58 protein-coding genes and 4 tRNA genes (2 of these 62 cut by a window edge) are annotated in these 57671 nt (G+C 70.7%); 45 read left to right on the top strand and 17 right to left on the bottom strand.

The features are described from left to right. Nucleotides 1-396, top strand: partial view of a 1-deoxy-D-xylulose-5-phosphate synthase gene (gene dxs / locus ABD250_RS00580; RefSeq protein ID WP_182641609.1) — the final stretch only. Its footprint begins 1494 nt before the window's first position; 396 of the gene's 1890 nt are visible here — the last part of the coding sequence; its start codon lies beyond the left edge, outside the window; the stop codon is at nt 394-396. Between the two features lie 12 nt (nt 397-408). Here dxs and ABD250_RS00575 read toward each other — a convergent pair whose 3' ends face one another. Together ABD250_RS00575 and ABD250_RS00570 are read right to left on the bottom strand one after the other, a co-directional pair. Beyond that, the gene (locus tag ABD250_RS00575) at nt 409-1647 is read right to left on the bottom strand and encodes an HRDC domain-containing protein (protein WP_182657924.1); all 1239 of its coding nucleotides are present in this window, start codon (nt 1645-1647) and stop codon (nt 409-411) included. Next, complete coding sequence (locus ABD250_RS00570) at nt 1644-2231, bottom strand: DUF3000 domain-containing protein (RefSeq protein WP_179525398.1); 588 nt, start codon at nt 2229-2231, stop codon at nt 1644-1646. Before ABD250_RS00570 ends, ABD250_RS00575 begins: the two co-directional genes overlap by 4 nt. A gap of 106 nt (nt 2232-2337) precedes the next feature. Between ABD250_RS00570 and hemE the strand changes: the two genes are divergently transcribed. From hemE to hemQ, 3 genes are read left to right on the top strand one after another with little or no spacing between them, the layout of a single operon-like run. Further along, the gene (gene hemE, locus ABD250_RS00565; protein WP_182657925.1) at nt 2338-3453 is read left to right on the top strand and encodes a uroporphyrinogen decarboxylase; all 1116 of its coding nucleotides are present in this window, start codon (nt 2338-2340) and stop codon (nt 3451-3453) included. A gap of 2 nt (nt 3454-3455) precedes the next feature. Beyond that, nucleotides 3456-4838 (top strand): protoporphyrinogen oxidase, encoded by a 1383-nt coding sequence (hemG, locus tag ABD250_RS00560; RefSeq protein ID WP_182657926.1) that lies wholly within the window; start codon nt 3456-3458, stop codon nt 4836-4838. A 3-nt stretch (nt 4839-4841) separates the two neighbouring features. Then, the gene (hemQ, locus tag ABD250_RS00555) at nt 4842-5537 is read left to right on the top strand and encodes a hydrogen peroxide-dependent heme synthase (protein ID WP_182638614.1); all 696 of its coding nucleotides are present in this window, start codon (nt 4842-4844) and stop codon (nt 5535-5537) included. Nucleotides 5538-5615: 78 nt separating this feature from the next. On the opposite strand, the gene msrB is transcribed toward hemQ, so the two are convergent. From msrB to ABD250_RS00535, 4 genes are read right to left on the bottom strand one after another with little or no spacing between them, the layout of a single operon-like run. Continuing rightward, nucleotides 5616-6056: a peptide-methionine (R)-S-oxide reductase MsrB gene (msrB, locus tag ABD250_RS00550; protein WP_182657927.1), complete on the bottom strand. Its 441-nt coding sequence runs from the start codon at nt 6054-6056 to the stop codon at nt 5616-5618. A 9-nt stretch (nt 6057-6065) separates the two neighbouring features. Continuing rightward, nucleotides 6066-7262, bottom strand: coding sequence for a glycosyltransferase family 87 protein (locus tag ABD250_RS00545; RefSeq protein WP_338404122.1), 1197 nt, complete (start codon nt 7260-7262; stop codon nt 6066-6068). A gap of 49 nt (nt 7263-7311) precedes the next feature. Beyond that, complete coding sequence (locus ABD250_RS00540; RefSeq protein ID WP_344389894.1) at nt 7312-8841, bottom strand: alpha/beta hydrolase; 1530 nt, start codon at nt 8839-8841, stop codon at nt 7312-7314. Continuing rightward, on the bottom strand, nt 8838-9590 hold the full coding sequence (locus ABD250_RS00535; protein WP_179525391.1) for a dihydrofolate reductase family protein: 753 nt from the start codon (nt 9588-9590) through the stop codon (nt 8838-8840). Before ABD250_RS00535 ends, ABD250_RS00540 begins: the two co-directional genes overlap by 4 nt. Before the next feature lie 50 nt (nt 9591-9640). On the opposite strand from ABD250_RS00535, the gene zapE reads away from it, so the two are divergent. After that, nucleotides 9641-10657, top strand: coding sequence for a cell division protein ZapE (gene zapE, locus ABD250_RS00530; protein WP_179525390.1), 1017 nt, complete (start codon nt 9641-9643; stop codon nt 10655-10657). A gap of 4 nt (nt 10658-10661) precedes the next feature. On the opposite strand, the gene ABD250_RS00525 is transcribed toward zapE, so the two are convergent. From ABD250_RS00525 to ABD250_RS00505, 5 genes are all read right to left on the bottom strand, one after another. Next, nucleotides 10662-11231, bottom strand: a complete 570-nt coding sequence (locus ABD250_RS00525) for a GNAT family N-acetyltransferase (protein ID WP_338404200.1) — start codon at nt 11229-11231, stop codon at nt 10662-10664. 26 nt (nt 11232-11257) lie between these two features. Continuing rightward, nucleotides 11258-11488 (bottom strand): hypothetical protein, encoded by a 231-nt coding sequence (locus ABD250_RS00520; RefSeq protein ID WP_179525389.1) that lies wholly within the window; start codon nt 11486-11488, stop codon nt 11258-11260. Nucleotides 11489-11598: 110 nt separating this feature from the next. Further along, nucleotides 11599-11673: transfer RNA gene (locus ABD250_RS00515), tRNA-Val, on the bottom strand. A gap of 28 nt (nt 11674-11701) precedes the next feature. Continuing rightward, nucleotides 11702-11775, bottom strand: a tRNA-Cys gene (locus tag ABD250_RS00510). 48 nt (nt 11776-11823) lie between these two features. Further along, nucleotides 11824-11896: transfer RNA gene (locus ABD250_RS00505), tRNA-Gly, on the bottom strand. A gap of 279 nt (nt 11897-12175) precedes the next feature. On the opposite strand from ABD250_RS00505, the gene ABD250_RS00500 reads away from it, so the two are divergent. Further along, nucleotides 12176-12247, top strand: a tRNA-Val gene (locus ABD250_RS00500). Between the two features lie 77 nt (nt 12248-12324). Here ABD250_RS00500 and ABD250_RS00495 read toward each other — a convergent pair. After that, a complete protein-coding gene (locus ABD250_RS00495; protein WP_338404199.1) occupies nt 12325-12429 on the bottom strand; it encodes a hypothetical protein in 105 nt (34 codons plus the stop codon). After that, a complete protein-coding gene (locus ABD250_RS00490; RefSeq protein WP_277817598.1) occupies nt 12393-12986 on the bottom strand; it encodes a DsbA family oxidoreductase in 594 nt (197 codons plus the stop codon). The genes ABD250_RS00495 and ABD250_RS00490 overlap by 37 nt, the downstream gene beginning before the upstream one ends. 158 nt (nt 12987-13144) lie before the next feature. On the opposite strand from ABD250_RS00490, the gene thrS reads away from it, so the two are divergent. The 18 genes from thrS to ABD250_RS00400 all read left to right on the top strand — a co-directional run bounded on the left by thrS (nt 13145) and on the right by ABD250_RS00400 (nt 31116). After that, nucleotides 13145-15232, top strand: coding sequence for a threonine--tRNA ligase (gene thrS, locus ABD250_RS00485; RefSeq protein WP_182639283.1), 2088 nt, complete (start codon nt 13145-13147; stop codon nt 15230-15232). Further along, nucleotides 15229-15807, top strand: coding sequence for an ATP adenylyltransferase (locus ABD250_RS00480; protein ID WP_182610602.1), 579 nt, complete (start codon nt 15229-15231; stop codon nt 15805-15807). The genes thrS and ABD250_RS00480 overlap by 4 nt, the downstream gene beginning before the upstream one ends. A 14-nt stretch (nt 15808-15821) precedes the next feature. Further along, nucleotides 15822-16466 (top strand): phosphatidylinositol phosphate synthase, encoded by a 645-nt coding sequence (gene pgsA / locus ABD250_RS00475; RefSeq protein WP_182658824.1) that lies wholly within the window; start codon nt 15822-15824, stop codon nt 16464-16466. Then, the gene (locus tag ABD250_RS00470) at nt 16463-17371 is read left to right on the top strand and encodes a phosphatidylinositol mannoside acyltransferase (RefSeq protein WP_179525385.1); all 909 of its coding nucleotides are present in this window, start codon (nt 16463-16465) and stop codon (nt 17369-17371) included. The genes pgsA and ABD250_RS00470 overlap by 4 nt, the downstream gene beginning before the upstream one ends. 7 nt (nt 17372-17378) lie before the next feature. Continuing rightward, the gene (locus tag ABD250_RS00465) at nt 17379-18494 is read left to right on the top strand and encodes a glycosyltransferase family 4 protein (protein WP_182610600.1); all 1116 of its coding nucleotides are present in this window, start codon (nt 17379-17381) and stop codon (nt 18492-18494) included. Continuing rightward, on the top strand, nt 18484-19071 hold the full coding sequence (locus ABD250_RS00460) for a LemA family protein (protein ID WP_182645265.1): 588 nt from the start codon (nt 18484-18486) through the stop codon (nt 19069-19071). The genes ABD250_RS00465 and ABD250_RS00460 overlap by 11 nt, the downstream gene beginning before the upstream one ends. 95 nt (nt 19072-19166) lie before the next feature. Then, nucleotides 19167-20072 (top strand): pyridoxal 5'-phosphate synthase lyase subunit PdxS, encoded by a 906-nt coding sequence (gene pdxS, locus ABD250_RS00455; protein ID WP_179525382.1) that lies wholly within the window; start codon nt 19167-19169, stop codon nt 20070-20072. A 7-nt stretch (nt 20073-20079) separates the two neighbouring features. Beyond that, nucleotides 20080-20997, top strand: a complete 918-nt coding sequence (locus ABD250_RS00450; protein WP_179525381.1) for an acyl-CoA thioesterase — start codon at nt 20080-20082, stop codon at nt 20995-20997. Continuing rightward, nucleotides 20994-21611 (top strand): pyridoxal 5'-phosphate synthase glutaminase subunit PdxT, encoded by a 618-nt coding sequence (pdxT, locus tag ABD250_RS00445; RefSeq protein WP_182659206.1) that lies wholly within the window; start codon nt 20994-20996, stop codon nt 21609-21611. Before ABD250_RS00450 ends, pdxT begins: the two co-directional genes overlap by 4 nt. Before the next feature lie 81 nt (nt 21612-21692). Beyond that, a complete protein-coding gene (locus ABD250_RS00440; RefSeq protein ID WP_182659205.1) occupies nt 21693-22445 on the top strand; it encodes a YebC/PmpR family DNA-binding transcriptional regulator in 753 nt (250 codons plus the stop codon). A 59-nt stretch (nt 22446-22504) separates the two neighbouring features. After that, on the top strand, nt 22505-23179 hold the full coding sequence (locus ABD250_RS00435) for a crossover junction endodeoxyribonuclease RuvC (RefSeq protein WP_179525378.1): 675 nt from the start codon (nt 22505-22507) through the stop codon (nt 23177-23179). Then, complete coding sequence (gene ruvA, locus ABD250_RS00430; protein WP_182658396.1) at nt 23176-23775, top strand: Holliday junction branch migration protein RuvA; 600 nt, start codon at nt 23176-23178, stop codon at nt 23773-23775. Before ABD250_RS00435 ends, ruvA begins: the two co-directional genes overlap by 4 nt. After that, a complete protein-coding gene (ruvB, locus tag ABD250_RS00425) occupies nt 23775-24890 on the top strand; it encodes a Holliday junction branch migration DNA helicase RuvB (RefSeq protein ID WP_206682188.1) in 1116 nt (371 codons plus the stop codon). Before ruvA ends, ruvB begins: the two co-directional genes overlap by 1 nt. Before the next feature lie 96 nt (nt 24891-24986). Then, complete coding sequence (gene yajC, locus ABD250_RS00420; RefSeq protein WP_179525376.1) at nt 24987-25292, top strand: preprotein translocase subunit YajC; 306 nt, start codon at nt 24987-24989, stop codon at nt 25290-25292. Between the two features lie 147 nt (nt 25293-25439). After that, nucleotides 25440-27101: a protein translocase subunit SecD gene (secD, locus tag ABD250_RS00415; protein WP_179525375.1), complete on the top strand. Its 1662-nt coding sequence runs from the start codon at nt 25440-25442 to the stop codon at nt 27099-27101. Next, on the top strand, nt 27098-28153 hold the full coding sequence (secF, locus tag ABD250_RS00410; protein WP_182658397.1) for a protein translocase subunit SecF: 1056 nt from the start codon (nt 27098-27100) through the stop codon (nt 28151-28153). Before secD ends, secF begins: the two co-directional genes overlap by 4 nt. After that, on the top strand, nt 28150-28707 hold the full coding sequence (locus ABD250_RS00405; protein WP_182639229.1) for an adenine phosphoribosyltransferase: 558 nt from the start codon (nt 28150-28152) through the stop codon (nt 28705-28707). Before secF ends, ABD250_RS00405 begins: the two co-directional genes overlap by 4 nt. Nucleotides 28708-28752: 45 nt before the next feature. After that, on the top strand, nt 28753-31116 hold the full coding sequence (locus tag ABD250_RS00400; RefSeq protein ID WP_182658398.1) for a RelA/SpoT family protein: 2364 nt from the start codon (nt 28753-28755) through the stop codon (nt 31114-31116). A 24-nt stretch (nt 31117-31140) separates the two neighbouring features. On the opposite strand, the gene ABD250_RS00395 is transcribed toward ABD250_RS00400, so the two are convergent. Continuing rightward, the gene (locus ABD250_RS00395) at nt 31141-32070 is read right to left on the bottom strand and encodes a peptidylprolyl isomerase (RefSeq protein WP_182609388.1); all 930 of its coding nucleotides are present in this window, start codon (nt 32068-32070) and stop codon (nt 31141-31143) included. Between the two features lie 204 nt (nt 32071-32274). Between ABD250_RS00395 and ABD250_RS00390 the strand changes: the two genes are divergently transcribed. Further along, nucleotides 32275-32940, top strand: a complete 666-nt coding sequence (locus tag ABD250_RS00390) for an MBL fold metallo-hydrolase (RefSeq protein ID WP_179525370.1) — start codon at nt 32275-32277, stop codon at nt 32938-32940. Between the two features lie 48 nt (nt 32941-32988). After that, nucleotides 32989-34269 carry a histidine--tRNA ligase gene (hisS, locus tag ABD250_RS00385; RefSeq protein ID WP_182658399.1) on the top strand — a complete coding sequence of 427 codons (1281 nt, stop codon included), beginning with the start codon at nt 32989-32991 and terminating at the stop codon, nt 34267-34269. 15 nt (nt 34270-34284) lie between these two features. Here the strand turns inward: hisS and ypfJ are convergent, their stop codons facing one another. Then, nucleotides 34285-35199 (bottom strand): KPN_02809 family neutral zinc metallopeptidase, encoded by a 915-nt coding sequence (gene ypfJ / locus ABD250_RS00380; protein ID WP_182658402.1) that lies wholly within the window; start codon nt 35197-35199, stop codon nt 34285-34287. A gap of 231 nt (nt 35200-35430) precedes the next feature. Between ypfJ and aspS the strand changes: the two genes are divergently transcribed. Continuing rightward, complete coding sequence (aspS, locus tag ABD250_RS00375) at nt 35431-37233, top strand: aspartate--tRNA ligase (RefSeq protein WP_182658400.1); 1803 nt, start codon at nt 35431-35433, stop codon at nt 37231-37233. Nucleotides 37234-37256: 23 nt separating this feature from the next. Here aspS and ABD250_RS00370 read toward each other — a convergent pair whose 3' ends face one another. After that, nucleotides 37257-38561 (bottom strand): alkaline phosphatase family protein, encoded by a 1305-nt coding sequence (locus tag ABD250_RS00370; protein WP_344389867.1) that lies wholly within the window; start codon nt 38559-38561, stop codon nt 37257-37259. Nucleotides 38562-38735: 174 nt separating this feature from the next. Here ABD250_RS00370 and ABD250_RS00365 point away from each other — a divergent pair, with 174 nt between their 5' ends. From ABD250_RS00365 to ABD250_RS00340, 6 genes are all read left to right on the top strand, one after another. Next, nucleotides 38736-40088 carry a replication-associated recombination protein A gene (locus ABD250_RS00365; protein WP_425551850.1) on the top strand — a complete coding sequence of 451 codons (1353 nt, stop codon included), beginning with the start codon at nt 38736-38738 and terminating at the stop codon, nt 40086-40088. Nucleotides 40089-40180: 92 nt separating this feature from the next. Next, nucleotides 40181-40336 carry a hypothetical protein gene (locus tag ABD250_RS00360; RefSeq protein WP_017836862.1) on the top strand — a complete coding sequence of 52 codons (156 nt, stop codon included), beginning with the start codon at nt 40181-40183 and terminating at the stop codon, nt 40334-40336. A 164-nt stretch (nt 40337-40500) separates the two neighbouring features. Further along, nucleotides 40501-43161, top strand: coding sequence for an alanine--tRNA ligase (alaS, locus tag ABD250_RS00355; RefSeq protein WP_344389861.1), 2661 nt, complete (start codon nt 40501-40503; stop codon nt 43159-43161). Next, nucleotides 43158-43631, top strand: coding sequence for a Holliday junction resolvase RuvX (gene ruvX, locus ABD250_RS00350; RefSeq protein ID WP_182658861.1), 474 nt, complete (start codon nt 43158-43160; stop codon nt 43629-43631). Before alaS ends, ruvX begins: the two co-directional genes overlap by 4 nt. A 155-nt stretch (nt 43632-43786) precedes the next feature. Next, entirely contained in the window at nt 43787-44896 is a 1110-nt protein-coding gene (locus tag ABD250_RS00345) for an endolytic transglycosylase MltG (RefSeq protein WP_338404202.1), read from the top strand. After that, nucleotides 44886-45812, top strand: coding sequence for a shikimate dehydrogenase (locus ABD250_RS00340; protein ID WP_344389856.1), 927 nt, complete (start codon nt 44886-44888; stop codon nt 45810-45812). Before ABD250_RS00345 ends, ABD250_RS00340 begins: the two co-directional genes overlap by 11 nt. Nucleotides 45813-45853: 41 nt before the next feature. Here the strand turns inward: ABD250_RS00340 and ABD250_RS00335 are convergent, their stop codons facing one another. Beyond that, nucleotides 45854-47371, bottom strand: a complete 1518-nt coding sequence (locus tag ABD250_RS00335; protein ID WP_182644413.1) for a flavin-containing monooxygenase — start codon at nt 47369-47371, stop codon at nt 45854-45856. A 70-nt stretch (nt 47372-47441) separates the two neighbouring features. Between ABD250_RS00335 and ABD250_RS00330 the strand changes: the two genes are divergently transcribed. The 12 genes from ABD250_RS00330 to carA form a co-directional block, all read left to right on the top strand. After that, the gene (locus ABD250_RS00330; protein ID WP_182657716.1) at nt 47442-48515 is read left to right on the top strand and encodes an AraC family transcriptional regulator; all 1074 of its coding nucleotides are present in this window, start codon (nt 47442-47444) and stop codon (nt 48513-48515) included. 38 nt (nt 48516-48553) lie between these two features. After that, nucleotides 48554-49756, top strand: coding sequence for a chorismate synthase (gene aroC / locus ABD250_RS00325; protein WP_182657714.1), 1203 nt, complete (start codon nt 48554-48556; stop codon nt 49754-49756). After that, on the top strand, nt 49753-50304 hold the full coding sequence (locus ABD250_RS00320; RefSeq protein WP_179525359.1) for a shikimate kinase: 552 nt from the start codon (nt 49753-49755) through the stop codon (nt 50302-50304). Before aroC ends, ABD250_RS00320 begins: the two co-directional genes overlap by 4 nt. A 56-nt stretch (nt 50305-50360) precedes the next feature. Further along, nucleotides 50361-51488, top strand: a complete 1128-nt coding sequence (gene aroB / locus ABD250_RS00315; protein ID WP_182640521.1) for a 3-dehydroquinate synthase — start codon at nt 50361-50363, stop codon at nt 51486-51488. After that, nucleotides 51485-52585: a M24 family metallopeptidase gene (locus ABD250_RS00310; RefSeq protein ID WP_182657712.1), complete on the top strand. Its 1101-nt coding sequence runs from the start codon at nt 51485-51487 to the stop codon at nt 52583-52585. The genes aroB and ABD250_RS00310 overlap by 4 nt, the downstream gene beginning before the upstream one ends. A gap of 74 nt (nt 52586-52659) precedes the next feature. Next, a complete protein-coding gene (gene efp / locus ABD250_RS00305) occupies nt 52660-53223 on the top strand; it encodes an elongation factor P (RefSeq protein ID WP_182610780.1) in 564 nt (187 codons plus the stop codon). A gap of 2 nt (nt 53224-53225) precedes the next feature. Then, nucleotides 53226-53771: a transcription antitermination factor NusB gene (gene nusB, locus ABD250_RS00300; protein WP_182617265.1), complete on the top strand. Its 546-nt coding sequence runs from the start codon at nt 53226-53228 to the stop codon at nt 53769-53771. A 68-nt stretch (nt 53772-53839) separates the two neighbouring features. After that, nucleotides 53840-54424 carry a bifunctional pyr operon transcriptional regulator/uracil phosphoribosyltransferase PyrR gene (gene pyrR / locus ABD250_RS00295; RefSeq protein WP_179525354.1) on the top strand — a complete coding sequence of 195 codons (585 nt, stop codon included), beginning with the start codon at nt 53840-53842 and terminating at the stop codon, nt 54422-54424. After that, nucleotides 54421-55362 carry an aspartate carbamoyltransferase catalytic subunit gene (locus ABD250_RS00290; RefSeq protein WP_182617266.1) on the top strand — a complete coding sequence of 314 codons (942 nt, stop codon included), beginning with the start codon at nt 54421-54423 and terminating at the stop codon, nt 55360-55362. The genes pyrR and ABD250_RS00290 overlap by 4 nt, the downstream gene beginning before the upstream one ends. Further along, complete coding sequence (locus ABD250_RS00285; RefSeq protein ID WP_182657710.1) at nt 55359-56675, top strand: dihydroorotase; 1317 nt, start codon at nt 55359-55361, stop codon at nt 56673-56675. The genes ABD250_RS00290 and ABD250_RS00285 overlap by 4 nt, the downstream gene beginning before the upstream one ends. Next, the gene (locus ABD250_RS00280) at nt 56672-57220 is read left to right on the top strand and encodes a PH-like domain-containing protein (protein WP_182609398.1); all 549 of its coding nucleotides are present in this window, start codon (nt 56672-56674) and stop codon (nt 57218-57220) included. The genes ABD250_RS00285 and ABD250_RS00280 overlap by 4 nt, the downstream gene beginning before the upstream one ends. Further along, nucleotides 57217-57671, top strand: the start of a protein-coding gene (gene carA / locus ABD250_RS00275) for a glutamine-hydrolyzing carbamoyl-phosphate synthase small subunit (RefSeq protein WP_182609397.1). 769 nt of this gene lie beyond the right edge of the window; 455 of the gene's 1224 nt are visible here — the first part of the coding sequence; the start codon lies at nt 57217-57219; its stop codon lies beyond the right edge, outside the window. The genes ABD250_RS00280 and carA overlap by 4 nt, the downstream gene beginning before the upstream one ends.

The raw sequence follows: 57671 nt of genomic DNA, 5'->3' as shown, positions 1-57671 counted from the left end.
CACGGGTCCGGCGACGCCGACGTCCTCGTCGTCGCCGTCGGGTCGATGGTCGCGCCGTCGCTGGCCGCGGCCCGGGAACTCGAGACCGCCGGTGTCGCTGTCGACGTGGTCGATCCACGATGGGTCTATCCGGTCCCGCACTCGGTCGTCGACTCCGCCCGGGGTCGACAGCTCGTGGTGACCGTCGAGGACAACGGGCTCCACGGTGGCGTCGGGTCGGCGGTCTCCGCGAGTCTGGAGCGCGCCGGGGTCAGGGTGGACCGACTCGCCCTGGGGATACCCCAGGAGTTCCTCGACCACGCCTCCCGCGGTGAGATCCTCGCCGACGCCGGGTTGACCGCGGAGGGGATCGCCCGCGGGATCCGCCAGCGCCTCGGCGACCGGGTCGAGAGCTGAGTCCGGACGCCCTCAGCTCTCCGCTCTGAACTCGTGCACGGCGCCCAGCAGCGGAGCCTCCGTCAGTTCGATCTGCCAGCGGCGGGCACCCTCGGCCTGCAGGACCCGGTGCAGTAGCGCCGCGTCGTCGGCGGAGTCGGTGGTGGCGGCCCGCCACGCCCACAACCGGAGCGTCGACGCCTTGAGCAGCAGCCCCTGTTCGATTCCCACCTCCTCGGCGAGCTCACCGAGCGCCTCGCGCGCGGAGTCCAGGAGCGCCGCCGCCCCCGGGTCGGTCCGCTTCCAACTGGTGTGCGGGGGGTGCTCCCCGCGCGGCGCCTGGCGGGAGGGGAGGTCGCCACGCCCGAGTTCGGCGGCCCACTCCAACGCCGCCAGCCACTCGTCCGCCAGGCGTCTGCGGTGCGGGCCGTCGAACCCCTCGATCGCGAGCAGGTCGGTGCGGTTCGTCGGCGCGGTGCGTGCCGCCTCGATGATCGCCGCATCGGTGAGCAGCCTCTTGGGAGCGATGTCTCGCTCCGCGGCCACCCGGTCACGCGCCATCCACAACTCCCGTGCCCGGGCGAGTTGGCGGGCGTCGCGCAGGGAGGTCAGGCGGGCCAGCCTGCGCCAGGGATCCGGGGCGGGGGCGGGCGGATCCGAGTCGACGAGGTGTCGGCACTCGGCCTCGAACCAGTCGCGGCGGCCGAGTTCGTCGAGCCGGGGGAGTACCGCGTCCGCCAGTTCGTGGAGGAAGAGGACGTCGTAGGCGGCGTAGTCGAGCCAGGATGCGGGCAACGGGCGTCGCGACCAGTCCGCCGCCGAGTGGGCCTTGGCCAGCCCGATGCCCAGGTGCTCCGAGATCATCGCCCCGAGGTTCACCCGTTCCATCCCGAGGAACCGCCCGGCCAGTTCGGTGTCGATGACAGACGTCGGCCTGATCCCGAGCTCACGGAGTGACGGGAGGTCCTGGCTCGCGGCATGCAGGAGCAGGGGGCGTCCGGAGAGGACGCCCGCGAGCGGCCCGACCGTCTGGCCCGGCGTCTCGGGGTCCACCAGCAGTGCGGCCCCGCCGGCGGGGCGTAGTTGCAGGAGGAAGGCGCGCTCGGAGTAGCGGATCCCCGACGCGCGCTCGACGTCCACCGCGACCGGTCCGGCCGAGGACTCCACGACGGAGGCGACCGACCCGATGCCGGAGGCGTCGTCCACGAACTCGTACTCCGCCGGGGGCGGCGGCGCCCCCGGCGGGGTCTCTCCGCGTCGTCGGCCGCTCACGCCCGACGATGCAGGGAGGTCACGCCGACCGGCGGGAGTCCGGCCGCCAGGGAGAGCGTCTTGCAGAAGGCGGAGGCGTGACCGGTCAGGTTCGACTCGAGGGCGGTCCACGACGCGCGCAACTCGAGCTGGTGGGCCTGGGGTGGTCCGGAGATGTCGCCGTAGCGGACCGACGCGGTGCTGGTGACGGTTCCGCCCAGCGACGTGTACGGTCCGGCGTCCTCGTCGAGCGCCTCGGTGAGCCAACTCCAGGCGACCTGGGGCAGCAGGGGATCGCCCGCGAGTGAGGCCTCCATGTCGGCCTGGATGTAGGCGACCAGCCGCAGCGTGCCGTTCCACGCGTCGTCCCCGGAGGGGTCGTGGAGGAGGATCAGCCGACCGAACGCGTCCCCGTCGGAGAACTCGGGCACATCGTCCCCGGTCGGCGGGATGATCTCCACCCCGAGCGCATGACTGTACGGCGCCAGTCTCTGCGGCGGACGGATCGGGCCGACAGAGATCTCAGGGCGGACCTCGAGCCGGGACAGCGACTCGACCGCCTCCCGGAAGACCTCGGGCTCGCCGTCATTGACCGATGTGCTCACGGGTCGTCACGCTAGCCACCACCCGGCGGCGTCCCGAGGAGGCGCGCCGTCGCCCACCGGGGTGGGGTGGAGGGCCCCGGTGGCGCACTCGTGGGACCATGGGGGGGTGCTGAACTCCGATGTGCCCTCGAATCCCAGGTCCGTTGACACCCAGGGCGCCGGCCGCGCCACCGCGCGCCGGGCCGGGACCGGCCCCTACCTCGACGAAGTCGGGGGCACCGGTGCCGCTCACACGCCGGTGTGGTTCATGCGTCAGGCGGGTCGCTCGCTTCCCGAGTATCGCGAACTCCGGACCGGGAGCACCATGCTCGAGGCCTGTTTCGACCCCGAGATGACCTGCGAGGTCACCCTGCAGCCGGTCCGCCGTCACGGGGTGGACGCCGCGATCTTCTTCTCCGACATCGTCATCCCGCTGGCGGCGGCGGGTGTGGACATCGACATCGTGCCGGGCACCGGGCCCGTGGTAGCATCGCCGATCCGCGACGAGGCCGGGGTCGCCGCGCTTCCCGATCTCACCCCGGACCGGCTCGAGAAGATCGGCGAGGCGGTCCGCATGGTGGTGGCGGAGCTCGACCCGGAGGTCGCGCTCATCGGCTTCGCCGGCGCCCCCTTCACCCTCGCCTCCTACCTCATCGAGGGCGGACCGAGCCGTAACCATGAGCACACGAAGTCCCTGATGTACTCCCGCCCCGACGTCTGGCATGCACTGATGTCCAAGTTGGCGGACCTGACCACGGTGTTCCTGCGCGCGCAGATCGATGCGGGCGTGGACGCCGTCCAGCTGTTCGACTCGTGGGCCGGGGCGCTGAGCCTGCGGGACTACCGGTCGATGGTGCTCCCGCACTCCACCGGGATCTTCGCCGACGAGGTGATCTCCACGGTTCCCCGCACCCACTTCGGCGTGGGCACCGGAGAACTGCTCGGGGCGATGGGTGAGGCCGGTCCAGAGGTCGTCGGTGTGGACTGGCGCATCCCGCTCGACGACGCCGCGGTGCGGGCTCCGGGCAAGGTGCTCCAGGGCAACCTCGACCCCGCCATGCTCTTCGCCGACCGTCAGGCGCTGGACTCCGAGGTCCGGAGGATCCTCGACGAGGGGGCGCGGGCACGTGAGCTGGGCGCCCGCGGGCACGTGTTCAACCTCGGGCACGGCGTCCTGCCCGCCACCGACCCGGGTGCCGTGACCCACGTGGTCGAGCTGGTCCACGAGCTGACCGGGACGTAGGGATGCCCCCTCGTGTCGCGGTGGTCGGTGGCGGTCTCAGCGGACTCACCGCCGCCTATCAGCTCTCCCTCGACCTGCCCGGCGCACGGATCACGGTCCTCGAGGCGTCGGACTCCCTCGGTGGGGCGTTGCACACCGTCGACTTCCCGTCCGGCCCCATGGAGCTGGGGGCCGAGGCATTCATCGGTCGCCGACCGGAGGCCTCCGAGCTCGTCGCCGAGCTGGGGCTGACAGACACCCTGCGGCACCCCGGACCGCTCGGCCCGGCGATCCTCACCGACGGTCGACTGGTCCCGATGCCGGTCGGCACCCTCATGGGGCTGCCGTCCGACGTGGCCGGCCTGTCCGGTGTGCTGAGCCCCGGTGAGTCGGCCGTCGCCGCCCGTGAGACGGACACGCCGCTGGAGTGGGAACCCGGCGGGGACGTCTCGCTGGGCCGGCTCGTGGCCGACCGGTTCGGCGACGCGGTGGTCTCGCGGCTCGTCGATCCCATGCTCGGCGGGGTGTACGCCGCCCCCAGCTCGGGACTCGGCCTGCGGCAGGTCATCCCCGGTCTCGCCGAGGCGCTGGACCGCGGCGCACCGACGCTGACCGCCGCGATCGGTGAGCTCGTGGGCAACCGGGTGCCGGGGCCCGTGTTCGCCACCCTCGACGGCGGGTACAGGGGGCTCGTGTCCGCGCTCGCCGAGGCCTCGGGTGCCACGGTCCGCTCTCACGCCACCTGCACCGCGATCCATCGCGAGCCCTCCGGGTACACCCTGACGGTCACCGGAGCCCGCGGGTCGTGGGTCGAGAACGCCGACCTCGTCGTCGTCGCCGTCCCCGTCCCCCACGCCGCGCCGCTCCTGGCCGCCGCCGGTGGGGTCGACGGCGCCGTGTCCGGCCTGTCCGGGATCCGGACCGCCTCGTCCGCTGTGGTGGCGATGGAGGTGGACCGGGGGCTCGACCTGCCCGAGCTCTCCGGGGTGTTGGTGGCCACCGACGAGCCGGTCCCGTTCAAGGCGATGACCTTCACCAGTCGCAAGTGGCCTCACCTCGACACCCGACCGGGTCACCTGGTGCGGGTGTCGTTCGGTCGGCTCGACGACGACGACGTGCTCACCGCGGACGACATCGCACTGGCCCGGATGGCCGAGTCCGCCCTGGCCGGGGTGTGCGGATCCGCACCGACGATCCTGTACTCGCGTGTGCGCCGCTGGGAGGACGCGCTCGCCGAGATCGGTCCGGGGCACGCCGACCGGATCGCGGGCGTACGGGCCGAACTGGCGGACCGGTTGCCCGGGGTGGAAGTGGTCGGAGGGGCGACCGAGGGGGTCGGAGTGCCCGCGTGCATCGGTTCGGCACGGGCCGCGGCCCGGCGGTTGGCCGCCGGGTGGCAGGATTGAGCCATGGCACGCCTTGACTACAAGAAGCTCAACTCGACGCTCCGCTACCTGATGTTCTCGGTCTTCACCGTGACGCCCGGGGAGCTGGGGGAGGACCGGGCCGCGGTCACCGCGGACCTCGAGCGGTTCCTCGCCCGGTTCGACGGCACCGACGTGGTGGTCCGCGGACTGTACGACGTCTCGGGGCTCCGCGCCGAGGCCGACTTCATGATCTGGACCCACGCTGAGCACATCGAGGACCTGCAGCGGTTCTACAACGAGTTCCGGCGCACCACGATCCTGGGTCGGGCCAGCACGTCCTACTGGTCCAACACCGCTCTGCACCGACCGGCCGAGTTCAACAAGAGCCACATCCCGGCGTTCCTCGCCGAGGAGGAGCCGGGCGCGTACATCTCCGTGTACCCCTTTGTCCGCTCCTACGAGTGGTACCTGCTCCCCGACGAGGAGCGTCGCCAGATCCTCGCCGAGCACGGGCGCGCCGCCCGCGAGTACCCGGACGTCCGGGCCAACACCGTGCCGTCGTTCTCTCTGGGCGACTACGAATGGCTCCTGGCCTTCGAGGCCCCGCAGCTGGACCGGATCGTGGACCTGATGCGCGTCATGCGCAGCACAGAGGCGCGGCGTCACGTCCGTGAAGAGGTCCCGTTCTTCACCGGGCCCCGGATCAGCGCCGAGCAGTTGGCCACCACGATGCCCTGAGACGGCTCAGCGCCGCGGGGATCGACGCGAGGGGCCGGCCGGGACCACAACGTCCCGGCCGGCCCCTGCGTTGTGCGTTCAGTCCTCGGCGGGCTCGAGGGTCATGCTCAGCGAGTTGATGCAGTACCGCAGGTCCGTGGGGGTGGGGTAGCCCTCGCCGGAGAACACGTGACCGAGATGTCCGTGGCAGTTCGCACACACCACCTCGGTGCGGGTCATCCCGAGCGAGGTGTCGGTCCGCTCGATGACGGCCCCACCGGCCAGAGGCGTGAAGAACGAGGGCCAGCCGCAGTAGGAGTCGAACTTGGCGTCACTGCGGAACAGCTCGGCCCCGCAGCCGCGGCAGCGGTAGACCCCTTCGGTCTTGGTGTCGGTGTACTCCCCGGTGTACGGCCGCTCGGTGCCGGCCCGGCGCAGGACCTGGTACTCCTCGGGGGTCAGTCTGCGGCGCCATTCCGCATCGTCGAGGGTGAAGTCCGGTTGTGGAGTGCTGGAGGGGGTGTCGGTGCGCTCACTCATGTCCGCAGGCTACGCCGCCGCGGCGGCCGGTGCGATCCGCTCGTGTCGCCGCGGGTCCGTGCGCCGCCACAGCAGGATCACCAACACCGTGCACAGCAACAACAGCCATCCGAGCGTGGGATGGGCGAACTCCAGCAGTCGCCCGTAGTACGGCCACCGGGCCGACTCCCAGAAGTCCAGGGTGAAGAACCCGTACGCCGCCAGCCAGGCGGGCCAGTTGCGCACGAAGGACTTGTCCAGGACCACGGTGAGCATGATCGGGATCAGCATCATCGAGTAGTACATCTGCCCCAGGCTGGAGACCAGGAACACACCGGCCAGGATGACACCGGAGGTGGTGGCCAACCACAGCACCTCGTGGTTGTGCCGGTAGTCCAGCAGGAGCCACACGGCCACCAGGGTGGCCACCACGATGAGGATCCGGGCCACCAGGATGAGTGGTTCGGGGACACCGTAGTACAGGCCGAGGCCGGCGAGGGAGCTGTTGTAGTAGTCGCGGACCTCGCTCATGTACGGCGCGGTCACCTCGAGGTACCGCCCGGCGTCGACGGTGAGCGCCCAGCCCGCGGCCATGGCGGCGGCGGGGATCGCCACGGCGGCGACGAAGGGCTGCCACTGACGGCGGATGAGGGGGAGGACCAGTAGTGGCGCGAGCATCGGTTTGATGGCCAGGGACAGGCCCATGGCCACACCGGCCCACCACAGTCTCCGGCGGTGGAGGAGGTACAGGAACGCCACCTGGCACAGGAAGATCACGCCGTTGACGTTGGTGAAGACCAGGGTGTTGGTGACCGCCTCGGTGCAGAAGGCCCCCAGGAGGATCGCCGGGGCCGCGAACGACCGTACGTCGAGGTCGAACAACCTCATGAGGAGCCACAGCGCGCCGATGATCGCCGCGGTGTTGACGAGGATGAACAACCACCGCGCGACGGTGTAGTTGTCGATCACGCCGAAGGGGGCCAGCAGGAAGGTGCCGCTCGGGGCGTAGAGGTAGTGCGGCTGGACCGTGAGCAGGTTCTCGCTGTACACGGGTTCACCGGCCAGGAAGCGTCTGGTCGCCGCGTAGACGGTCCCGAAGTCGTTGGTGATCGATCCGTTGACGGCCTTGATCAGGACGCGGTGGATCACGGTCATGATCGCCAGCGGCCACAGGATGTGGTTCAGCAGGCGGGGCACGGAGTCAGCGCTTCGGGTCGGCAACGGCACGGTGTGCAGGCTACCGGCCCGGGTCGCGTCCCCCACGCAGGCGCCCCGGTCAGGAGGGACAGGCCACGGAACGGTCGACGGTGGCCGGGTCGGCGAGGAACTCCGTGACGGTCGATCTGGCGCACGCGGAGTGGAGGACCACGCGCGATCCGGGTGCACCCCAGGTGAGGACCCGGATGTCGCCGGCCCCTGCGGCCGACAGCATCCCCGCGGTGGGTTCCAGCGCGGCGGCACCGGCCACCGGGTCCGCGATCCCACCCATCAGCAGCACGGGCGCGGCGCCAGGTAGTTCCAGCGTGGACTCTCCCGGGACGGGCCAGGTCGAACACGCGGACAGCTGGGCGGCGAGGATCTCCCCGAAGGGTGCGTCATCCGTCCATTCGGCTGCGAGTTCCGGGACGCGGCTCACCGGCACCCGCCGGGGCAGATCGGAGCACCCCGCGACATAGGGCAGTGACGAGCTCGTCAACGCCTCCGCCCGGGCACGCACCGGGGATCCGGGCGAGTCCGCGCCCGGGCCCGCCTCCGCGATGTCGCCGAGGATCACGTCCCCCTCGGACGCCTCCGCCGCGGAGGCACCGGACAGGTCGGCGAGGGCGGAGCGGATGACGTCGGACAGGAGGGCGGCGGGCACGCGGGCACCCGGGTCCCGTGCCGCGTCGAGGGCCCGGGCGACCGCCTCGACCCTCTCGTCCGCGCCGCCCGGCCCGCACTCGGGACGGCTACAGGACGCGGCCCACAGGCGCAGCGCGGCATCGGAGCCGTCGAGCGCGGACCGCGCCGCGGTCTCCTGGTCTCCGTCCCACGGGGCGGGGGAATCGAGCACCATCAACGACACCCGACCGGGGTGCGTCCCGGCGTACTCCAGTGCCGTACGCGCGCCCGCCCCCACCGCGAGCACCGCCAGTCCCGGAACATCCCACGACTGCCGGAGCACCTCGAGATCCTCCGCGGCACCGGCGGCGCCGAAGTCGAGTTCCCGACCGGCGAGCTGATCCGTGCAGGACTGGGCGGTCTGGGCGAGATCGCCGCGGAGTTCCGGCGAGCCGGGGTCCGTGCCCCTCTCGGCGAGTCCGTCCAGGGTGCGGCGGGCCGCGGGGGTCAGGCAGGTGCCGGCGGGTCCGGTCCGCCCCTTGTGGTCGACGATCACGACCGGATGCGACCCCGTGATCTCGGTTCCGGCCGAGGCGAACCGGATGGCGAGCTCGTCTGCGGGACTGCCGGGGCCGGCCACCACGACGAGGGGAGCCGCGTCGTCCGGTGTCCCCGCGGAGGTGAGTCTGAGGACCGGTGTGTCCCCGAGCAGGCCGCACTCGACCCGGGCGTCCTGCGGCAGCCCGCGGGTCCCACCGTCCGCGCAGGGGATCCAGTCGAGCTCGGATCGCGGCGTGACCCAGTCGGGAAGGTCCGGGATCTCGCCCTCCGCGTCGGCTCCGTTCGAGCGACCGGGGCCGTCGCCCGTGGCCAGCCGCGGTCCGGTGGCGGGCAGGGGAGCACATCCGGTAACCGCCACGGCCAGGGCGGCGGCGAGGGCCGCGAGCACGGTTCCGGCGGTCCGGGCGGGTCGGGCCGGGGTCAACGGACGCCCTCGCCGACCGCCCAGCGGGTGTACAGACCCCCGCGCGGGCAGGTGAACGCCGAGACCACCCGCATGGGAACCCGGGTGCTGCCGGGGCCGTGGCCGGGGGTGAGGGTGGAGTCGTCGCCCCCGACGATGAGTTCCGGCGCCACCGACAGGACGAGATCGTCCACCGCCCCCTCCGAGAGCAGCGTCCCGAGGAGGCGAGGGCCGCCCTCGAAATCCACCTCGCGGGCGTGGAGGCGGGACGCCAGCGCGCGCACCGCGGCGCCGGTCGGCCCCGGGTCGAGCACGTGCACTCTCACGCCCCGCGCCCGCGCGGCCTCGATGCGCTGACGACCCACCTCGTGTGCCGCGGCGATCCGGACCCGGTCGTCGGTGCCGGCGCAGAGGTCGATCAGCCGATCGGGTAGCGACCTGGTGAGGACGAGGACGGTGGGCGCGGGTCCGGTGCGCCGGTCCGTCCAGACCGGGCTCACCACGGCGGGACCGTAGCGTTCGGCCAACGCCGTCCCGGACCCCACCAGGACGAGGTCGGCGCGGGCCCGCATGGCGTCGTAGACCAGGCGGTCGGTGGGCGTTCCCAGGCCCCCGCTCCGGCCGTCGACGGTGGTGGTCCCGTCGATGGAGGAGATCATGACGGCACGGATCATCGGGGCGCCCGTGGGCTGGTCCGGCTGGAGGGCGGTCCAGATCGCGTCGAGCGAAGCCGGGTCGTCGTCGAGGGCGGGGGGTCGGGTCGACAGCACCTGGGGCTCCTTCCGTTCTGACGCCTGTCGCCCCACGATAGGCTCATCGCATGGTCTCTCGCCTCGTTGACGTCACCCCGGTGGTCCCCGCCGACCAACTCGTGGCACAGATGGTCCCGCCGTCGATGTTCGATGACGTGAGTTTCGAGTCCTACATCCCGGACCCCGCCGAGCCCTCCCAGGCCGCCGCGGTCAAGGCGTGTCGGGAGTTCGCCGAGGGCGTCGTGACCCGTCGTTCCCCCAAGAAGGGACTGTTCGGGCGTCGACCCAAGTCGGTGGAGGGGGCGGGGATCTATCTCGACGGCGGGTTCGGTGTGGGCAAGACCCACCTGTTGACCTCGATCTACCACACCTGTCCCGAGCCCAAGGCGTTCGGCACGTTCGTCGAACTGACCCACGTGGTGGGTGCCCTCGGGTTCAACCGTGCGGTCGAGGAGCTGTCCGGTCACTCGGTGCTGTGCATCGACGAGTTCGAGCTGGACGACCCGGGTGACACCATGCTGGTGTCCCGGCTGCTCGCGGAGCTCACCACGGCGGGCGTCAGCGTGGCCGCCACCTCCAACACCCTTCCCGAGCAGCTCGGCGAGGGGCGGTTCGCGGCCAAGGACTTCATGCGCGAGATCCGCAAGATGTCGGGGATCTTCGAGTCGATCCGAGTCGACGGCCCCGACTACCGTCACCGCAATCTTCCTCCGGCGCCGGACCCCATGTCCGAGGCGGAGCTCGAGGCGGACGCCGGCGCGGACCCCGGGGCGACGCTGGACGACTTCGACGCGCTGTGCGGGCACCTGGCCACCCTCCACCCGTCCAAGTACAACCGCCTCGTCGACGGGGTGACCAGGGTGTGCCTGCGCGACGTCGCTCCGTTGCCGGACCAGGCCATCGCCCTGCGTCTGGTCGTCCTGGCGGACCGCCTGTACGACGCCGGGATCCCCGTCCGTAACTCGGGGGAGAAGCTCGACGCGATCTTCACCGAGGAGATGATCGCCGGCGGCTACCGGAAGAAGTACCTGCGGGCCACGTCCCGGCTCCTCGCGCTGTCGCGTTTCGAGACGGTCGGCGGCTGAACGCTCAGTCCTGACCCGGGGCCCTCCCACCGAGCTCCCTCTCGTAGACGACGTCGGTGTTGGACACGCCGCCCACGTCGAACGTGCGCGTTCCCCGTTCGGCGAACCCCTGCCTGGCGTAGAACCGGCGTGCCCTGGTGTTGGCCACGTTGGTGGCGAGCCACAGACTTCGCGCGCCCCTCCCGGCACACCTCCGGACGACGTCGTCGAGAACCAGGGCCGCGATGCCCGAACCGTGGTGGCCGGGGTCGACGTACAGCTTGCTGATCCCGACGGTGGGTCGGTGGAGGATCTGATCGGCGCAGGCCGGGTCCATCTCGATCCCGTCCACGAGGAGGGCGTATGCGGCGAGTCGCCCACCCGGCGTCCTGGCCGCGAGGAGTTCGTGCCCGGGGGTGACCAGATGGACACTCAGCGCGCCGGTGGAGAGATGCCGGGCGATGAAGGCGTCGATCGAGTCCCGGGGGAGATCCGGGGGACACGCCAGCGGGAACGTCCGGGCTGCCAGCGCGGCAATCGGGCCGAGATCTGCCGCGACTGCGGGTTCGACGGTGGGTTCGACGCTGGCGATCACCCCGTGAGACTAGCGGGGCGCGGGGATCAGGAATGCAGGTGCAGGTTCTCGGTCCCACCCACCCCTGACATCACCAGCCGTTCCGAGTCGTCTCCGCCTCCGAGGACCATAGTGACCTCGTAGGTGTCCGTGGCCGTGCGGCGCAGGTCGACGAGGATGCCCGTGGTGTGCCGGAGGTCGACGACCCGCCCCCGGACGTCCTCCAGGGAAATCGAGTCGACCGTCGCCGTGTGGGGCAGTCTGTGCGCAGTGGACATACCCCGATGATGAGTGATCCTCATCACGCGGCGAGCACGGGCACGTACCGAACAGGGAGCGATCCCGCCGAAATGCACGACGCCCCGGCGGTCAGCCGGGGCGTGTGTCGTGGTGCGCGATACTGGGATTGAACCAGTGACCTCTTCCGTGTCAGGGAAGCGCTCTCCCGCTGAGCTAATCGCGCGGGATTCACCGACCGGATCTCTCCGGCGTGGAGGTGGAGACGGGAATCGAACCCGTGTTGACGGCTTTGCAGGCCGCTGCCTCACCACTCGGCCACTCCACCGAAAAGGTATCGAGCCCGGTGAGGACTCCTGGCTCCTCGATCCCTCCGAGCGGATGACGGGATTCGAACCCGCGACCCTCACCTTGGCAAGGTGATGCGCTACCAGCTGCGCCACATCCGCACTGCTCCCCGGCTCGCTGTTGCTCACCGCGTTGCGAGAATGAACATTAGCCGACGCCGAACTTGGAACACAAATCGGGGGCCGGAAACCGGGTTCCACCTGCACGGACGCCCTGATCCGGGGTTCTGCGGCCCAGCGCGCACCGGCCCTCCGGACGCGTGTCGGCACGGTACCGGCACGGCACCGACACGGCTCCGGCGCCTCGCCGACCCCGAATTGGGGCCGCGGGTCCGGCTTGCTACAGTGTTCCGGTGCCGATCGAGAGATCGGGCCACGCGCGGTCCTATAGCTCAGCGGAAGAGCGCTCCGTTCACACCGGAGAGGTCACTGGTTCGAACCCAGTTAGGACCACACCGCACACGCAGCCTCCGCCCCGGTGACCGGGAGACGGGGGCTGCGTTCGTATCCGGGCCAGCCGGTGCGCCGAGTCAGTCCTGCCGTCCGGCGACAGCCTGCTCCAGGGCCTGGCCGAACACCTCGACGGGCTGTGCACCGCTCACGGCGAGCCTGCCGTCGAAGACGAAGAACGGCACTCCCTGCACCCCGATCCCACGGGCGGCCTCCACGTCTTCACGGACGCGCTCGCCGAACCCGTCCCGGACAGCATCTGGTCGACCGCGTCGGCGGGCAGCCCGGCCTCGACACCGATGCGCCTGAGGACCGCCGGATCCGAGAGGCGCTCGCCGTCGGTGAAGTGGGCGCGGCGCAACGCCTCGTCGATCTCGTCCGCCTTCTCGTGGTCTGCGGCCAGTGCCGCCAGCTGGTGGGCGTCGAAGGTCGAGGAGATCGTGGCGGACCGCCAGTCGAACTCCAATCCGAGTTCCCGGAACCGTCCCGCCATCTGTTCCTGCGTGGCCTCCGCCTCCGCCTGCGGCATGCCGTACTTGCGCGAGAGCATCTGTGCGCTGGACTCGTCGTCGCCGCTCCCGCCGTGCCGCGGCGCTGCGGGGTCGAGTTCGAAGGCCCGCCAGACCACCTCGACGTCCGTGTCGGGGTGGTCTGCCCGGAAGACCTCCAGTGCGGACTCCAGATGGCGTTTGCCGATCCAGCAGAAGGGGCAGACGACGTCGGACCAGATGTCTATGCGCATGGCGGGTACAACGGCCCGAGGCGGTCCGGGATTCCGCGAGGCGCCGGGTAGCATGAACCGGCCCAGGTCCGTCACCGGAGCTGGTGCGCCGTCACGGGTGACCCACGGTCACCCGTCATCCACTGCCGAGGAGATCGCCCCCCGTGTCCGAGAACCGCATGCCGGAAGCCGACGTCGACGCAACGGGTGCGGGCACCGTGACCACCACCGTCATTCCGGCGGGAGAGCCAGCGGGCAAGATCCTCGCCGAGCGGGAGTTGCAGTCGAAGAGCGGCCCCGAGACCGTCGTGGTGGTGCGCGACCCCGGTGGCGCGCTGCGCGACCTGTCGTGGGCGCCAGAGGCGGACACCGAGGTCGAACTCGTCCGCGCGGACACCGAGGACGGCAGGTCCGTCATCAGGCACTCCTGTGCACATGTGTTGGCGCAGGCCGTCCAGGACAAGTTCCCCGAGGCCAAGCTGGGGATCGGCCCGCCGATCGAGAACGGCTTCTACTACGACTTCGACGTGGCCGAGCCGTTCACTCCCGAGGACCTCAAGGACCTCGAGAAGCGGATGAAGAAGATCATCAAGTCGGGCCAGCGTTTCGCCCGGCGCGAGTACGCCTCTCTGGACGAGGCACGCGCCGAGCTCGCCGGCGAGCCGTACAAGCTCGAGCTGGTCGAGGACAAGGGCCGGGCGGACTCCGGCGACGCCGGGGGCGCCGAGGCCCTCGAGGACGCGGAGATCATGGAGGTCGGGGCCGGCGCACTGACCGCGTACGACAATCTCAACCCGCGCACGGGCGAGGTGGTCTGGTCGGATCTGTGCCGGGGCCCCCACACACCCACCACCAAGTTCATCCCCGCGTTCACCCTCACCCGCTCCTCCGCTGCGTACTGGCGCGGGGATCAGAAGAACGCCGGTCTTCAGCGCGTCTATGGCACGGCGTGGGAGAGCACGGAGGCGATGGACGCCTACCTCGATCGCCTCGCCGAGGCGGAGAAACGGGACCACCGCCGGTTGGGCACGGAGCTCGACCTGTTCAGTTTCCCGGACGAGATCGGCTCCGGCTTTCCGGTCTTCCACCCCCGTGGCGGGATCATCCGCAACGAGATGGAACAGCACTCCCTCAAGCGACACCTGTCCGCCGGGTACTCGCTGGTCAACACCCCGCACGTGACCAAGGGCGATCTCTTCCGGAAGTCCCAGCACCTGAGCTGGTACTCGGAGGGGATGTTCCCTCCCATGGTTCTAGACGCGGAGTACGACGCCGACGGCAGGGAGACCAAGCCGGGGCAGGACTACTACGTCAAGCCCATGAACTGCCCCATGCACAACCTGGTCTTCGACTCCCGCGGCCGCTCCTACCGCGAACTGCCGCTGCGGATGTTCGAGTTCGGCACGGTCTACCGGTACGAGAAGTCGGGCGTGATCCACGGGCTCACCCGCGCGCGCGGTTTCACCCAGGACGATGCCCACATCTACTGCACCGAGGACCAGATGGAGGGCGAGATCGCCTCCGTGCTGTCCTTCATCATCTCGCTGCTGCGCGACTACGGCCTCGAGGACTTCTACCTCGAGCTGTCGACCAAGGACCCCGAGAAGTACGTCGGCGGTGACGAGATCTGGGAGCGCGCCACCGAGACGCTCGAACGGGTCGCCACCAACTCGGGTCTCGAGCTGGTCCCGGACCCGGGCGGGGCGGCCTTCTACGGACCCAAGATCTCGGTCCAGGCGCGCGATGCGATCGGCCGGACCTGGCAGATGTCCACGGTGCAGCTCGACTTCAACCTCCCCGAGTTGTTCGACCTCACCTACAACGCCGCGGACGGCACCAAGAAGCGCCCGGTGATGATCCACCGCGCGCTCTTCGGGTCCATCGAACGGTTCTTCGCCGTCCTGCTCGAGCACTACGCGGGGATGTTCCCGGCGTGGCTCGCGCCCGTGCAGGTGGTGGGGATCCCGGTGGCCGAGGCCCACGAGAAGCACCTCGAGGACGTGATCGACGAACTCCGCGGCCGCGGGATCCGCGCCGAACTCGATCTCGCGGACGAGCGCATGCAGAAGAAGATCCGCAACCACACGACCGGCAAGGTCCCGTTCATGCTGCTGGCCGGCGACCGGGACGTCGAGGCGGGCGCGGTGAGCTTCCGGTTCCCCGACGGCACCCAGCTCAACGGGGTCTCCCGGAACGCCGCGATGGACAAGATCGTCTACTGGATCAACTCGCGGCGCAACGACGTGCCCACGGCGGAGCGGGTGTGACGCCCCGGGAACCGACCCCGACGGACGGGTACCGCCAGTACGGGGTGGGGGAGGATCGCCTGCAGCTGCTGTGGACCCCGTACCGGATGTCGTACATCGCCGAGTCGACGCCCGAGCCCGCCGAGGGTATGACCGGGGAGCCCTTCCTCGACATCCCCCGGATGAGCGACGAGGACGGCCTGATGGTCGCCCGTGGCGCCCATGTCTACGTGGTACTCAACCTGTACCCGTACAACCCCGGGCACGCCATGGTGGTGCCGTACCGCAAGGTGGCCGACCTGGAGGATCTCGACGACGACGAGGCGCGTGAGCTGATGTCGTACACCCAGCAGTTGATCCGGGTCGTCAAGGCCGTGTCCCGACCGGATTCGTTCAACGTGGGGCTCAACCTGGGCAGCGCCGCGGGGGGTTCGCTGTCGGATCATCTGCACCAACACGTCGTGCCGCGCTGGATCGGCGACGCCAACTTCATTACGGTGACCGGCGGAACCAAGGTGCTGCCCCAGTTGCTCCGTCAGACCCGACAACTGCTGGCCGAGGCGTGGTCGACCGTGCCCGGGCCCGACCACACCTGATTGCGGGGGAACAGATGCTGAGCGAGTTCGGAAGGTCGGGTGTCACCAAGGTGGCACACCCCTTCGCGACGTTCCTGGTCCGGATCGGGGTCACCGCGAACGGCATCACCCTGGCCGGGCTGGTGCTGACCTGTGCGGCGGCGGTCGCGCTCTTCGGCAACGGCCACCTGGTGGCAGGGGCGATCGTGATCGCCCTGTGCACCCTGCTCGACCTGGTCGACGGGGCGGTCGCCCGGGCGGGTCACGGCGGGTCCCCCTACGGCGCGCTGGTCGACGCGGTGTCGGACCGGGTGGCCGACGGTGTGATCCTCGCGTCCCTGCTGTGGTGGCTGGTGGACGCCGAACCGGACAACAGGTACGCGCTCGGCATGCTGCTGGCGTGCCTCGTGCTCTCCCAGGTCGTGTCCTACTCCAAGGCCCGCGCGGACGCCGGGGGTCTGCGCACGCCCGGCGGTCTGATGGAACGCGCCGACCGCCTCGTCCTGATCCTGCTCGGTGCCGGCCTGGAGGGTCTCGGCGTCCCCTGGGCCCTCGAGATCGCGATCACGGTGGTCGCGGTGGGCAGTCTCATCACGGTCCTCCAGAGGGTGTGGGGCGGACGGGCCGACCACCTCGGGCGGCTCGACCGTCTCGGGTCACCGACGGCGGGCGACCGATGACCCGGCTGGGCCAGCGGGCCTCGGACCTCGGGTACGCCGCGGGGTGGGCTCTGGTGCGCGCGCTCCCCGAACCGGTGGCACGGGCCCTGTTCCGGACCGGAGCCGACGTCGCCGCCCGACGTCAAGGGGAGGACTCCCAGCTCCGCAAGAACCTGTCCCGGGTCCTCGGGGTCGCCCCCGCGGAGGTCCCCGACGACCTCGTCCGAGACTCCTTCCGTTCCTACGCGCGCTATTGGCGGGAGGCGTTCCGTCTGCCCTCGATGGACCGCGAGGCCGTGGCCAGGGAGATGGACCGGACCATCGAGGGCGTCGACCACCTCGACGCGGCCCTGGCCCGGGGACGCGGGGTGATCGTGGCCCTCCCGCACTCGGCCAACTGGGATCTCGGCGGGACATGGCTGGCGCGGCGGTACGGCACCTTCGCCACGGTCGCCGAGAGGTTGCAGCCGGAATCCCTCTATCAGCGCTTCCTCGAGTACCGGGAGAGCCTGGGATTCACCATCTATCCGCACACCGGTGGCGCCACGCCGCCGCTCGAGGCACTCCGCGAGTTCCTCCGCGGGGGCGGCATCGTGTGCCTGCCCGGCGAACGGGACCTGCGTCGGACCGGCGTCCCGGTGACCTTCTTCGGTGAGACCACCCGGATGCCCGCAGGGGCTGCCAGGCTCGCCGTGGAGACCGGCGCGCCGTTCCTCGTGGCGCAGTTCTGGTATTCCGACGAGGAGACGATGCGGGTGCGGATCACCCCGCCCATCGACGTCTCCGGCGGAGTGGAGGCGGCCGTGCAGGCGATGGCCGACCTCTTCGCCGAGGGGATCGCCCGTCACCCGGCGGACTGGCACATGCTCCAACCCCTGTGGCTGGCCGACCTGTCCGCCGACCGTCGCGCGCGGATCGAGGGCTGATCGACTCGTGCGCATCGGCATGATCTGCCCCTACTCCTTCGATGCGCCGGGCGGCGTCCAGGCCCATGTGGTGGATCTGACCGAGGAGTTGCGTCGGCGCGGCCACTCGGTCCGGGTGCTCGCCCCCGGCCGCCCCGAGAACGCACCGGTCTCCGGGATGACGCTGACCGGCCCGGGGGTCCCGATCCCGTACAACGGGTCCGTGGCCCGGTTGAGCTTCGGACCCGCGGCCTGGCGGACCACCCGTCACTGGTTGCGCAGCGATCCGCTGGACGTGTTGCACATCCACGAACCCAACGCGCCGGGAGTCGGGATGTTCGCCCTGGCCATGTCCTCGGGACCCATCACGGCCACCTTCCACACATCCACCTCCGGCTCGATGATCCTCGGTGCCGCGGACGGCGCCCTCGCACCGCTCCTGGAGAAGATCCGCGGTCGGATCGCGGTGTCGACCCTCGCCCGGCGATGGCAGATGGAGGCCCTCGGGTCCGGCGCGGTGGAGATCCCCAACGGCGTGGACGTCGGCGCGTTCCGCGGGGTCGACGCGACGGCCGAGCGATCCGGTTCACCCACCGTGGCCTTCCTCGGGCGTTACGACGAACCGCGCAAGGGTATGGACGTTCTGGTCTCCGCACTCCCGGCCGTGCTGGAGGCCGTGCCCGACCTCCGGTTACGGATCATGGGGGACGGCGACGAGCGGGCACTGCGGGACCGGTTGCCGTCGGGCCTCGACGTGGACTTCCTCGGTCGGGTCGACGACACCCGCAAGGCCGCGGTGCTCGCGGCCGCGGACGTCTACTGCGCACCCAACACGGGTGGGGAGAGTTTCGGCATCGTCCTGGTGGAGGCGATGGCGGCCGGGACGGCCGTGGTGGCCTCCGATCTCGACGCGTTCCGCCGGGTCCTGGGAGACGGGGACTGTGGTGAACTCGCACCGGTGGGGGACCCCGGTGGCCTGGCCGCCGCCCTCGTCCGCGTGCTCGGCGACGACGGACACAGAGCCGATCTCTGCGCGCGCGCCTCCGAGGCGGTCCGGGAGTTCGACTGGCCGGTCGTGGCGGAGCGGGTGATCCGCGTGTACGAGACCGTCCGTGGACCGGGGGAGACCATTCGTGTCCGCTGAAGTGATCCTCGTCGTCGTCGCACTGGTCATCCTGGCGGTGACCGCCCTGCTCGCCGCCTACCTCACCGCACATCGTCTCGACAGGCTCCACATCCGGACGGATCTCGCCCGAGCCGCACTGATCGGCGCCCTGGAACGCCGCCACACGGTGACAGCCGCGATCGTCGCGGAGCTGGGCGGACGGGACCCTGCATCGGCGCAGCGGTTGTCGCACGCCCTGGCGCTGGCCCGCGCCCATCCGACCGACTCGGTCACCGGGACCGACCCCCGGCCCGACCCGGACCCGGCCCGGCCCGGCCCGCCCGCGGACGACGGTGCGCCGGACGCCGAGAGGGCGGAGAACACCCTCGGCACCCTGCTGGCCGGGCTGGACGTCGCCGTGCTGCCGGTCGACCTGGCCGCCGAACTCGAGGACGTGTCCGACAGGGTCGCGATGGCGCGGAGTTTCTACAACGACGCGGTCCGCGACACCAGGACCCTGCGCGAGAAGGGGACCGTCAGGGCGCTCCGACTCGCGGGGCGCGCCCCGATGCCCGACTACGTCGAACTCGTCGACCACCCACACGCGGGAGGCTGACCCGGCGCGGTGGGGCGGCGGTTGGGGAACCGAGGTCAGGGCGACCTACACTGGACGCCTACTACGAGTCATCGACGCCAGGAAAGGCCTATTTCGTGAGCGAGCCGCAGTCCACCGAGAACACCACCGGAACCGCACGCGTCAAGCGAGGTATGGCCGAGATGCTCAAGGGTGGCGTCATCATGGACGTCGTGACCGCCGAGCAGGCGAAGATCGCCGAGGACGCCGGCGCCGTGGCCGTCATGGCCCTCGAGCGGGTCCCCGCGGACATCCGCGCGCAGGGTGGTGTCGCCCGGATGAGCGACCCCGACCTCATCGACGGGATCATCGAGGCCGTCTCCATCCCCGTGATGGCCAAGGCCCGTATCGGCCACTTCGTCGAGGCACGGATCCTCCAGGCGCTCGGCGTGGACTACGTCGACGAGTCCGAGGTCCTCACCCCGGCCGACTACGCCAACCACATCGACAAGTTCGAGTTCACCGTGCCGTTCGTCTGTGGCGCCACCAACCTCGGCGAGGCGCTGCGGCGCATCACCGAGGGCGCGGCGATGATCCGCTCCAAGGGCGAGGCAGGTACGGGTGACGTGTCCAACGCCACCACGCACATGCGCAAGATCCGCCAGGAGATCCGCCGCCTGCAGAACCTGCCCGAGGACGAGCTCTACGTGGCCGCCAAGGAGCTCCAGGCGCCGTACGACCTGGTCAAGGAGGTGGCGCGCAACGGCAAGCTCCCCGTGGTGCTGTTCACCGCCGGCGGCATCGCCACCCCCGCCGACGCCGCGATGATGATGCAGCTCGGCGCCGAGGGCGTGTTCGTCGGCTCGGGGATCTTCAAGTCCGGCAACCCGTCCGAGCGCGCGAAGGCGATCGTCAAGGCCACCACCTTCCACGACGACCCGGAGACCCTGGCGAACATCTCCCGTGGCCTGGGCGAGGCCATGGTGGGCATCAACGTGGACGACATCCCGGAGCCGCACCGGCTCGCCGAGCGGGGCTGGTGACCCACCGGTGGCCAAGATCGAGGACATCCTCGCGATCGAGCGCATCGACCGCGATCTCTACCGCGGTCACCCGATCGAGACCCACCTGCAGCGCACCTTCGGCGGCCAGGTCGCCGGTCAGACCCTGACCGCCGCGGTCAGCACCGTCGACGACGACAAGCACGTCCATTCGCTCCACGGTTACTTCATCCGGCCGGGGATCCCGTCGGCTCCCACCGTCTTCCAGGTGGACCGGCTGCGGGACGGTCGGAGCTTCGCCACCCGGCGGGTCACCGCGATCCAGGAGGGCGAGCCCATCTTCTCGATGTCGGCCTCCTTCCACCTCCGCGACCAGGAGGGGATCGAGCATCAGGACCCGATTCCCGACGTGATCGACGCCGAGGAGATCCCCGCGCCGCGGTACGAGGACCTGGACGAGACCCACCGTGTCTTCGTGGACGAGTGGGCGCAGTGGGACATCCGGATGGTGCCGCCCGACAAGCTCCGCGGATCCTCGCAGATCGCCTCACAGCAGAGGGTGTGGTTCCGGTGCGTGGACGAACTGCCGGACGACCCCAACTTCCACGTGTGCACGCTCGCCTACATGTCGGACATGACCCTGCTGAGCTCGGCCAAGGTCATCCACCCCGATGAGCCCACCCAGGACGCCTCCCTGGACCACGCGATGTGGTTCCTGCGCCCGTTCCGGGCCGACGACTGGCTGCTGTACGACCAGACGTCCCCGTCCGCCTTCGGCGGCCGGGCCCTCACCCAGGGCCGCATCTTCGACCGGACGGGGCGCCTCGTCGCGGCGGTCACCCAGGAGGGGTTGTCGCGTCGCCTCCGGGAGGGGGCGCAGCCCTTCCCTGTGGACCTGTCGGGCACCGGGTCCGACCGCACCGCAGCCGCCCGCGGGGACGCCGGTTCCCGCGGGGACCACAGGTGAGCGCGGCGAATCGCCCCCGGATCGGCGTGCTCGCCCTCCAGGGCGACGTCGCCGAACACCTGCGCCACCTGGAGACCGTCGGGGCGGAGGCCGTCACCGTGCGCCGCCGACCGGAGCTGGACACGGTCGACGGGCTCGTGCTGCCCGGCGGTGAGTCGACCGCGATGAGCCGCCTACTGGACGTGTACGACATGTACCAGCCGGTGTCCGAGCGGATCTCGGGCGGGATGCCCGTGTACGGCTCGTGCGCGGGGATGATCCTGCTGGCCTCCGTGGTGCTCGACACCCGCCCGGACGCCACGTGGTTCTCCGCCATCGACATGACCGTCCGGCGCAACGCCTTCGGGCGGCAGGTCGACTCGTTCGAGGCCGACCTCGTCGTCGACGCCCTCGGCCCCGACCCGTTTCGGACGGTCTTCATCCGGGCACCGTGGGTGGAGACGGTGGGACCGGACGTCGAGGTACTCGCCGGCGTCCGCGCCTCGGACGGCGAGGATCACGTGGTCGCGGTGCGCCAGGGCAACGCCCTCGCGACCTCGTTCCACCCCGAGGTCACCGACGACGTGCGCGTCCATCGGTACTTCCTCGACATGGTCAGGGCGGCGACCTCGTAGAGTGGGCCGTCAGCGACACCCGTAAGTCACCCGGAGGTCATCCAGGCCTCACCCCAGACACCCCGGAGGGCGGAACTCCCCATGTCAGGCCATTCCAAGTGGGCCACCACCAAGCACAAGAAGGCGGCGATCGACTCCAAGCGCGGCAAGCTCTTCGCCAAACTCGTCAAGAACATCGAGGTGGCGGCCCGCACGGGTGGCGGTGACCCCGACGGCAACCCGACGCTGTTCGACGCCATCCAGAAGGCCAAGAAGAACTCGGTCCCGGGCGACAACGTCGAGCGCGCGCGTCGGCGTGGCGCCGGCGAGGAGGCCGGCGGCGCCGACTGGGAGACCATCATGTACGAGGGCTACGGCCCGAACGGCGTGGCGATGCTCATCGAATGTCTGACGGACAACCGCAACCGCGCGGCCATGGAGGTCCGGACGGCCATGTCCCGCAACGGCGGCAACCTGGCCGACCCGGGCTCCGTGGCCTACCTCTTCGCCCGGAAGGGCGAGATCGTCCTGGACAAGGGCGAGCTCGAGGAGGACGACGTACTCATGGCGGTCCTCGAGGCGGGGGCCGAGGAAGTCAACGACCTCGGCGATCGTTTCGAGGTGATCTGCGAACCCACCGACCTCGTCCAGGTCCGCACCGCGCTCCAGGACGCCGGGATCGACTACGACTCGGCCGAGTCGGGCTTCCGGGCCTCCGTCGAGGTCACCGTCGACGCGGAGGGCGCGGGGAAGATCTTCCGCCTGATCGACGCGCTCGAGGACTCCGACGACGTCCAGAACGTCTACTCGAACGTGGACATCCCCGACGACGTGCTGGCCTCCCTGGACTCCTGACGGCCGCGTCGCTGGTAGGGTCTCGAACGTAGGTTCTACCACTAGTCGGCGGAGGTTCGATGCGCGTCATGGGAGTGGACCCCGGGCTGACCCGGTGCGGTCTCGCGTTGATCGAGACGGCACCGGGCCGCGCCGTCACCGCTCTCGACGTGGACGTGGTGCGGACGAGTGCGGACGAACCGCTCGAGCGTCGCCTGCGGGCGGTGCACGAGGTGGCCGACGAGTGGATGGCCGTTCACCGGCCCGACGTGGTGGCCATCGAGCGTGTGTTCGCCCAGAACCAGGTGTCCACCGCGATGGGCACGGCGCAGGCGGCCGGGGTCGTGGCCATGGCCGCGGCGTACCGGGATATCCCGGTCGCGTTCCACACCCCCTCCGAGGTCAAGGCCGCCGTCACGGGCAGCGGTCGCGCCGACAAGAAGCAGATGACCCTGATGATCACGCGGATCCTCGGCCTCCAGAAGCCCCCGAGCCCGGCGGACGCCGCGGACGCCCTGGCGCTGGCGGTCTGCCACAGCTGGCGGGCGCCCATGCAGGGCCGGGTGGCCGCGCTCGACGCCCAGGTCTCGAGGTCACGGGCGGGGTTCCAGGCCAAGGTCGTCAAGGGCAGGGCGGCGGCCGCGACCGAGGCCGCCGACGCCGGCCGGGCGCGGGGTGGGACCGGCTCCGCCGATCAGGAACGCGCCCGGGCAGCGGCACGGGCGATGGCTCGAACGAAGGGAGTGCGCTGGTGATCGCCTCGATCAGGGGGAGGGTGGCCGAGATCGGTCTGGACCGCTGCGTGGTGGAGGCCGGCGGTGTCGGCGTCCTGGTCCATGCGACGCCGGCCGCGCTCGCGGGCCTGCGGCGGGGAGACGAGGGGACCCTGCACACCGAGTTGGTGGTGCGCGAGGACTCCCTGACCCTCTACGGCTTCGATTCTGTCGATGCGCGTCGCCTCTTCTCGACGGTCCAGACGGTCTCGGGCGTCGGCCCGCGTCTGGCTCTGGCCATCCTGGCCACTCTCGAACCCGAGCAGCTGGTGAGAGCGCTGGGGACCGAGGACGTCAAGGCGCTCACGCGGGTTCCCGGGGTGGGCAAGCGCACCGCCGAGCGGATGGTGCTCGAACTCAAGGACAAGGTCGGCCCGGTGCACGACACCGTGGGCGGCGGCGACGGTCCGGGGATGCCGGGTGGACCGGCGGCGACCGAGGTGGCCGGCGCACTCGAGGGACTGGGCTTCTCCGCCACGGAGGCGGAGAAGGCCGCGACCGCCGTCCTGTCGACCGCTCCGGACCTCGGCCCGGCGGAGGCCCTGCGGCTGGCGTTGCGTTCACTCGGTAGGCGCTGATGACGGGGCCGTACGGGCACGGGGACGAGGAGCCGTTCACGCCGGGGGCCGGTGACGGGGCGGAGGCCGAGTTGTCCGCGGCGTCGACCCCGTTCGACTCCGATGTCGAGGGCGCCCTGCGCCCGCGGAACCTGGGTGAGTTCATCGGGCAGGAGACTGTCCGCGAGCAGCTCGAGCTGGTGCTCACCGCGGCGACCCGTCGTGGTGTGGTCCCGGACCACCTGCTGTTCTCCGGGCCTCCGGGCCTGGGGAAGACCAGCCTCGCCATGATCGTGGCGGCCGAGCTCGGCGGGTCGCTCCGCATCACCTCCGGGCCCGCTCTCGAGCGGCCGGGGGATCTCGCCGCCATGCTCTCCAACCTCATCGAGGGTGACGTCCTGTTCATCGACGAGATCCACCGCATCGCGCGCCCGGCGGAGGAGATGCTGTACCTCGCGATGGAGGACTTCCGGATCGACATCATGGTGGGCAAGGGTCCGGGGGCCACCTCGATTCCCCTCGAGATCGCCCCGTTCACCCTGGTCGGGGCCACCACGCGGTCCGGAGCGCTCACCGGGCCGTTGCGGGATCGGTTCGGGTTCACCGCGCACATGGACTTCTACTCGGACGCGGACCTGGCGAGAATCGTGTCCCGGGCGGCCGAGATCCTCGAGATCCCCGTGGAGCCGGAGGCGGCGACGGAGATCGCCGGGCGGTCCCGCGGGACGCCCCGGATAGCCAACCGCCTGCTCCGTCGCGTGCGGGACTACGCGGAGGTCCGGGCGGACGGGCGGGTCACGGTCCCCGTCGCGCGCGCGGCACTCCGCGTCTACGAGGTCGACGAGTTGGGCCTGGACCGGCTCGACCGTGCGGTCCTGCGGGCGCTGCTGGTCCAGCACGAGGGCGGGCCCGTCGGTCTGAGCACGCTCGCGGTGGCCGTGGGGGAGGAGTCGAGCACCCTGGAGGAGGTCTGCGAACCGTTCCTCGTCCGTGCGGGGTTGCTCGCGCGCACCCCCCGGGGACGCGTGGCCACCGCGGCGGCATGGGAGCACCTGGGGCTGCGCCGCGCGAATCGCGACCCGGAGGAACCGATGCTCCCGGTCGAGACCGAGACGGGACCCGGCCCGCGCGGGTGACCACGGAGGTGGCATCCTCGAACGGGACCGGTCCGCCGCCCGGACCCGACACCTTCGGACCCCGACTCGACGGGTCCCGAACCGAGAGGACGCCGCATGGGACTGGAACTACTGCTGCCCGTCATGATCCTGGCGCTCATCGCGCTGATGTTCTTCCAGAGTTCCAAGCAGCGGAAGGCGATGAAGGACCTGCAGGAGATGCAGGCCTCCCTCGCGGTCGGCGATCAGGTGCTCACCACCTCGGGTCTGCACGCGACCGTGGTGTCGGTGGCCGAGGAGAGCCTGGTCCTGGAGATCGCCCCCGGCGTCCGGACGCAGTGGGACCGCAGGGTGATCCGCGAGAAGCTCGACCCCGGTACCTCCCCCGGGTCGGCCGCGGGGACGGACGGCGCTGGTTCCTGACGACCGCCTACCGGCGAGTAGTGTGATGGGGCCGTCCAGCCGGAGGCCTCTGCTGAAGACCGAGAGAGATCACCTGTGTCACCAGTCCGTTCTCGACGCGTAGATGCCCGCCCCAGGCCCTGGGCACTGCTGTCCGTCTTCTCCCTGGTGTTTTTCATCCTCTTCCTCGCCGCGTTCGCCGTGGCCGAGAGGGGCCTCACACCCAAGCTCGGTATCGACCTGCAGGGCGGCACGCGGGTCACCCTGATCCCCATCGGGCAGCCGGACGAGCAGGACCTCCGCCTGGCCCAGGACATCATCCGCGATCGCGTCGACGGGCTCGGCGTGGCCGGGACCTCGGTGGTCATCGAGGGGAGCAACATCGTCCTCACGGTGCCCGGCGAGGACTCGAGCCAGGCCCGTGACCTCGGGACCACCTCGCAGCTGACGATCCGCCCCGTCCTCGAGGTCCAGCCGGTCGCCGAGGGGGACGTCGAACCCGTCGACGCCGCGGTCGGTGACCGAGAGGCGGTCGCCCGGGCGGTGGAGGAGGCCCTCGAGGTCCGGCAGGGCGATCCGCAGGAACTCGCCCAACGCCTCCCGGAGTTCCGGTGCCCCGAGAGGGAGATCACCGCGGGCTTCGAGGACCAGGCCCAGGCGTTGATCGCGTGCGGCGAGGGAGCGAAGTACGTGCTCGGCCCGGTGCCGCTGCTCATCGGTGAGCCGGAGGACGGGGAGCGCCTCGACGGCCAACAGATCGTCAAGGACTCGGTGGGCTCCGGATTCAGCCAACAGGCCGGCCAGAACGAGGTCTCGTTCCGCTTCAACGCCGGCCCCGGCCAGCAGGGGAGCGCCACGTGGTCGCGACTGACCCAGGAGAACCTGCAGCGTCAGATCGCCATCCTCCTCGACGGTGAGGTCATCAGCGCCCCGGTGGTCCAGGGCGTGACACCGGTCGGATCGGCCACCTCGATCACCGGCAGTTTCACGATGGACGAGGCGGCCGCGCTCGCCGCGAACCTCCGGTTCGGTGCGCTGCCGATCTCCTTCGAGGACCCGAACGTCGACAACGTGCCCGCCTCGCTGGGTCTGGCCTCCCTCGAGGCCGGACTGCTCGCCGGCGCGATCGGTTTCCTGCTTGTGCTGCTGTACACGGTCGTGTACTACCGGCTGCTCGGCGTGATCGCGTTCCTCTCCCTCGCCATCTCCTTCCTGATCACCTACGTGATGCTCGTGTTCCTCGGGTACACGGTGGACTACAGCCTCGACCTGGCCGGTGTGGCGGGCCTGATCATCGGTATCGGTATGACCGCGGACTCCTACGTCGTCTTCTTCGAGAGGATCAAGGACGAACTCCGCGACGGACACCGGTTCAGATCCTCGGTACCCAGGGCGTGGAAGAGCGCCAGTCGCACCATCATCACCGGCAACGTGGTGAGCCTGATCGGCGCCGTGGTGCTGTACCTCCTGGCCACCGGTGAGGTCCGCGGATTCGCCTTCACCCTGGCGCTGAGCACCGTCATGGACGTCCTCGTGGCCTTCACCGTGCTGTGGCCGCTCGTCTACCTGGCCTCCACGAAGCCGTTGTTCACCAAACCATGGGCCAACGGCCTCGGCCGGATGGAGGCCCTGCGGGTCGACTCCGCCGAGCGGCGCCGCCTCGAGCAGGACGCCGAGAAGGCCGGAGCCGATTCGGGTTCCGGTGGCACCCGGGGTGTGTCGGCGACCGTGCGCGGTCCGGACGGACCGCCCTCGGACCCGGGACCGGCGACCCCGGGCGTGACGATGATCCTGCCGCGCCGCGACGACTCCGAGGAGGAGGGCCGATGAGCGCCCCGGGAACGACCGAGACCACCGACACCACCGGACCCGACCAGCCGGAGAGTCTGTTCAACCGCCTCTACACCGGCACCGGCGCCTTCCCCATCGTCCAGAAGCGCCGCCTGTACTTCCTCCTCACCGGCGTCATCGTCGCGATCTGCCTGGCGAGCATCATCTTCCGGGGGTTCACCTTCGGGATCGACTTCACCGGCGGCACCAAGTTGACGATGCCGGCGGGGGATGCGGACACCGGCCGGGTGGCCGTCGTCGTCGAGGAGACGATCGGTCAGGAACCCCAGACGGTCCAGGTCGTCGGCGCCGGGAACGCGCGCATCGTCGAGGTGGAGACCGGGTTCCTCACCAGTGACGAGATCTACGCGACCAAGCTCGCACTCCTCGAGGAGTTCCAGCCCGTCGCGGCGAGCGGCGAGGTCTCGATCGAGGCGATCGGCGATTCGGCACGCAGCGAGAGCTGGGGCGGGCAGGTCACCGAGAAGGCGATCATCGCCCTCGTGGTGTTCATCGTGATCGTGTTCGGGTACATGGCGCTGCGCTTCGAGTGGCGCATGTCGGTCGCCGGCGTGGTCGCGCTCTTCTTCGACGTCATCACCACGGCGGGGATCTATTCGCTCCTGGGATTCGAGGTCTCTCCCGCCACGGTCATCGGCCTGCTCACCATCCTCGGGTTCTCCCTCTACGACACGGTCATCGTGTTCGACAAGGTGGAGGAGAACACCCGCGGGGCCAAACACTCGTCGAGCAGCACCTATGCGGAAGAGGCCAACCTGGCCGTCAACCAGACACTCATGCGATCGATCCACACCACCATCATCGGCATCCTGCCGCTGTTGGCCCTGCTCGTCGTCGCGGTCTGGATCCTCGGGGTGGGCACCCTGCTGGACCTGGCGATCGTCCAGGTGGTCGGGATCATCACTGGGACGTTCTCATCGATCTTCCTCGCGACACCGCTGCTGGTGCTCCTCAAGGAACACGACCCTGACACCAAGCGCCAGACCGCCAAGGTCCTGGCCCGCCGGGAGAAGGTCGGGGCCACCGCATGACGGACCCCACGGCCACAGAGGTGTCGCCGGCGATCATCGCCGCCGTCGAGAGACTGATGCGCAGGGTGGAGGACTTCCCGGCGGCCGGGGTGCAGTTCTGCGACCTCACACCGGTTCTGGCCGACCCCGACGGTTTCGACGCGGTGGTGGCGGGGCTCGTCGCGAGCCACGAGATCGGCTCGGTGGACTACGTGGCGGGGCTGGATGCCCGCGGCTTCCTGCTGGCCGGTGCGGTCGCGGTGCAGCTGCACACCGGGGTGCTGGCCATCCGCAAGGCGGGCAAGCTCCCGCCGCCCGTGCACTCACGCTCGTACGAACTCGAGTACGGGGCGGCGACGTTGGAACTCCCCGCCGACGGTCTCGACCTCCGCGGGAAGCGGGTGCTCGTGGTGGACGACGTCCTGGCCACGGGGGGCACCCTCGGGGCGGCCGTCGGTCTCCTCGATGACTGCGGCGCCGTGGTGGCGGGGCTGTCCGTGGTGCTCGAGGTCCCCGGTCTCGGGGGTAGGGATAGACTGGCCGGCACACCGCTGACCTGCCTCACGGTCGCGTGACCACCGCCCGTCGTTGACGGATCGGACCCGGAGGGAGGAGCCGGCATGACCAATCGCCAGGATCCCGCCGCGAACGTCGGCGCCGGCCCGCAGCCCGTGCCCGCGGAGCAGCCCCAACCCAACACGCAGCCCCTGCCCGTGATCCCGGGTGCGCGGCCCTCCGCCGGCAGACGCGTCCGGGCCAGGTGGGCGCGACGCCTCACCTCCGGGTTGACGGTGACGTCCACGCCCGCCGTTCTCGAGCCCCTCGTCCGTGTACACCGGATCCACCACGCCAAGGCCGACGTGGCGCTGCTGGCACGCGCCTATGCACTCGCCGAACGCCAACACCAGGGTGTGTTCCGCAAGTCGGGCGACCCCTACATCACCCATCCGCTGGCGGTCGCGAGCATCTGCGCCGAGATGGGCATGGACACCACCACCCTCGTGGCGGCGCTGCTGCACGACACCGTGGAGGACACCGACTACTCCCTCGAGTCCCTCGCCTCGGATTTCGGGGACGAGGTCGCCCATCTGGTCAACGGGGTCACCAAGCTGGACAAGGTCGACTTCGGCGAGGCGGCCGAGGCGGAGACGATCCGCAAGATGATCATCGCGATGGCGCATGACCCGCGGGTCCTGGTGATCAAGGTCGCCGACCGCCTGCACAACATGCGGACCATGCGCTTCCTCCCTCCGGAGAAGCAGGTCAAGAAGGCTCGCGAGACGCTCGAGGTGATCGCGCCGTTGGCCCACCGCCTCGGCATGGCCACCGTGAAGTGGGAGCTCGAGGACCTCGCCTTCGCGATCCTGGAACCCAAGAAGTACCAGGAAATCGTGCGACTGGTCGCCGACCGGGCGCCCAGTCGGGACGTGTACCTGGGCACGGTGATCAACCGGGTCAGGGCCGAGCTGGAGAACGCCCACATCCAGGCCCGGGTCGAGGGCCGCCCCAAGCACTACTGGTCGATCTACCAGAAGATGATCGTCCGGGGACGCGAGTTCGACGAGATCCACGACCTGGTGGGCATCCGCGTGCTGTGCGAGGACGTGCGGGACTGTTACGCCGCGATCGGCGTGGTGCACTCCACGTGGAAGCCCATGCCGGGGAGGTTCAAGGACTACATCGCGCAGCCGAGGTTCGGCGTCTACCGCTCGCTCCACACCACCGTGATCGGGCCCGACGGCAAGCCGTTGGAGATCCAGATCCGGACCCACGAGATGCACCGCAACGCCGAGTATGGGATCGCGGCGCACTGGCGGTACAAGGAGACCCGCGGCAAGCACCACGGAGACCCCGCCGAGGTGGACGAGATGGCGTGGATGCGCCAACTGCTGAGCTGGCAGCGTGAAGCCGCCGACCCGGGCGAGTTCCTCGACTCCCTGCGGTTCGAGATGACCAGCAAGGAGATCTTCGTCTTCACGCCGAAGGGCGACGTGATCAACCTGCCCGTCGGCGCGACCCCCGTGGACTTCGCCTACGCCGTCCACACGGAGGTCGGCCACCGGTGCATCGGCGCGCGCGTCAACGGCAAGCTCGTGGCGCTCGAGAAGCCGCTGGAGAACGGCGAGGTCGTCGAGGTCTTCACCTCCAAGGACCCCAACGCGGGCCCCAGCCTGGACTGGCAGAAGTTCGTCGTGTCCGGCAGGGCCAAGAGTTCGATCCGCCAGTGGTTCGCCAAGGAGCGGCGCGAGGAGGCTCTCGAACGCGGAAAGGACCTCATCACCCGGGAGGTACGGCGCGGGGGGGTACCCGTCCACCGGGTCTTCTCCAACGAGTCACTCGCCGGTGTCGCACGGGAGCTGGGGTTCGCCGACGTCACCGCGCTCTACACGGCGATCGGGGAGAACCACGTCTCCGCCAAGCAGATCGTGGGTCGGCTCGTCGCCGCCCACGGGGGGGCCGACGAGGTCACCGAGGAGCTGGCGGACCGCTCGCGGGACAAGAACATCACCTCGAACCGGCCCGCGCCGGCGGGTCCCGGGATCCTCGTGGGCGGGGTCAAGGACGTGCACGCCAAACTCGCCCGCTGCTGCATGCCGGTGCCCGGCGACGAGGTCCTCGGGTTCATCACCCGCGGCGGCACGGTGAGCGTCCACCGCACCGACTGCACCAACGCCTCCGACCTGCACCGCGAGCCCGAGCGCCTGGTCAAGGTCGAATGGGCACCCCAGCCGGGTGCGGTGTTCCTGGTGGCGATCCAGGTGGAGGCGCTCGACAGACACCGGCTCCTGTCGGACGTGACCAAGGTGCTGGCGGACGAGAAGGTCAACATCCTGTCCGCGTCCGTCCAGACGGCGGGGGACGATCGGGTGGCGATCTCGCGGTTCACCTTCGAGATGGCCGACCCCAAACACCTCGGACACGTCCTGCAGACGGTCCGAGGTGTCGAGGGGGTCTTCGACGTCAACCGGATGACGTCGAACTGAGCCGGATGTCCCGGCCCCCGGGCCTCACCTCTCGGGGAGCCCCGACTGGGCGTCGACGACCACGGTCTCGATCGTGACGGGGCGCCGCGGGACCTGGTTGTCCCGGTCGGTCGGGTCATCGCTCCTCACACCGGTCTCGGCGATGTCGTCGAGGACCTCGAGGCCCGAGTCCCCGACCGTTCCCATGACGGTGTACTCCGGCGGGAGTGCGGAGTCCTCGTACACCAGGAAGAACTGGCTCCCGGCGCTGTCGGGGGCCTGCGACTTGGCCATGGCGACGGTGCCACGGGGGTAGATGGCGGCGCCCGAACCGTCGTCGGCGAGCTCGAGGGTATCCGCGGCGGGCGGCTCGTCGACCACGGAGTAGCCGGGACCGGACAGGCCGGTCCCCGTGGGGTCACCGCACTGGAGGACCGACAGACCGGGCTCCTCCTCCGAGACGGTCAGGCGGTGGCACTCGGTGTCGTCGAAGTACCGCTGCTCGGCCAGGTGGACGAAGCTGGCGACATTGCAGGGGGCGCCGGACCGATCGAGCGTGATCGGGATCTCACCGCGGTCGGTGGTGATGGTGATCTCCGCCAGGCCCTGCCTGGCCTGGTCGCCCGACGGCGGCTCGGCGTCACGCTTGGTGTCGTTGACGGTCTCGACCTGCGCGTTGAACTCCTCGACCTCCGCCACCACCTCGGCGCCCTGATCCTCGAACTCCGCGGGGTCGAGCGGCTCGGGGGTCTCGGTGTCGGTGGGGTACTCGCAGGTCAGCCAGTTGGCGGCGTACTCCTCCGCGCGCTTGCGGTCGTAGTTGATCCATGCGACCACCCCGACGATCCCCAGCAGGACCGCGACGACGACCGACGCCGCGACGATCTTGAGTTGCTTCTCACGGCGGGCCTGCGCCTCCATCTGCTCGCGCAGGCGTTGACGCGCCTCTGCTCGGCGTTCCTGGTTGGTGGACACTGACCCTCCTGGGTACCTGGACTAGGCTGGAACAGTCGGCTGACGCCGCGGTGGGGACTCACAGAGCAGACCACAGCGCTCCAGCCCAGGGGTCTTGTCTACCAGGTCGGGCCGAGACGGCTGAACACCACTCCGGTGTACCGCCCAGTCGGACCGGCAGTTCGCGACGGACGTCGTGGGCGATCGAGAAAAGGAGTACGGGACGTGCAGATCATCGGGTTCCCAGCCGGGATGTTCCAGACCAACTGCTACATCGTGTCCGACGCCGCGGGGGACTGCGTGATCGTCGACCCGGGCCAGGACGCCGAGGACCAGGTGCGCAGGCAGGTCTCCGAGGCGGGCTTGAAGCCCCGGGCGGTACTGCTGACCCACGGCCACCTGGACCACATCTGGAACGCCCAGCAGGTCGCGGACCACTACGGCGTGCCGGCGTACATCCACCCGGAGGACCGTGTCATGCTCTCGGATCCGGGTCAGGGGCTGTCGCTCGACCTGTCCGCGATGCTCAAGGACATCGCCTTCACGGAGCCGGCGGAGGTCATCGAGGTCTTCGACGGTGACACGCTGCGCTTCGGGGCGATGACCTTCGACGTGGACCACGTGCCCGGACACAGCCCGGGGTCGGTGTCCTTCCGGATCGTCGTCGACACCGAGGAGGGCCGGCGAACGGTCGTGCTCGGGGGCGATGTGCTGTTCCAGGACGGGGTCGGCCGTACCGACCTGCCCGCGGGCGACACCGATGTGCTCATGCAGTCGATCGCCAAGAAGTTCCTCACGCTGGACGACGACGCGGTGGTGCTCCCCGGGCACGGACCCTCGACCACCGTCGGCCGGGAACGGCGGTCCAACCCGTTCCTGCGTGACCTCTAGAACCCCCTCCCCGAACCACCCACCGAGAGACGCAAGGACCCACCACACGTGACCGGCACCCAGAAGAAAACCGCGCTCAAGGCACCGAAGGGGGTGCCCGACTACGTCCCCCCGACCTCCGCCGCGTTCGTCGCGGTCCGGGATGCGATCACCACCGCCGCCCGGCGGGCGGGCTACGGGCACATCGAGCTGCCGATCTTCGAGGACACGGCGTTGTTCGCCCGTGGGGTGGGGGAGTCCACCGACGTCGTCTCCAAGGAGATGTACTCGTTCGAAGACCGTGGCGGACGGAGCGTCACCCTCCGGCCCGAGGGGACCGCCGGCGTGATGCGTTCGGTCATCGAGAACGGCCTGGACCGCGGTCAGCTGCCCGTCAAGCTCTGCTACGCCGGCCCGTTCTTCCGCTACGAGCGTCCCCAGGCCGGCCGGTACCGGCAGTTGCAGCAGGTCGGTATCGAGGCGATCGGGATCGACGACCCCGCCCTCGACGCCGAGGTGATCGCGGTGGCGGACGAGGCCTTCCGGTCCCTCGGGTTGACCGGGTTCCGGCTGGAGCTCACCTCGCTCGGGGACGACTCATGCCGGCCCGCCTACCGGGAACGGCTGCAGGCGTTCCTCGCCGGGTTGGACCTCGACGAGGCCACGCGGGAACGCGCACGGGTCAACCCGCTGCGCGTCCTCGACGACAAGCGCCCGGAGGTCCGCGCGCAGCTCTCGGGCGCCCCGCTGATGATCGACCACCTGTCCGAGGAGAGCGCCGCGCACTTCGCCGAAGTCAGGTCACACCTCGACGCCCTCGGCGTGGCCTACGAGGTCAATCCCCGGATGGTCCGAGGCCTGGACTACTACACCAAGACCACGTTCGAGTTCGTCCACGACGGCCTCGGCGCCCAGTCCGGGATCGGCGGCGGTGGTCGTTACGACGGACTGATGGAGCAACTCGGGGGCCAGGCTCTGTCCGGAATCGGGTTCGGTATCGGCGTCGACCGCACGATGCTCGCGCTGCAGGCGGAGGGGATCGACCACGCCTCCGGCGGCCGGGTGGACGTGTACGGCGTCGCTCTCGGCGCGCCGGCCAGGGCCGCGCTGGTGCCCGTGCTGGCCGAGTTCCGTCGCGCCGGTCTGCGCGCGGACATGGCCTACGGCGACCGCGGTATGAAGGGCGCGTTCAAGGCCGCCGACCGGTCGGGGGCCGCCGTCACCCTCGTCGTGGGCGAGAACGAGCTGGCGTCGGGAACCGTGGTGGTCAAGACGATGGCCACGGGTGAGCAGTCCCCGGTCCCGCTGGACTCCGTGGTCTCCCACGTCACCGGTCTCGTCACTCCCTGATCCGCCCCCGCGGGATCACACCCGCGCGCCGAAGGTGTCGCAGGCCTCCACGGACCCCTGGTCGTACCCGGTCAGGAACCACTGGCGCCGCATCTCCGACGAGCCGTGGGTCCACGAGTCGGGGTCGACCCGGGCGCCGCCGGACCGCTGGATGTGGTCGTCCCCGATCGCCTCGGCGGTCTGGATGATCGCGTCGACGTCGCGCGGGGTCAGGCTCTCCAGCAGTGGCTCCCCGCCGTCGGGACCGGGGGTCGAGGTGGCGTAGTGGGCCCACAGCCCGGCGTAGCAGTCGGCCTGGAGCTCGACCCGGACCGCGCCCGAGGACGCGCCCTGCGGATCCTGCTGGGATCGGCGGATGTCACCGAGCATCGTCTGCAGATGGTGCCCGAACTCGTGCGCGACGACGTACATCTGGGCCGCGCCGGCGGGTGAGCCCCCGAGCCGACCGACCAGGACCTCGTCGAAGAAGGCCGGGTCGATGTAGACGTCCTGGTCCGCCGGGCAGTAGAACGGCCCGACGTCGGAGGAGGCCGCGCCGCACGCGGTGTCGACGTCGCCGGTGAAGATGGTGGTGTGCGGTTGGACCCACCGCATCCCGGCCTGGTCGGGGAGTTGGGTGTTCCAGACGTCCTCGAGGCTCTCCGTCGTGGCGACGATCCGGCAGATCGTGTCCGTGTTGGCCTGGTCGAGGTCGCACTGGTCGATGTGGGCCTGGAACCGCTGTGCCGAGTCGGAGGTCTGGCCCCGGCCGCTGTCGCCCTGGTCGAGGCCGAGTAGTCCCGGGTCGACCCCGAGGAACAGTGCGACCAGGACGACGGCGAGGCCGCCGACCCCTCCGCCGACCGCCATCCCCCGGCGACCCCCTCGACCACCGCGGCCCCCGCCGGAGACCCCGCTGGTGTCCAGGCTCCCGCCCTGCCGGAACGTCATGTCGGCCGCCCTCTCGTCCACGGGGCCGCCGGTCCACCCGGGCATGCCGAACCACCGCGTCGTCGAGGACACTGTATTGGGCAGGAAGTGTCAGCCGCAGCCGACACCGGGAACAACGACGGGTGGACGTAGACTGTGCGTCGTCCGAACCCGGGGCCGACCGCACGAGCCGCGGTGGGTCCGATCGCCGTTCGCCGACCACCCCGCTTTTCCGACGAGAGGACCACCGCAGTGCTGCGCACCCATTCCGCCGGCCAGCTCCGAGCCGCCGACGCCGGGGACACCATCACCCTGGCCGGCTGGGTCGCGCGTCGCCGGGATCACGGCGGGGTCATCTTCGTCGATCTCCGGGACTCCACCGGTGTGTGTCAGGTGGTGTTCCGCTCCGAAGAGATCGCGGAGCGTGCGCATCGTCTGCGGAACGAGTTCTGCGTCTCCGTCACCGGCGTCGTGGACCGCCGCCCCGAGGGGTCGGAGAACCCGAACCTCGCCTCCGGGGAGGTCGAGGTCGACGTGGTCTCGTTCGAGGTGCTCAGTGAGGCCGCGGCGCTGCCGTTCCAGCTCGACGACGAGGTGGGCGAGGAGGCACGCCTTCGCCACCGGTACCTCGACCTCCGTCGCGAGGGGCCGGGGGCCGCACTGCGACTGCGGTCGAAGGTCAACTCGGCCGCCCGGGGCGTCATGGCCCGCCATGATTTCGTGGAGATCGAGACCCCGACCCTGACCCGGTCGACCCCCGAGGGCGCGCGCGACTTCCTCGTCCCCGCGCGCCTCCAGCCGGGCACCTTCTACGCGCTCCCGCAGTCTCCCCAGCTGTTCAAGCAGCTCCTCATGGTGGCCGGGATGGAGAGGTACTACCAGATCGCCCGTTGCTACCGGGACGAGGATTTCCGTGCGGACCGGCAGCCGGAGTTCACGCAGCTGGACGTGGAGATGAGCTTCGTCGACCAGGACGACGTGATCGCGATCGCGGAGGAGATCCTCACCGAGGTGTGGGCCACCGCCGGGTACCGGATCTCGACCCCCATCCCGCGCATGACCTATGACGAGGCGATGCGTCGCTTCGGTTCGGACAAGCCGGATCTGCGCTTCGACATCGAACTGGTCGAGTGCACCGAGTTCTTCGCCGAGACCCCGTTCCGGGTCTTCAAGGCCCCCTACGTCGGCGCGGTGGTCATGAAGGGCGGGGCGTCGCAGCCCCGGCGTCAGCTCGACGCCTGGCAGGAGTGGGCCAAGCAGCGCGGGGCAAAGGGCCTGGCCTACATCCTCGTCGGCCAGGACGGCGAGCTCGGCGGCCCCGTGGCCAAGAACCTGTCGGAGGCGGAGCGCGCCGGGATCGCCGCGCACGTCGGCGCGGAGCCAGGTGACTGCATCTTCTTCGGCGCCGGAGGGGTCAAGTCCACCCGTGCGCTCCTCGGTGCGGCCCGCGGTGAGATCGCGGACAAGCTCGGACTGATCGACCCGGAGGCGTGGGCGTTCACCTGGGTGGTCGACGCGCCCATGTTCGAGCCCGCCGACGACGCCACGGCCGCCGGTGACGTGGCGGTGGGCTCGGGGGCGTGGACCGCCGTGCACCACGCGTTCACCTCCCCCAAGCCGGAGCACCTGGACACCTTCGACACCGACCCGGGTTCGGCCCTGGCGTACGCCTACGACATCGTGTGCAACGGCAACGAGATCGGCGGCGGGTCCATCCGCATCCACCGCAAGGACGTCCAGGAGCGGGTGTTCGGAGTCATGGGCATCTCGCAGGAGGAGGCGCAGGAGAAGTTCGGCTTCCTCCTCGACGCCTTCTCCTACGGCGCGCCGCCGCACGGCGGCATCGCGTTCGGGTGGGACCGCATCTGTGCGCTGCTGGCCCGCACCGATTCCATCCGCGACGTCATCGCCTTCCCGAAGTCCGGCGGCGGTGTCGACCCGCTCACCGACGCTCCCGCGCCCATCACCACGCAGCAGCGCACCGAGTCGGGAATCGACGCCAAGCCCGTGACCCGCGGTCGGGGGACCCAGGCGGAGCCCGCGTCAGCCGGGTAGCCGCCCGACCAGCCGCCTCGGCCTCAGAGGTGGAACGCCTCGAGCGCCGGGCGGCCGTCCATCCCCGCGTGGTCCAGGCCGAACAGCCGGGCGACGGTCGGTGCCACGTCGAGTGTGCGGACCGGGCGGTCGACGGTGCCGCCCCGACGCACGATCCGGTGCCCGCCACCGACGAAGAACGGGATCCCCAGGGTGACCTCGTGCCCGTGGTTGCCGGGGATCGGGTTGGAGAACGGGGTGGGGTCGGAGAAGCGCCATCCGGGATGGCACGTGGCCACCAGGTCACCGCCGAGTCGACCCAGCGAGAGCTCGGCCGGATCGTAGAGTCGGTTGACCCCCGGCAGCGCGCCCACGACCTCACGCAGTCGCCGCAGCGAGGCGTCGCGCTCGTGAGCGGGACCGAGGTAGGCGAACGTGTCCGCCCCGCCGTTCTGGGCGATCCCGAAGCGCCCACGGATCGCGGCGTCCGCCTCGATCGCACCAGCCGCGCTGATCAGTCTCAGCGGCTCCGACCAGTCCATCCCGTGATCGGCCAGGACGATGACCACCGAGCGCTCCCAGCGGCCGGTCGAGCGGAGGAACTGCTCGAGGTCCCAGAGCTTGTGGTCGGAGTTGGCGACCGCCTGGTTGCGCGCCAGGCGGAGTGAGGTCCCGGACAGGTCCATGTGTCCGAAGCGGTCCATGTCGCCGAGGTTGACGAAGATCATCCGGGGGGCGTGGTCGGTGATGGTCTGCTTGAGGGCCTCGATGGTGAACCAGTCGAGGGAGTGGTCGGTGATGGGGACGAGCGGGAACGGCGCCCACTGGACGCTCGCGCGCCCGCCGAACAGTCCGTGGAGGTAGTCCTTGCTCAGGACACTCGCGGTGGTCAGGCCCGCCTCGGTGCGGATCCGGTCGAGCACGGTCGGCGCCCGGAGATCGTCAGGCCGGTCGAGCGTCCTGTCGGTGCCGGCGGCGTGGTCCCAGATCGAGTTGGCGGGAACCCCGTTGCGCTCGGGCAGGACCCCGGTGACCATCGCCGCGTGATTGGGGAGCGTCTCGGCGATCATCACCGACGACGCGTCGGTGAACCTGGTCCCCTCCGAGGCCCACCGGTGCAGGGTGGGGGCCTGCACGGGGTTGAGTTCGTCGGGCCGCATGCCGTCGGTGACCAGGACGTAGACGTCGAGGTCGTCGGCGACCGGGCGCGTGGGAGTGGCCCAGACCGGAGCGGGGTCGGCGAGGAGGGTGACCCCCACCGCGCCCGCGGCGGCGACCACACCGGCCCCGGCCAGCGCCTCCCGGCGGGTCAGGGTGGGGCCGTGGCAGGGGTCGTGGTGGCGGCTCATCGGGCGGGGCTCCTCGGGTCGGGACGTGACTGGTCACAGGTCTACCCCGTCGGGGCGGGGTACAGGCGGGTTCCAGACAACTCGACGGCGGGGCGCCGGGCCACCCCGACGCCCCGTTCGTCTCCTGATGTTCATCCCGGGGCGGTGTCGGGGGCCGTCGGTAGCCTGGGGCGCGTGAGTGATGACGCAGGGCTGTTCGCGGCCGGGGACGCGGGGCCGGGCCCGGAGGAGGGGGCGGCTCCGCCGCCGGTCGACCCGTCGGCCCCGCTGGCCGTGCGGATGAGGCCGCGCACGCTGGACGAGGTGGTCGGACAGCAGCACCTGCTCCGCGCCAACTCGCCGTTGCGACGACTCGTCGAGGGCCGGGGAGGGTCCTCGGTGATCCTCTACGGGCCGCCCGGGACGGGCAAGACGACGCTGGCCAACCTCGTGGCCACCTCGTCCGGTCGGCACTTCGTGGCGCTGTCCGCCCTGAGCGCCGGGGTCAAGGACGTCCGTGCGGTGATCGAGGACGCGCGGACACGCCAGATCCACGGCCGGCGCACAGTGTTGTTCATCGACGAGGTCCACAGGTTCTCCAAGAGCCAGCAGGACGCGCTCCTCGCCGCGGTGGAGAACGGCATCGTGCTCCTGGTGGCCGCGACCACGGAGAACCCGCACTTCTCGGTGATCGCCCCGCTGCTGAGCCGTTCTCTCATCGCCGAACTGCAGGGGCTGGACCAGGCGGGGGTCGCCACGGTGATCCGGCGCGCCGTGGCGGATGAGCGGGGTTACGCGGGGGCGCTCGAGGTGACCGACGCCGCGGTGGAGGACATCGTCCGGCTCTCCGGCGGGGACGCCCGCCGGAGCCTGACGATCCTGGAGGCCGCCGCGGGAGCCGCCGAGGACGACGTGGTGACCCCGGAGACGGTCGAGCTGAGCCTGGACGCGGCCCCGGTCCGTTATGACCGGGACGGGGATCAGCACTATGACGTCACGAGCGCGTTCATCAAGTCGATCCGCGGGTCGGACGCCGACGCGGCCCTGCACTACCTCGCGCGGATGTTGGTGGCGGGGGAGGACCCCCGGTTCATCGCGCGGCGCCTGGTGGTGCACGCGAGCGAGGACATCGGGATGGCGGATCCCACCGCACTGCTCGCCGCCTCCGCCGCGGCGGAGGTCGTGCAGAAGGTGGGGCTGCCCGAATGCCGACTCGCCCTGGCCCAGGCCACCATCCATCTGGCGACCGCGCCCAAGTCCAACGCGGTGATCTCCGCGATCGACGCGGCGATGGCGGATGTCCGCGCCGGGGGAGTCGGTGAGGTCCCCCGGCACCTCCGGGACGGCCACTACGCCGGGGCCAAGGGGCTGGGCAACGGAGTCGGCTACCTCTACGCGCACCAGTCCCCGGCCGGGGTGGTCACACAGCAGTACCCTCCCGACGAGCTCGTGGGTCGGGACTACTACGCGCCCGCCGGCCACGGACACGAACGAGAACTGGCCGCCAGGCTGACCCGGCTGCGAACGATTGTCCGGGGGAAGACCTAGCCGCCCCCGCCCGGATATGTGAAACTCATGAGGCCTGTATGAACACGAGCAACATCCAGGTATCCATGGACGCAAGCACTCTCGGAGGAATCATGAGCGGAATCGCCAGCATCTTCTCGACCCTGGTCGGCGTGGCCACCTCGGTCGGCGTGTGGGGGACCGGCGCGCACAGCCTGGGGCTGCTTCCCCAGGAGGCGTTCATCACCGCGGCCAACTTCGGCATCATCCTGCCCCCGATGCCGCGCTGACACACCACCTCTTCTCGAGCCGGTCCACGGGCACGGGCCCCGCACGCGGGGTCCGTGCCCGTGTCGTCTGCGGGCTCCCGCGGTCCGTTCCTCGATCCCCGGGGGCGCGCCGGTAGGCTGGGCAGTCGTCCGACCACCTCCGTAGACCACCAGTGAGGCCCCCTGTGCAGACCCATGAGATCCGGCGCCGATTCCTCGACCACTTCGTCAGGGCCGGTCACGCCGAGGTCCCCAGCGCATCACTGGTCCTGGACGACCCGAACCTGTTGTTCGTCAACGCCGGGATGGTCCCCTTCAAGCCCTACTTCCTCGGCCAGGAGACCCCGGAGCACGCCACCGCGACCTCCATCCAGAAGTGCGTGCGCACCCTCGACATCGAGGAGGTGGGCATCACCACGCGCCACAACACCTTCTTCCAGATGGCGGGTAACTTCTCGTTCGGCGACTACTTCAAGGAGGGGGCGATCCGCCAGGCGTGGTCGCTGCTCACCTCGTCCCTGGACGACGGGGGTTTCGGTATCGACCCGGGGCTGCTGTGGGTCACCGTGTATCTCGACGACGACGAGGCCTACGGCATCTGGCGCGACGTGGTCGGCATCCCCGAGGGTCGCATCCAACGCCGCGGCATGGCGGACAACTACTGGTCCATGGGCGTCCCCGGGCCCTGCGGTCCGTGCTCTGAGATCTTCTACGATCGCGGACCGGAGTACGGGGTCGAGGGCGGACCGGAGGCGGACGAGGACCGCTACATCGAGATCTGGAACCTCGTGTTCATGCAGAACGAGCGCGGTGAGGGCACCGGCAAGGACGCGTTCGAGATCCTGGGCCCGCTACCCAAGCAGAACATCGACACCGGGATGGGGATCGAGCGCGTCGCGTTCCTGCTCCAGGGCGTCGAGAACGTCTACGAGACCGATCTGCTCCGCCCGGTGATCGACACCGCCGAGCGGCTCTCCGGCACCAGGTACGGGGTGGACAACGCCTCCGACGTCCGCTTCCGGGTGATCGCGGACCACGCGCGGACGGCGTACATGCTCATCTCCGACGGCGTGACCCCCGGCAACGAGGGGCGCGGGTACATCCTGAGGCGGCTGCTTCGGCGCATCGTCCGGTCCGTCCGACTCCTGGGCGCGACCGGTGACACGATGGCCGAGCTCATGGCCACCGTGAAGGAGGCGATCGGCCCGTCCTTCCCCGAGACGATCGCCGGCTACGAGCGCATCGAGCGCATCGCCGTGGCCGAGGAGGTCGCCTTCCTCAAGACCCTCGAGTCGGGAACCCAACTCTTCGAGCGTGCCGCCGAGGACGCCAGGGCCTCCGGCGCGGCGGTGCTCACCGGCCGCCAGGCGTTCGCCCTGCACGACACGCACGGTTTCCCGATCGACCTCACCCTCGAGATGGCCTCCGAGGCCGGACTGCAGGTCGACGAGGAGGGCTTCCGCTCCCTCATGTCCGAGCAGCGCGCCAGGGCCAAGGCCGACTCGCGGTCCAAGAAGCACGCCCACGCCGACCTGTCGGTGTACCGCGACTTCCTCGACGCCGGTGAGACCGTCTTCACCGGCTTCACCGAACTCACCGACGAGTCCACCCTCCTGGGCATCGTCTCCGGCGGAGAGGCCGTCCACGTCGCGCGCGAGGGAGACGCGGTGGAGTTCGTGCTCGACCGCACACCGTTCTACGCCGAGTCCGGTGGCCAGCTCGGTGACCGCGGGATGATCTCCACCGCTGGTTTCCAGATGCAGGTCGACGACGTGCAGAAGATCGGGAAGAAGCTCTGGATCCACAAGGGCGTCCTCACGGGCGGCGAGGTCGAGGCCGGCCAGCTCGTCACCGCGGCCGTCGACCCGGAGTGGCGCAAGGGGGCCACTCAGGGCCACTCGGCCACCCACCTCGTGCACGCCGCACTTCGTCAGATCCTCGGACCGGAGGCCGTCCAGGCCGGCTCGCTCAACAAGCCGGGGTACATGCGGTTCGACTTCAACTGGTCGGGTTCCATCCCGGCGGACGTCCTCGCGCAGGTCGAGGAGATCACCAACGCCGCCGTCGACGCCGACTACGGCGTGAACACGATCGAGACCAGCCTCGACGAGGCCCGGCGGATGGGCGCGATGGCGTTGTTCGGGGAGAACTACGGGTCGTTGGTCCGGGTGGTGGAGATCGGCGGACCGTTCTCGATGGAACTGTGCGGAGGCACCCACGTGTCCAGTTCCGCGCAGATCGGCCCGGTGAGTCTGCTGGGCGAGGCCTCGGTCGGATCGGGTATCCGGCGCGTGGAGGCGTACGTCGGGATGGACGCCTACCGGCACCAGGCCCGTGAGCGCGCTCTCGTGTCGGGCCTGGCCACCTCGCTCAAGGCGCCCGCCGACGAACTGCCCGACCGGGTGGCCGCGCTGACCGCGAAGCTGCGGGAGGCTGAGAAGGCACTGGAGTCGATGCGTGCCGCCCAGCTCGCCTCGCGGGCCGGGGACCTGCTCTCGGCGGCCGAGGACCTCGACGGGATCCGGGTGCTCGCCCACGACGTCCCGGGGGGAGCGGCGGGCGACCTGCGTACCCTCGCGTCCGACCTCAAGGGCCGACTCGGTGGGGATGCCGGTGTCATCTTCCTCACCGCCGGGGGCTCGGAGAAGGTGCCGTTCGTCATCGCGGTGAGCCCCGCCGCCCAGGAGCGCGGCCTCCGCGCGGGCGATCTGGTCAGGGCCATCTCGCCGGCGCTCGGGGCGAGGGGCGGCGGCAAGCCGGACATGGCGCAGGGGGCGGGCACCGATCCGTCCGGGATCGACGCGGCCGTGTCCGCGCTGCGCGCCGCCGTGCGGGATGCCGGGTGACGGGACCGGACCCCGACGTCCACGGGTGGACCCGTGGTCGGCGGCTCGGCCTGGACGTGGGGACGGCACGGATCGGGGTCGCCTCCTGCGATCCCGACGGGATCCTCGCGACACCTGTCGAGACGATCCGCGTCACCAGCGGTGATCCCGAGTGGACGTCGGAGTTGGGACGCCTGGGGGACCTCGTCGAGGAGTACGACGCCGTCGGCGTGATCGTGGGGCTGCCCACCTCACTGAAGGGTCGGGACACCGCCTCCACGGCGATGGCGCGGTCGTTCGTGGGGGCGCTCTCCACCGCCTCGCCCGACCTCGACGTCGAGTTCGTGGACGAACGACTCACGACCGTGACGGCCGGGGCGGCCCTCCACGGCGCGGGCAGGAACACCCGACAGCAGCGGGGCGTGATCGACCAGGCCGCCGCGGTGGTGCTCCTGCAGGCATGGCTCGACTCACGGCGCGCCCGCCGATGATGGGCGTGTCGACCGGCGCGGCTGGATAAACTGCCCGTCAAGCACGATGCTGTCCGGCGGGCAGCTCCCAGAACCCCTGGCTAAGGAGCACGATGTCTGCGGCACGAGGACGCTCACGAACAAGTGGCACCACCCGGTTCATACTCCTTGCGGCCGTGGTCGGGGTTGTCCTGGCCTTCGCCGTGATGGTTTATCGCAACACGGGCAACGAGGTCTCCGCGGCACCCGATTTCGAGGGCGAGGGCTCCGGCAACGCCCTGTTGCACGTCGAGCCCGGGGACACCCTGGGCGTCGTCGGTGACCGCCTGTACGACATCGGCACCGTGGCCAGCACCCGGGCCTTCACGGGAGCGGCGGCCGGGACGTCGGTCGAGGGCATTCAGCCGGGGTACTACCAGGTCCGGGAGGAGATGAGCGCCGCGTCGGCGGTGGAGGCCCTGGCCGATCCCCGGAACAGGGTCGGTTTCATGGACGTCAAGCCCGGCGGGCGGCTGCTCGACACCGTGGTCGTCGGCGGCGGTACCGAGAAGGGCATCTTCACCCTGATCGCGGACGCGACCTGTCTCCGGGACCTGGACGACCCCGAGGCCCCACCCACCTGCCGCCAGCCGCAGGAGATCGTCGACGCGGCCGTGCAGGCCGACCCCACCGAACTCGGGGTGCCCGACTGGGCGATCAACGAGGTCCGGGGCGCCCCGGACCCGGTTCGACGTCTCGAGGGCCTGATCGCGCCCGGGGTCCACAACGTCAGCCCGCAGTCGGAGCCCCTGGAGATCCTGCGGCAGCTGATCGACTCGTCGACCGACGCCTACGACGCCACCGGTCTCGTCCCCTCGGCCGAGCGGATCGGGTTGACGCCGTACCAGGTGGTCACCGCGGCGTCCCTGGTGGAGAAGGAGGGCACGCTGGAGGACTTCGACAAGATCGCCCGGGTGATCCTCAACCGGCTCGACGAGCCGATGCGCCTCCAGTTCGACTCGACGGTCAACTACGCCCTCGCCGACCAGGAGATCGCCACCACCGACGCCGATCGTGCGGCGGTCACGCCGTGGAACACCTACGCCATGGACGGACTGCCCTACGGTCCGATCGGATCTCCCGGGCTCGACGCACTCCGGGCGATGGAGAACCCTGCCGAGGGCCGGTGGAAGTACTTCGTCACCGTCGACATGCAGGGCACCACCCGCTTCGCCGACGAGTACCCGGAGCACGAGCGGTACCAGAGCGAGGCGATAGCCAACGGGGTCCTGTCCAGTGGGCGTTAGCACCGCGGGCGCCGGTCCGGCCGGCGCTGGTCCGGGTGGCGCGGGTTCGGGTGACGCCGGTTCGGGTGGCGCTGGCTCCGACGGCCTCGCGGACACGTCACCCCGCTCCGCGGCGGTGTTGGGTCATCCTGTCGACCACTCTCTCTCCCCGGTTCTGCACGGTGCGGCGTACCGGGCGCTCGGCCTCGACGGATGGACCTACGAGCGGATCGACTGCGATGCCGAACGTCTGGCCTCAGTGGTCGACTCCTCGCCGGGACACCGGGTGGGCTACTCGGTGACGATGCCGGGCAAGTTCGCCGCGCTCGGGTACGCGACCGAGGTCAGCGATCGCGCCCGGATCGTCGGCAGTGCCAACACCCTGGTCCGGCGGGGGGACGGCTGGTTCGCCGACTGCACCGATGTGGACGGGGTGACCGGAGCGCTCGCCGAGTTCGACGGACTGCCCGCGGAGCCGACGGCGGTCGTCCTGGGGGTCGGCGGGACGGCGCGGCCGGTGCTGGCCGGGCTCGCCGAGGCCGGAGCGACGCGCGTGGTGTTGGCGTCCCGCCGCGACAACGCCGGACCCGCGGCCGCGTGCGGGCGGGCTGTCGGCCTGGAGATCCGCACCGTGCTGCTGTCCGATGAATCCCTGGCGGATGAGATCTCGCGGGCGGACATCCTCGTCAACACCGTCCCCGAGCCGGGGATCGGCGAACTCACCGGCCTGGTGGCCCGCGCGAACCGGGTATTCGACGTCCTGTACGACCCCTGGCCCACCGCGGCGGGGTCGGTCGCGGTGGCGGCCGGGATCCCCGTCGTCGGCGGCGACGTGATGCTGTTGCACCAGGCCTTCGGTCAGGTGGAACTGTTCACCGGACGCCCCGCGCCCCGCCAGGCCATGGCCTCGGCACTGGCCGCGGCGCTCGGTCGCTGAGAGCCGGGGGCGCCCGGCGCCACCGGGCGCCGGGCGGGCGATCAGACCGCCGCCGACTCCGCCGAGCGGCGCGGCGCGACGGTCTCGTAGTCGGCGGTGTCCGCGGTGCGGGTCCGGCGCTGGTACTCGTGGACCAACCCGGGCCAGTTGGTGGTGACCCTTCCGGAGTCCACCCTGTACCAGGAGTCGCACCCGCTCCAGACCGAGTCGTCGAGGCGTCGCAGGATCTCGGCGTCGTAGGCGTCGTCGACCTCACGTCGCACCTCGAGTGCCACGGGCCGCTCAGCACGGGCCAGATCCTCGACGATCTGACGGATGTACCGGGCCTGCTGTTCCATCATGAGGATGATCGAGCTGCTCCCGAGATTGGTGTTGGGGCCGTAGATCAGGAACATGTTGGGAAAACCCGGGACGGCCATCCCGAGGTACGCCCGTGCGCCCTCACGCCACTGCTCGTGCAGATCCCGGCCCCCGCGCCCCCGCACGGTGATGGGCGCGAGGAACTCGGTGGCCTTGAAGCCGGTGCCGTAGACGATGACGTCGGCGGGGTGCAGACGTCCGTCGGATGTGACGATCCCGTCTGGGACGACCTCGGCGACGCCGTCGGTCACCACGTCGACGTCCGGCTGGGCCAGCGCGCGGTACCACTCGTTGCTGAACAGCATCCGTTTGCACCCGATCGGTTCCGTGGGGGTGAGTGCGGCGCGCAACTCCGGGTCCCGGACGGTCAGCCTGAGGTTGGCCTTGGCCAGCCCGCTGAGGATCCGCGCCAGTGGACGAGCGGAGGTCAGGGCCAGGCCGATGGCCTCCGTGGTCTCCCAGATCGCCCCGCGCATCGCGGGGACGAGGCCGGGGACACGGGCGAACGCGGTGTGGTGCGCGTCGGTGTAGGCCCGGTCGGGCTTGGGCACCACCCACGGCGCCGAGCGCTGGTAGACCGTCACGTGGGACGCGGCCTCACGGATCCGGGGGACGAACTGGATCGCCGAGGCCCCGGTACCGAGCACCGCGACCCGCTTGCCGGTGAGATCCACATCGTGCCGCCACCGGGCGGAGTGGAACGACGGGCCCGCGAAGGAGTCCAGCCCGGGGATGTTCGGGTATGCCGGCCTGGACAGCTGGCCGATCGCGGGGACCAGAACGTCGGCCTCGAACGACTCGCCGGAGGCGGTGAGCACCGTCCACGTGGCGGTGTCCTCGTCGAAGGTGGCCGAGGTCACCTCGATCCCCGTGCGCACCTTGTCCCGTAGGCCGTACCGGTCCGCCGTCTCGCGGATGTAGGACAGGATGTCCGGCTGCTCGGCGTAGCGGCGGCCCCAGTCCGTCTTGCGGTGGAACGAGTACGAGTACAGGTTCGACGGCACGTCACAGGCCGCTCCCGGGTAGGTGTTGTCCCGCCACACCCCGCCCACGTCGTCGGCCTTCTCCAGGATCGTCACGTCCGCGAGGTCGTCTCGGGTGAGTTCGTAGGCGGCGCCGAGGCCACCGAATCCGGCGCCGATGATGAGTACGCGCGGGCGCCGTCGGGTGCTGTTCGCGGGTGAGGCGGAGGAAGTCATGGTGCGACCGTATGGGGTCGGCCCAGCGTGGCCACAGACTTTCCCGGACGAATAATCCATAATTCCGGCCATGACCTCCTGGGACCGCCCCGCGGTAGCGCACTGGGACTTCCCGCGTTCTGCCACCGGCATCGGTGTGCTCGTCGAGGCCGGGGGCGCACTCGGCGTGGAGGCGGGGACCATCCTGCGCGGGGTCGGTCTCAGTCCCGCCGAGCTCGCGACCCCCGATCTGCTGGTGGCCCCGGCGCAGGAGCTCGCCGCGATCCGCAACCTGTGCGCCGCCGCGGGTGACCGCCCCGCGCTCGCCGCGGAGGTCGGGGCCGCCTATCGGTTGACGACCTTCGGGATCCTCGGATACGCCCTGTTGTCCAGCCCCACCCTCCGCGACGTGATCGCCATGACACTGCGCTTCATCGACCTGAGCTACATCTTCAGCGCGTTCGGTGTGGAGGCGACCGGCGACCGGATCGTCGTCCGGCTGGGGGGAGCCGCCCTCCCGGAGGACGTCCGCGAGTTCCTCGTGGATCGGGATCTCTTCGCGATCGACTCCGTTCTCCGGGACCTCGTCCCCGGCGGCCTGCCCTTCACCGAGGTCACGTTCGCCGGCGGGCGCACCGACGAGACCCTCGCCGCCTACGGCGAGCGGCTGGGCACGGTGCCGTCATCGCCCGGTGGTGGCGACGGGGTCACGGCGGTCTTCGACGCCGTCCACCTCGACTTACCCCTCCCGCAGGGCAGTGCCGGGGCGGTGGCCATGGCCGAGGCGCTCTGCCGGGACCTCGCCGCCACCCGCCGGACCCGCGGTCCGGTGAGCAGCCGTGTCCGCGTCGAGATCACCGGGAGTCTCTCCCAGGGGGCACCCATGCCCTCCGTGGCCGCCGCACTGGGGATGAGTCCCCGGACGCTGCGGAGGCGGCTGGCGGACGAGGGCACCTCGTACCAGCGCCTGCTGGGCGACGTCCGGGTCGAGTTGGCGGAGCGGATGCTGGCCACCGGTCTGCTCTCGGTCGAGGACGTCGCGATCCGCCTGGGATACGCCGAGGCGTCGAGCTTCATCCACGCGTTCCGTCGCCTCACCGGCACCACGCCACACCAGGCCTCCGTCGCCTCCCGGACCCGGACCTCGGCGGCGCCGCGGGCCTGATGTGCCGGGTGAGACCCGGACGTGGGATGATCGGCGGCGTGCTGAAGTGGACCACCGCCGGAGAATCGCATGGCCAGGCCCTAGTGACGATCGTCGAGGGCGTCATCGCGGGGGTCGAGGTGACGAGCGAGCAGATCGCCTCGCAGCTCGCCCGCCGCCGCCTGGGCTACGGCCGCGGCGCCCGGATGAAGTTCGAGGCCGACGCGGTGAGGGTGCTCGCGGGCGTCCGGCACGGTCGCACCATGGGCTCGCCCATCGCGATCGAGGTCGGTAACACCGAGTGGCCCAAGTGGGAACAGATCATGTCGGCGGATCCCGTCGAGCCCGACGCGATCGAGGACAAGGCCCGCGCGGCCGTGCTCACCCGACCGCGCCCGGGCCACGCCGACTTCGCCGGCATGTTGAAGTACGACTTCGACGACGCCCGGATGGTCCTGGAGCGCGCGAGCGCCCGCGAGACCGCGGCCAGGGTCGCCGCCGGGACGGTCGCCCGCGCGCTGCTGCGTGAGGTCCTGGGTGTCGAGGTCCTCTCGCACGTGATCTCGATCGGCGCCTCCGAGCCCTACACCGGACCCGAGCCCACGTTCGCCGACCTGCCGGCCATCGACGACAGTCCCGTGCGCGCGTTCGACGCGGCGAGCGGGGACCTGATGATCGCCGAGATCGAGGCCGCCAAGAAGGCCGGCGACACGCTCGGAGGCGTGGTCGAGGTGGTGGTCCACGGTCTGCCCATCGGACTCGGTTCGCACGTGTCCGGCGAGGAGCGCCTCGACGCCCAACTGGCGGGGGCCCTCATGGGTATCCAGGCGATCAAGGGGGTCGAGGTCGGCGACGGTTTCGAGACCGCCCGTCGACGGGGAAGCGTGGCACACGACGAGATGGTGCGCGGAGCGGACGGAGTGGGACGCCGGAGCAACCGTGCGGGTGGACTCGAAGGGGGGATGACCAACGGTCAGCCGCTCCGGGTCCGCGCCGCCATGAAGCCCATCTCCACCGTCCCCCGCGCGCTGAGCACGGTCGACATGGCCGACGGGTCGGGCGCCACCGCGATCCACCAGCGCTCCGACGTGTGCGCGGTCCCCGCTGCCGGAGTGGTCGCGGAATCGATGGTCGCGCTGGTCCTGGCACGGTCCGTCCTGCAGAAGTTCGGCGGGGACTCGGTGTCGGAGACCCGACGCAACGCGCAGGGCTACCTCGACGCCGTGGCGGCGAGACTGGACTGGGACTCGGATCCGGCATGAGCGATCCGGCACGGCCGGTCGCCGTCCTGGTGGGTCCGCCGGGTGCCGGCAAGACGACGATCGGACGCAAGCTCGCCCGGAGGCTCGACGTGCCGTTCCGTGACGCCGATCAGATGATCGAGGAGTCCGAGGGGCGGTCGATCCCCGAGATCTTCGCGGACGACGGTGAGCCCGCGTTCCGCGCGATCGAGGAGAAGGTCGTGGGGGAGGCGCTCGCGTCCTTCGACGGTGTCCTGTCGCTGGGGGGCGGGGCGGTGCTCTCGGCCACCACCCGCGCACGGCTCCGTGGTCACCGCGTGATCCATCTGACGATCGGGGTGGCCGAGGGTGTTCGTCGGTCGCGCGGTCCGGGCCGTCCTCTCCTCGCGGGCGGGGACGCGACGGCGCGCTACCAGGCGTTGCTGACCGAGCGGTCACCGCTGTACCGCGAGGTGGCGTGGTCGACGGTGAGCACGGAACGCCGGAGTTCGGGCAAGGTGGTGACGGAGATCGTCGACAGGCTCGAGTCCGGTGACCCGCACGCCCGGGGCACAGGGGACCGATCGTGAGTCGGGCGAGAGACGGGTACGAGCGTGAGTAGTCGAGCGATGAGCGGGAGTCCATCATGAACCGAGACCGGAACGACACCGACCCCGTGGTGGTGGAGGTGCGGTCCGCCGATCCGTACCCGGTGGTGATCGGCCGTGGACTGCTGCCGGAGATCCTCGAGGCGTGTTCGACGTCGCGCAACCTGGCGATCTTCCACCAGCCTCCGTTGACCCAGACCGCCGAGGCCCTGCGCGAGCAGCTCGCCGAGGCCGGCGTCAACGCGCACCGCGTGGAGATCCCCGACGCCGAGGCCGGCAAGGATCTGGCAGTGGCGGGGTACTGCTGGGACGTCCTCGGCAAGATCGGGTTGGGCCGCAAGGACACCGTGGTGAGCCTGGGCGGCGGGGCGGCGACGGACCTCGCCGGCTTCGTGGCCGCCACCTGGATGCGCGGGGTCCGCGTGATCCACATCCCCACCACGCTGCTCGCGATGGTGGACGCCGCCGTCGGTGGTAAGACCGGGATCAACACCGACGCGGGCAAGAACCTGGTGGGCAGCTTCCACGAGCCGGCCGCCGTCTTCGTCGACACCGCGACACTCGAGTCGGTTCCGCGCAACGAGCTGATCTCCGGGATGGCGGAGGTGGTCAAGTGCGGCTTCATCGCCGACCCCGCGATCCTCGATCTCATCGAGGCCGACCCGCAGGCGGCGCTCGACCCGACCGGGGAGACGATCGTCGAGCTCATCCGCCGGAGCATCCAGGTCAAGGCCGACGTGGTGGGCCGGGACCTCAGGGAGTCCGGTCCCCGGGAGAACCTCAACTACGGACACACCCTCGGCCACGCGGTCGAGCGGCGTGAGCAGTACCGCTGGCGGCACGGGGCGGCCGTGAGCGTGGGGATGTGCTTCGTGGCCGAGCTGGCCCGCCTGGCCGGTCGTCTGGACGACGCGACGGCCGACCGTCACGCGTCGATCCTGTCCTCTCTCGGCCTACCCACCGGATACCATGACGACGCGTTCCCGCGGTTGCTCGAGCTGATGGCGGGGGACAAGAAGAACCACTCCGGCTTCCTCCGGTTGGTGGTCCTCGACGGACTGGCCCGGCCGGCGCGCATGGAGGCCCCCGACCCGTCCCTGATGACGGCGGCCTACGCCGCGATCTCCGAGGGGAACAAGCCCAGCGGCGGCGGGGTCCTGCTGTGAACGACCGCCTGGCGGCCCGTCGACGTGCGGTCGCCTCCGCGACCGCCGAGGCGGGAGCCGGTGCGCTCCTGGTCACCGACCCACGGAACATCGCCTACCTCACCGGGTTCCGCGGATCCGGTGGGGCCGTCCTCGTGGAGGACGACGGCGAGGCGGTCCTGTGCACGGACTCGCGGTACGAGCTCCAGGTGGTCGAGCAGGCCCCTGATGTCGGGCACGTGATCTCGCGGGACTACGTCGCCGGGGTGCTCGGACGTCGCCGGGGTCCCGCGGACGCCCCGCTCGCGGTGGAGGCGGACGACCTGACCCTGTCCGCGGCGTCCGCCCTGCGCGGTGTTCTCGAGCAGGTCGGGGCCGCCGGGACACAGGTCGTCGAGACCAGCGGGCTCGTGGAGCAGGTCAGGCGGGCGAAGGACCCGGTCGAGATCGGACTCATCGAGCGTGCCTGCCGGGTCGTGGACGAGTCATGGAACCATCTGCTGGCCCACGGCCTGCTCGCCGAGAACCGCAGCGAGCGGGAGGTCGCCGCGGATCTCGAACACGCGATGCGACGGGCCGGCTCCGACGGGGTGGCGTTCGACACCATCGTCGCCTCGGGCCCCAACGGTGCGCACCCGCACCATGTCCCGGGGGACAGGCTTCTCGCCGCCGGTGATCTCGTCGTGGTGGACTTCGGAGCGACGGTATCGGGATACGCCTCCGACTGCACCCGCACCGTCGCCCTGGGCGGCGCTGCCGACCGACTCCTCGACGCCTACGAGGTCGTCAGACGCGCCCAGCTCGCCGGGGTGGCGGCGGTCCGGGCGGGACTGGCCTGCTCGGAGCTCGACGCGGTGAGTCGGGGCATCATCGCCGACGCCGGGTTCGACGGGTACTTCGGCCACTCGCTGGGACACGGGGTGGGGTTGGACGTCCATGAAGCGCCCGCGGTGTCGAGCAGGTCCGCGAGTACACTGTCCGACGGCGATGTGATCACCATCGAGCCGGGGATCTACCTCCCCGGCCTCGGAGGGATCCGAATCGAGGACACCGTGGCCGTCACCGGCGGGGGCGGTAGGTCCCTGACCACCACGTCGACGGCGCTCAGCGTGCTCTGAGCAGCCGTCCCACAGACAATGCGCGCGGCGCCGGTCCCCGGCCGCCCGCCGACGACTCGCGAAGGAGAACGATCATGGCGTCCACCGCCGACTTCAAGAACGGCCTCGTCCTCAAGGAGGAGGGCAACCTGTGGCAGATCCAGGAGTTCCAGCACGTCAAGCCGGGTAAGGGTCCCGCCTTCGTCCGCACCAAGATCAAGAACGTGGTCTCCGGCAAGATCGTCGACAAGACCTACAACGCCGGGGTCAAGGTGGAGACCGCCACGGTGGACCGCCGCGACATGACCTTCCTCTACCGCGACGGTGAGGACTACGTCCTCATGGACGAGAAGGACTTCGAGCAGATCAACGTCTCGCCCACCGTGATGGGGGACGGTGCCCGGTTCCTCCTCGAGAACACCAGCGTCCAGGTGTCGATGCACGAGGGCGTGGCGCTCTTCGCCGAGATGCCCGTCGCCGTCGACCTGGTGGTCCAGCACACCGACCCGGGCCTGCAGGGGGACCGGTCGACCGGCGGCACCAAGCCCGCCACCCTCGAGACCGGCGCCGAGGTCCACGTGCCGCTGTTCATCAACACGGGCGACAAGCTGCGGATCGACACCCGCGACGGCCGCTACCTCAGCCGGGTGAACGCCTGACCATGGCGGATGACGCAGAACACCGGCGCCGCGGATCGAGGTTCCGGGCCCGCAAGCGCGCGGTGGCCCTGCTGTTCGAGGCGGAGCTCCGGGACGCCGACGTGGTGGCGCTCGCCGAGGAACGCCGCCGGATGGGCGAGGAGTCGCAGGAGTTCCACGACGTCGCCTCGTACACCGTGGACATCGTCACGGGCGTGGCGGAGCGGTTGGACCGTCTCGACACCATGATCGCCGAGCACCTGCGGGAATGGACGCTCGAGCGCCTCCCGGCAGTGGACCGTGCGGTGCTGCGCGCCGGGGCGTGGGAGCTGTTGTTCGGCACCGAGGACGTGGACTCGGCCATCGTGATCGACCAGTCGGTGCTGCTGGTCGCCGACCTGTCCGCCGAGAAGTCGGTGCCCTACGTCAACGCCGTCCTCGACCGCATCGCCGGGCTCGCCGAGCACATCCGGGCGGCCGAGCGCGCGGTGTCCTCGCTGGACCCGGCGCCGGCCGTAGACGTGTCGGAGGCCACCCCCGACCCGTCGGAGACCGGAACCGAGGACTGATAGAGTTCGGTCCGAAAGCTATCCCTTTAACGAGCCGTCCAGCGAGGCGGACAAGGAGGTGGTGATCGGTGAGCGCTGACGGTCCGGAGACGACCTCGGTTTCACTCTTCACGTCTGATGACGTCGCCAGGACGATATCCCGCCTGGCACACCAGATCATCGAACGCACGGCCGCGGACGCACCGGATTCGGGTCCGGTCGTCCTGCTCGGCATCCCCACCCGTGGTGTCCCGCTCGCGCACCGTCTGGCCGAGCGCATCAGGGAGTTCAGCGGAGCCGCCGTACACGCCGGTTCACTCGATGTGACCCTGTACCGCGACGACCTCGCCGGTGGCCCCCACCGCCCGATGAGCCCGACCACGGTCCCGGCCGAGGGCATCGACGGAGCGACCGTCATCCTGGTCGACGACGTCCTCTTCTCCGGGCGGACCATCCGGGCGGCATTCGACGCGCTGCGGGACCTCGGCAGGCCCGCCCGCGTCCAGCTCGCCGTCCTGGTCGACCGCGGGCACCGCGAACTCCCGATCCGCGCGGACTACGTCGGGAAGAACGTCCCCACCTCGCGCGAGGAGGGCGTCTCGGTGCGGCTCACGGAGACGGACGACGTCGACGCCGTGGTCCTCAGACGGCCGACACCGGAGGACGCCAGGTGAAGCATCTGCTCTCCGCCGCCGATCTGGACCGCGACGCGGCGCTGTCGATCCTGGACGAGGCCGGCCGTCTCAAGGAGACGCTCCTCGGGCGCGAGGTCCGCAAGCTGCCCACCCTCCGGGGCAAGACCGTCCTGACGGTGTTCTACGAGAACTCCACGCGCACGAGGGTCTCCTTCGAGACCGCCGGCAAGTGGATGAGTGCCGACGTCATCAACGTCTCCGCGAGCGCCTCCTCGGTGCAGAAGGGGGAGTCGCTGCGGGACACGGCCATGACACTGACCGCGGTCGGTGCGGACGCGCTCATCGTGCGTCATCCGGCTTCGGGGTCCGCCCTCCAGATCGCCGGCTGGGTCGCCCCCGGCGGCGTCGGGCCCTCGGTCATCAACGCCGGTGACGGCATGCACGAGCACCCGACCCAGGCGTTGCTGGACGCGATGACCATCCGCGAACGACTGGGGGAGATCGAGGGCCGCCGGGTGGTGATCGTCGGCGACATCCTGCACTCGCGGGTGGCCCGGTCGAACGCGCTGCTGCTGTCGACCCTCGGTGCCGAGGTCGTGTTGGTCGCGCCACCCACCCTGCTGCCGGTGGGGGTCGGGGACTGGCCGGTCCGGGCCTCGACCGACCTCGACGCCGAGCTGCCCGGCGCGGACGCGGTGATGATGCTGCGTGTCCAGGCCGAGCGGATGAACGGCGGGTTCTTCCCGTCCGCCCGCGAGTACGCGGTGCGGTACGGCCTGGGGCCCGCCCGTGCGTCCCGGTTGCCCGAGAACGCGGTCGTCCTGCACCCCGGACCGATGGTCCGGGGGATGGAGATCGGGTTCGACACCGCCGACGCCCCGTCGTCAGCGATTCTCCAGCAGGTCACCAACGGCGTCCACGTACGCATGTCGGTCCTGCTCCACACCCTTGTCGGAACGGAAGGAAACCCCGAGTGAGCGCCCTCGAACCCCCGACCCTGCTGCTGCGCCGGGTCCGGCCCTACGGGGAGGGCGACCCCGTCGACGTGCTCGTCAGGGACGGGCTCGTCGCCGCGATCGGACCGGACGCCGGTGAGGATCTCCCTGACGACGTCGAGACCCACGACATGGCCGGCGCCGTCCTGCTCCCCGGGTTCGTCGACCTCCACACCCACCTGCGCGAGCCCGGACGGGAGGACACCGAGACGGTGGCCACCGGGTCGGCGGCGGCGGCGCGGGGCGGGTACACCGCGGTGTTCGCCATGGCCAACACCCAGCCTCCGCAGGACAACCAGACCGTCACCGACTCCGTGTGGCGGATCGGCCGGTCCGTGGGCCTGTGCGACATCCACCCGGTGGGAGCGGTCACCGTCGGACTCAAGGGGGAACAGCTCACCGAGATGGGTCAGATGGCCTCCGGCGAGGCCCGGGTCAGGGTCTTCTCCGACGACGGCATGTGCGTCTACGACCCGTTGGTGATGCGCCGCGCCCTCGAGTACTCGGCGGGACTCGGTGTGCTGATCGCACAGCACGCGGAGGAGCCACGCCTGACCAAGGGTGCGGTGGCGCACGAGGGGCCCACGGCCGCCCGCCTCGGACTCACCGGCTGGCCGCGCTCGGCGGAGGAGTCCATCGTGGCGCGCGACGCGATCCTGGCCCGGGACGCCGGCGCGCGGGTCCACATCTGCCACGCCTCCACCACGGGCACGGTCGAGCTGCTGAAGTGGGCGAAGGCGCAGGGGATCTCGATCACCGCGGAGGTCACCCCCCACCACCTGCTCCTCGACGACACGAGGCTCGAGACGTACGACGGGGTCTACCGGGTCAACCCGCCACTGCGCGAAGCCCACGACACCCTCGCCCTGCGTGACGCGCTCGTCTCGGGGGTGATCGACTGCGTCGCCACCGACCACGCCCCCCACGCCGCCCAGGAGAAGTGCTGCGAGTTCGCGGCCGCCCGCCCGGGCATGCTCGGGTTGGAGACGGCGTTGCCCATCGTGGCGGCCCTCCTGGTCGAGTCGGGGGAGATGAGCTGGCGCGATCTGGCCCGCGTCATGAGCACGCGGCCCGCCGAGATCGCCGGTCTCACCGACCAGGGGCGCCCGATCGAGGTCGGGGAGCCCGCCAACCTCGCCGTCGTCGATCCCGACTCCCCGTGGACCGTCGTCGGGGAGGAACTCGCAAGTCTGTCCGCCAACACCCCCTACCAGGGGATGACGTTCGCCGCCCGGGTCGTGGGCACCGTATACCGGGGCCGCATGACCAGCCGCGACGGAGAGGTACTCGCATGACACAGGACGTCTGGACCCTGGTGGGCGTGATCGTCGTCTTCCTCGGCCTGCTCGGGTTGATGGCATGGGGCTGGCGAAATCGCAGCCGCTCCCAGGCCGGCCTCTTCGACACGCTGCCGGAGGTTCCCGCCGAGACCGGTGACGTGGTGCTGGGACCGCTGACCGGCGTGTACATCGGCAGCACCGTGGCGGGTGACTGGCAGGCGAGGATCGCCCGGGCACCGCTCGGCCACCGCTCGGCCGCCACCCTCACCGCGTTCACCGGTGGACTCCGGCTCGACCTCGCCGACGCCACGGTGTGGATCCCCCGCGCCGACCTGGTGGACGTGCGACGCGCCTCCGCCCTCGCCAACAAGACCGTGCCCGGCGGCGGGATCCTCGTCGCCCGATGGCAGGTCGACGGCCACGACGGCCCCACCCTGATCGACTCCGGCTTCCGGGCCGACGACAAGGACTCGTACCCCCGCTGGGAGGCCCTGCGCGGCGACGCCGCACCGCCCACCCGGCCGGACACCCCCCGCTCCACCACCGAGGAGAACAAGTGACACCGCACAACGGAACCACCGTCGCACCGGGGGGCCGCGCGCCCGCCGCCCTCGTCCTCGAGGACGGCCGCATCCACCGCGGCACGGCGTTCGGGGCGACCGGGACCACCCTCGGGGAGGCCGTCTTCACCACGGGGATGTCGGGGTACCAGGAGACCCTCACCGACCCGTCCTACCACCGGCAGATCGTCGTCAGCACCGCTCCGCAGATCGGCAACACCGGGTGGAACGACGAGGACGGTGAGTCGCTGCTCGACGGCCGGAACGGCGGCGGTCGGATCTGGGTGTCAGGTCTGGTGATCCGGGACCTGTCACGCCGCGCCTCCAACCACCGGTCCGAGCGCACGCTCGAGGACGAGATGCTCGCCCAGGGCATCGTGGGGATCGCCGGGGTGGACACCCGGGCGGTCGTCCGCCACATCCGGGATCTCGGGGCGATGAAGGCCGGCAT

The sequence above is a fragment of the Dietzia cercidiphylli genome, assembly GCF_039531545.1.
GTDB classification, from domain to species: domain Bacteria; phylum Actinomycetota; class Actinomycetes; order Mycobacteriales; family Mycobacteriaceae; genus Dietzia; species Dietzia natronolimnaea.
This window is presented reverse-complemented; position numbering and strand designations above follow the sequence as displayed.

Coding starts and splice junctions, on each gene's coding strand:
- hemG (WP_182657926.1), top strand. CDS start 3,456: ATGCCCCCTCGTGTCGCGGTGGTCGGTGGCGGTCTCAGCGGACTCACC.
- hemQ (WP_182638614.1), top strand. CDS start 4,842: ATGGCACGCCTTGACTACAAGAAGCTCAACTCGACGCTCCGCTACCTG.
- msrB (WP_182657927.1), bottom strand. CDS start 6,056: ATGAGTGAGCGCACCGACACCCCCTCCAGCACTCCACAACCGGACTTC.
- zapE (WP_179525390.1), top strand. CDS start 9,641: ATGGTCTCTCGCCTCGTTGACGTCACCCCGGTGGTCCCCGCCGACCAA.
- ABD250_RS00520 (WP_179525389.1), bottom strand. CDS start 11,488: ATGTCCACTGCGCACAGACTGCCCCACACGGCGACGGTCGACTCGATT.
- ABD250_RS00490 (WP_277817598.1), bottom strand. CDS start 12,986: ATGCGCATAGACATCTGGTCCGACGTCGTCTGCCCCTTCTGCTGGATC.
- thrS (WP_182639283.1), top strand. CDS start 13,145: ATGCCGGAAGCCGACGTCGACGCAACGGGTGCGGGCACCGTGACCACC.
- pgsA (WP_182658824.1), top strand. CDS start 15,822: ATGCTGAGCGAGTTCGGAAGGTCGGGTGTCACCAAGGTGGCACACCCC.
- ABD250_RS00470 (WP_179525385.1), top strand. CDS start 16,463: ATGACCCGGCTGGGCCAGCGGGCCTCGGACCTCGGGTACGCCGCGGGG.
- ABD250_RS00440 (WP_182659205.1), top strand. CDS start 21,693: ATGTCAGGCCATTCCAAGTGGGCCACCACCAAGCACAAGAAGGCGGCG.
- ABD250_RS00435 (WP_179525378.1), top strand. CDS start 22,505: ATGCGCGTCATGGGAGTGGACCCCGGGCTGACCCGGTGCGGTCTCGCG.
- ruvB (WP_206682188.1), top strand. CDS start 23,775: ATGACGGGGCCGTACGGGCACGGGGACGAGGAGCCGTTCACGCCGGGG.
- yajC (WP_179525376.1), top strand. CDS start 24,987: ATGGGACTGGAACTACTGCTGCCCGTCATGATCCTGGCGCTCATCGCG.
- secF (WP_182658397.1), top strand. CDS start 27,098: ATGAGCGCCCCGGGAACGACCGAGACCACCGACACCACCGGACCCGAC.
- ABD250_RS00405 (WP_182639229.1), top strand. CDS start 28,150: ATGACGGACCCCACGGCCACAGAGGTGTCGCCGGCGATCATCGCCGCC.
- ABD250_RS00400 (WP_182658398.1), top strand. CDS start 28,753: ATGACCAATCGCCAGGATCCCGCCGCGAACGTCGGCGCCGGCCCGCAG.
- ypfJ (WP_182658402.1), bottom strand. CDS start 35,199: ATGACGTTCCGGCAGGGCGGGAGCCTGGACACCAGCGGGGTCTCCGGC.
- ABD250_RS00370 (WP_344389867.1), bottom strand. CDS start 38,561: ATGAGCCGCCACCACGACCCCTGCCACGGCCCCACCCTGACCCGCCGG.
- ABD250_RS00360 (WP_017836862.1), top strand. CDS start 40,181: ATGAGCGGAATCGCCAGCATCTTCTCGACCCTGGTCGGCGTGGCCACC.
- ABD250_RS00335 (WP_182644413.1), bottom strand. CDS start 47,371: ATGACTTCCTCCGCCTCACCCGCGAACAGCACCCGACGGCGCCCGCGC.
- ABD250_RS00330 (WP_182657716.1), top strand. CDS start 47,442: ATGACCTCCTGGGACCGCCCCGCGGTAGCGCACTGGGACTTCCCGCGT.
- ABD250_RS00320 (WP_179525359.1), top strand. CDS start 49,753: ATGAGCGATCCGGCACGGCCGGTCGCCGTCCTGGTGGGTCCGCCGGGT.
- aroB (WP_182640521.1), top strand. CDS start 50,361: ATGAACCGAGACCGGAACGACACCGACCCCGTGGTGGTGGAGGTGCGG.
- efp (WP_182610780.1), top strand. CDS start 52,660: ATGGCGTCCACCGCCGACTTCAAGAACGGCCTCGTCCTCAAGGAGGAG.
- nusB (WP_182617265.1), top strand. CDS start 53,226: ATGGCGGATGACGCAGAACACCGGCGCCGCGGATCGAGGTTCCGGGCC.
- ABD250_RS00280 (WP_182609398.1), top strand. CDS start 56,672: ATGACACAGGACGTCTGGACCCTGGTGGGCGTGATCGTCGTCTTCCTC.